We start from the raw sequence: 56,508 nt of genomic DNA, 5'->3' as shown, positions 1-56,508 counted from the left end.
CATTCGGGTCACGCATAGGCTGCACCGCGTGACGCACCTCGGTGACCGACCCGGCCACGACGCGTCCGCCCCGCGCTCCGCGCGGGGCAGCCGCCCCGCGCCGGATCATGTCCGGAGACTGCTGCTGGTGCACGCCCACCCCGACGACGAGACCCTGACGACCGGCGGCACCATGTCCCACTACGCCGCCGCTCCGGACACGTCGGTGACCCTCGTGACGTGCACGCTCGGCGAGGAGGGCGAGATCATCCCGCCCGGACTCGCGCTGCTCGCGGCCGGCGCCGCTGACCAGCTCGGCGGCTACCGGATCGGGGAGCTCGTGGCGGCCTGCGCCGCGCTGGGCGTCACCGATCATCGGTTCCTCGGCGGAACGGGCCGCTGGCGCGACTCCGGGATGGTGCTCGCGGGGCACGGCGTGCGCGCGGCGACCCCGACCCGGTTGCACTCCCGGGCACTTGCGGCGCCCGAGGCGTTCGCGGACCAGGTCGACGCGCTCACCGCGATCCTGGAGGAGGTGGCGCCGCAGGTCGTCGTCACCTACGCCGCCGACGGCGGGTACGGGCACCCCGACCATGTCCGGGCACACGAGATCACTGTCGCGGCCGTCCGCCGGGTACCGGAGGTCGTGCGGCTCTACGCGACGGTGACCGGCCGGGCCCGGCTGGAGGCGGGGCTCGCCTCGCTGCAGGGCGCCGACGGGCTGCCGTTCCGCATGCCGGAGCCCGACGAGCTGCCGACCGTGCCCGACGCGGACGTCGACGTCTGCGTCGACGTGTCCGGGCAGCGCGAGGCGCGGCTGGGTGCGCTGCGGGCGCACGCGACGCAGGTCGCGCTGTGGTCGGCGCCGGGGCGGATCACGGCGTTCGCGATGAGCAACGGGGTCGCGCAGCCGCTGCTGGACGTGGAGGAGTTCGTGCTCTTGGCCGGGGAACCCGCCGGTTCCGACGCCGTCGACCTTTTTGCAGGGGTGGCCTGATGGCCGGTTCGGCCCTGCCCGGTCCGGCGCTGTCCGAGCCCGGGCCACCCGGTTCCGGGTTGCCCCGTCCTGGTCTGCACAGCCCCGGCCTGTTCGCGCTGCTCGTCGTCGACGGGCTGCTGCTCGGCGCGATCGGGCTCGTGCTCACCCCGATGTACGCCGGCGCCGTCCCGACCCCGGTCGGCGCGCTGATGTCGATCGTGATCGTGCCCTGGCTGGTGTTGCGCGCCGGCGAGCTCGACTCCCGCCCCGCTGTCGCCGGGGCGCCCCTGCTCGCGTGGTTGCTGGCGGTCGGGGTACTCGGTGTGGGAGGGCCGGGTGGCGATGTGCTGCTGCCGGCGACATGGCAGTCGGCGCTGCTGGTGTTCGGAGGACTGTTCGCGGGGTTGCTGGCCCTGCGGAAGGTCCTGATGGGCGAGGCGGTGTCGGCGGGAGATCGAGGAGCGGCCGATGTGCGCGGCGACGACTGACCTGACGCAGAACGCGTCCCCGGCGAACCGGGACGGCGGTCCGATCTCGGACTCCGACGTCGCCGCGGTGCTGCGTCCGTTCGTGCGGGCGACCCGCCCGCTGCTGGGCGCGCTGAGCGACTCCGACGCGTTCGGCCTGCAGGCCCGGGCGATGCGCGCGGCGGACAGCGCCGCGCCGCGGGTCGACCGGAAGCTGCGCGAGCGGCTCGTGGACCGGCTGGCCTCGACGCACGCGCCGGGCACCGCGGCATGGGCGCAGATGGACATGCACGCGCGGTCCCAGTGGTGGGTGCGCCGGGTCGGCAGGCTGACCAGCCTCGTCGCCGCGGTCCCCGGCTTCGGCGGGGTGATCACGAGCAAGCTGCCCGTCACCTCGGTCCTCGGGGCGGCGGCACAAGGGCTGGTGCTCTGCGCGATCGCCGACGAGCACGACATGCACGACGAGGCAGACGTCGTGGCGCTGCTCGGCGCGGTGATGTTCCGGCGCGACCTCTGCCCGCCCGCGCGTGCCGACCTCAGCCCGGCCTCGGACGCCGCCGCGGACGCGCGTGCCGCCGAGCTGACCGCGGACCTGGAGAACGAGAAGAAGCCCGCCGTGGCGCGCCTGGGCGGCGCGGTGTGGCGGTTGGGCAGGGCCCTGCTGTCGGTCGAGGCGGAACTGGGCAAGCGCCCGCGCGGCGGCCGGATCGCCCGGTGGGTCTCGCTGGTCCCGGTGGTCGGGGTGGCGGGGAAGTACTTCGGTGAGTGGTCGGGGCTGAAGAAGGCCGCGACGTCCGGCGAGGCGTGGATCCACTCGCGTCGCGGTTAGGCGCCGGTATGTCTGGAAGGCCACCTTCATGGCGCAGGACGTCCTAAAGGTGGCCTTCCAGACATCGGATCACCTGTTGCCGGGCACCAGGTAGCGGTAGCGGTGGTGTTCCGCCGCGCCCAGCGCGTCGTAGAACGCCCGCGCCACGGTGTTGTGCAACGCCACCTGCAGCACGGCCCACCGTGCGCCCTGCTCGCGGCCCCACGCCGCGGCGGCCGCCGTCAGAGCGGTGCCGGTTCCCGCTCGGCGGTCCTCTGGGCGCACGGCGAGCCGGGACAGGTGCAGGTGGTCGCCGACGACGGCGGCCCGGATCGCGCCCGCGCCGCGGACCAGCCCGAAGACCGTCCGCACCGTCCGGTCCGGCGCGGCGTGGCTGCCCGGGTCGAGCACCCACCGCTCGTCCGGTGTGGGCTCCCGGCCCAGCGCCAGCGCCCACCAGGCGTCGTCCGGCCGCTCCGCCAGCGCCACCGCGGGGTGGTGCGCTGCGAGCCGGTCGAGGTCCGCCACCAGCACCGCCACCTCGGCGCCCGCCTCGTGGCCGGCGTCGAGCACCCAGCCCGCGGCCGCCACCGCCCGGTCCCACGGCGACCCGACCGGCACGTGCACGCGGGGCGGAACGCCGTGCCCGTCGGCGAACGTGCGGACGGCCTCCAGCGCCGCCGGCACCGGGGTCCCCGGGTCGCCCACGGCCAGGGCCGAATTCGCCCGCCCCGTGAAGCCGCCCGCGGCCCGCAGCCGCCAGGCTCCGAGCGGTTCGTCGACCCGCGCGGGCCAGGCGTCCGCACAGAGGTTCTCCAGGTGCGCGACCGCCGCCCACGACGGCCGCCGCGGCACCGCCGGTGGGATCGCCCGCGCCGCCACCACGTCGGGCCGCGCCACGCGGACCGGTCCCCGCCGGGTCTGCACGACGAGGGAGGCGCCGTCCACCGTCAGTTCGCCGACCGCGTCGGTGAGCAGACCGGACCCGAGCCGGTGCCGCAGCGCGACGCGGCGTCCCACGAGATCCTCCAGCCGTTCCACGCCCGCCATCTTGCCCGGCGTCACACGCCCCCGACTGCCCGTTCGCGCGCTGCGCGGGTGATACTGGTCGGGCAAAAGAAAGCCCGAGTGGAGGACCGTCCGTGACCTACGTGATCGCCGAGCCCTGCGTCGACCTCCTCGACAAGGCCTGCATCGAGGAGTGTCCGGTCGACTGCATCTACGAGGGCGCGCGGATGCTCTACATCCACCCCGACGAGTGCGTCGACTGCGGAGCCTGCGAGCCGGTCTGCCCGGTCGAGGCGATCTACTACGAAGACGACGTCAAGGACGAGTGGGCGGCCTACACCAAGGCGAACGTCGACTTCTTCGACGAGCTGGGTTCGCCCGGCGGTGCGTCCAAGGTCGGCAAGGTCGCCGCCGACCCGCAGTGGATCAAGGACCTCCCACCCATGAACCACGAAGAGTGAGGGCTCTGCACCTCCCCGATTTCCCCTGGGACTCCCTCGCGGCCGACAAGGCGCTCGCCGCGGGGCATCCCGGTGGGATCGTCGACCTCTCGGTGGGCACCCCGGTGGACCCGGTCCCGGCCGTGGTGCGCGACGCGCTCGCCGGCCCGGCCGCGGACGTGCCGGGCTACCCGACCACGCACGGCACGCCCGAGCTGCGCGAGGCGGTCGCCGGGTCGCTGGCGCGGCGCTTCCACGTGACGGTCGACCCGCACGACATCCTGCCGACGATCGGCTCCAAGGAGTTCGTCGCCTGGCTGCCGACGCTCCTCGGGATCACCGCGGGCGACCTCGTCGTCATCCCGGAGGTCGCGTACCCGACCTACGAGGTCGGTGCGTTGCTCGCGGGGGCGGAGTTCGTGCGGACGGACGGGCTGGTGGCCCTGGGGCCCCGCCGCCCGGCCCTGGTCTGGCTGAACTCGCCGTCCAATCCGACGGGCCGGGTGCTGCCGGTCGAGCACCTGCGCAAGGTCGTGGCCTGGGCGCGGGAGCGCGGCGCGATCGTGGCGTCCGACGAGTGCTACCTGGCGCTGTCCGCGCCGCCGCACCGCGGCACGTCGATCCTGCATCCCGACGTGTCCGACGGCGACCACACCGGCCTGCTCGCGGTGCACTCGATGAGCAAGTCGTCGAGCCTCGCCGGGTACCGCGCGGGGTTCGTCACCGGCGATCCCGCCGTGGTGGCCGCGCTGCTCGAGATCCGCAAGCACGCCGGGATGATGGTGCCCCGCCCCGTGCAGGCGGCGATGGCGGCCGCGGCGTCCGACGATTCGCATGTGATCGCGCAGGCCGAGGTCTACGCCCTGCGTCGCGCGCAGCTGCGGGTGGCGCTGGAGGCGTGGGGGCTCAAGATCGAGCACTCCGAGGCCGGGCTCTACCTGTGGGGAACCGCGGGCGAGTCGGGCCGCACGACCGTCCGACGGTTCGCGGAGCTGGGCATACTCGTGGCGCCGGGCGAGTTCTACGGGCCGGCGGGGGAGCGCCACGTCCGGGTGGCCGTGACGGCGACGGACGAGCGGATCGCGGCGGCACTGGAGCGGCTCGCGGGCTGACCGCTGGCGCTACCCGCGCGCCGGCCGGACCTGACGTGCAAAGGTCGACCGCGTGAGCCCGCACGTGCCGGCATCGACGCCGGCTGCCGTTCCCGCCGTGCGGCCCGCCCTCGTGCTGCTCGGCGTGCTCGCCCTCGCGGTGAACCTGCGCGCGGCACTGGCGGCCTACCCGCCGCTGCTGGAGACGGTCCGCGACGAGCTGGGCATCAGCTCGGGCGCCGCCGGGCTCGTGCAGGCCGGTGCGGTGCTGATGATGGCGGCCGGGTCGTTCGTCGGCCCCGCCCTCGGCGTGCGCTTCGGCCGCAAGCCCGCGCTGGGCGGCGCGGTGGGGCTCGTGGCGCTCGGCAGCGCCGTCCGCGGGTGGGCCGTGCTACCGGCGCTGATCGGCGGCAGCCTCCTGCTCGGTCTCGGGATCGGGGTGGCGGGCGTGCTGCTCACCGGGGTGGTCAAGAACCACCTCGGCTCCCGCGCGGGCGCAGCCACGGGCGGCTACGTGGTGGCGATGATGATGGGCGCGACGGTGTCCAGCGCCGTCACCGTGCCCGTCGCCGTCGCGCTCGGCGGTTGGTCGTTCTCCCTCGCGATCTGGACAGTGCCCGCGGTGCTCGCGGTAGCGGTCTGGACGCCGATCGCGCGTCGCATCGGCCGGCCGGATCGCGCCGAGGCGCGCAGCGGCCTGCCCTGGCGGACCGGCTTCGCGCGACTCGTAGCCGCCTACCAGGCCGGAACGTCGCTGATGTTCTACGGCTGGCTGACGTGGCTCGCGCCGTACTACGAGGGCCAGGGTTGGCGTCCGGAGCGGGCCGGTCTGCTGCTCGCGGTCTGGAGCGTCGCCCAGATCCCGGCGGCGCTGCTCGCCCCGGCGATGGCCGAGCGGCGCCGGAGGTGGCGGTTCTGGGCGGGCTTCACGCTCGCGTGCGGGGTGGCCGGCACGCTCGGCGCGCTGCTCCTGCCCCAGCCCCCGGTCGTCGGCCCGTGGCTGTGGGCCGCGCTGATGGGGATCGGCGTCGGCGCAGGCTTCCCGCTCGGCCTCACGGTCATCGCCTGGCGCACCCCGGACGGCAGCACGAGCGCGGCGACGAGCGGGCTGGCCCTCGGTGTCGGGTACACGGTCGCCGGGCTCGGCCCGCTGCTCATGGGATTGCTGATCGACGCCACCGGCTATCCGGCCGCGATCGTGGTGCTCCTCCTCGCCGGGGCGGTGCAGGGGGTCGCGATCTGGCGGATCGGCGACCGCCCTGCCACCGACGACGAGGCTAGTTCGCGTGCAGAGCGGCGTTCAGCGTGATGCCCTGGCCGGTGCGCGGCAGCGCCTCGACCGTGCCCGTCACCGAGTTGCGACGCAGCAGCAGCCCGTTCTGCCCGGAGAGCGTGCGGGCCGCGACCGCCGTGCCGTCGGGCAGGGTGACCTTGGTGCCCGCGGTGACGTAGAGGCCCGCCTCGACCACGCAGTCGTCGCCCAGGGAGATGCCGATCCCCGCGTTCGCGCCGATCAGGCACCGCCGCCCGATGCCGATCACCTCCTTGCCGCCGCCGGAGAGCGTGCCCATCACCGACGCGCCGCCGCCGAGGTCCGAGCCGTCGCCGAGCACAACACCGGCCGAGATCCGCCCCTCGACCATCGACGCGCCGAGGGTGCCCGCGTTGTAGTTGCAGAACCCCTCGTGCATCACCGTGGTGCCCTCGGCCAGGTGCGCGCCGAGCCGGACCCGGTCGGCGTCCGCGATCCGGACGCCGGTGGGCAGCACGTAGTCGACCATCCGCGGGAACTTGTCGACGCCGAACACCGTCACCGGCCCGCGCAGCCGCAGCCGGGCGCGCACGGTCTCGAACCCGGCGACCGCGCACGGCCCGTAGTTGGTCCACACGACGTTCGCGAGCAGCCCGAACACCCCGTCGAGGTTGATCTCGTGCGGGCGCACCAGCCGGTGGCTGAGCAGGTGCAGGCGCAGGTAGACGTCGAACGCGTCGACGGGCGGCTCAGCCAGCGACGCGATCCGCGTCTGCACGACCGTCGTGCGCACCCCGCGGTCCGCGTCGTCGCCCGCGAGCTTCTCGAGCTCGGGGACGTCGGGGGCATCGGCGACATCGCCGTCGAGGACGGGCGCGGGGTACCAGGTGTCGAGGACGGTCCCGTCCGGGGCCACGGTGGCCAGGCCCGTGCCGGCGGCCGGCCCACTGCGCAGGGTGCTCACGGGCGTCCACGGTATCCGGCGACACCACGGGCCACGTCGCGCGGTGTACGGGGCGAGGCACCGGTTCCGGCACGCGTCCCGCCCGGGATGGCGCGCGAGGTGGCGGGATCACCCCTGGCGAAGGCCCGAAGCAGACGGTCGACGACGACGTCGGGGTCGTCCAACTCGTCCCACGTCCAGCGGGCCACCTGGAGCCCTTCGTCCTGCAGCCGGTCTTCGCGCCGCTTCTCGGCGACGACGGCGTCACCGGGGCTCTGACCCGGACGCAGCAGCCGGCCGTACTTGACGAGGCCGTCGAACTCGCCGACGGTGCCCAGCTCCGGCCAGGCGAAGTCCGTGGTGCCGACGTGGCGTCGCTGGGGGTCGTGGACGGGACATTGGAGAACGGGAGGTGGGATCCCGCGCCGGGCCAGCAGGACCCTGCTGCGCGACTCGCCGACGCTGCGGCCGCCACCGTCGGCGAAGGCCACCACCCGCCGCGCACGGGCGTTGCCGGGCCGCCGCCCGGCACGTTCCACCGCCTCCTGCAGTTCGGCCGGGTCGAGGCCGGCCTCGAGCGCCGCGTCCGCGACGACGACGCCGGCGGTGAACGGCACCGTCCGCGCCGCGTCGACCACCGTCCGCGCCGGTGCGGTCACCGGCACGCCGTCGATCTCGACGACGTCGCCGTCGGCCAGGGGAGTGGTGTGCAGGTGCAGGCGGCGTCCACACCGCCCGCCGGACGTCCTGTCGCGGGTGACGTGCACCGCCGTGAGCGGGACGTCCCACACGCGCAGGCCGAGGAGGACCGCGGCCGAGACGTGGCTCACGACGGCGCCCGCAGGAAGCTGCGCGACGGCGGCCCGTACGGCCAGCGCGTGCCGCGCCGCCGGGTCGTCGAGGCGCTCGTCGGTGGACGGGACGTAGGCGCCCCGCCGCACGGCGACGACCTCGCCGCGGCGACGGGCGCGGCGCAGCTCCTCGTCGGTGTATCCGGCGGCGAGCAGGTCGGGACGCAGCGCCGGTCCCGGGAGGTCGAGTGTCACGTCGGCAGCATGCGTGCCCCGCCGCCCGATCAGGCGGCGTGCCGTTCACCTGTGGATGGCCGACTGTCGATGTGGACAACTCCGTGCGGCCACTGCGCGCGCCGTTCGCGGCGCCGCGCCGCCCGGAACCGTTGCCCGGCTGCGGATGCCGCGCGACGTCGACCGGGGCGCGCGAGGTCGGGGCCGGCCGGGCCAGGAGCCGCGGACGGCACCGGCGGTAGCGTCCCCTCGTGCCCATCCCCGCCCTCGACCTCGCCGCCGACCCCGTCGCGCTCACCGCCGCGCTCGTCGACGTCCCCAGCGTCTCGGGCGACGAGCGGGCCCTCGCCGACGCCGTGGAGGCCGCCCTGCACGAGCTGCCCCACTTCGAGGTCCTCCGCAGCGGTGAGACGGTTCTCGCCCGCACCCACCTGGGCCGGGAGCGCCGTGTGCTGCTCGCCGGGCACCTCGACACCGTCCCGATCGCCGACAACGTGCCCAGCCGTCGCGACGGCGCCCTTCTCTACGGCTGCGGCACCAGCGACATGAAGGCGGGCGATGCGGTGTTCCTGCACGTCGCGGCCACCGTCGCCGAACCCCGGCACGACCTCACGCTCGTGTTCTACGACTGTGAGGAGATCGAGGCCGCGCGCAACGGCCTCGGCCGCGTCGAGCGTGAGCTGTCCGACTGGGTCACCGCGGACCTCGCCCTGCTCGGCGAGCCCACCGACGGCCTGGTCGAGGCCGGGTGCCAGGGCACGCTGCGGGTCGAGGTCCGCTTCGCCGGCCGCCGTGCGCACTCGGCCCGGTCGTGGCTCGGCGACAACGCCGTGCACCGCGCCGCCGAGGTGCTGAACCGGCTCGCCGCCTACGAGCCCCGCCGCGTCGAGATCGACGGCTGCGAGTACCGCGAGGGGCTGCAGGCCGTCCGGATCACCGGCGGCGTGGCGGGCAACATCGTGCCCGACGAGTCCGTCGTCACCGTCAACTTCCGGTTCGCTCCGGACCGCACGGTCGACGCCGCCGCACAGCACGTGCGCGAGGTGTTCGACGGGCTGGACGTCACGGTGACCGACTCCGCGCCCGGCGCGCTGCCCGGACTCGCCGCCCCTGCTGCGCAGGAGTTCCTGGAGGCCACCGGGACGACGGCGCGGGCGAAGTTCGGCTGGACCGACGTCGCCCGCTTCGCGGCCCTCGGCATCCCGGCGCTCAACTACGGCCCCGGCGATCCGAACCTCGCCCACACCCGAGAGGAGCACGTCGACACGGAGCTGATCACCCGAAGCGCGGACGTCCTGCGTCGTTTCCTCGCCTGACACCTGCGCGTCGCCGAAGGTCCCCGTCGGGATCACTACTGTGACGACATGAACGACGTGAACGACGCCGCCGCACAAGGATCGGGCGGGGAGCGACCCGACGGCGAGCGGCCGCGCGAGAAGCAGCGCGGGCCGGTGGTGCTGCGCCGGCAGCAGCGCAACGAATCCAGCACCACGGACCAGCGCCTGCTCGACTCCCGCGGGCACACCGACTGGGTGCACACCGACCCGTGGCGGGTGCTGCGCATCCAGGCCGAGTTCGTCGAGGGCTTCGGCATGCTGTCCGAGCTGCCGCGTGCCGTGACGGTGTTCGGCTCGGCCCGCACCCCTCGCGACCACCCCGAGTACGCCCTCGGCCGCGACCTGGGCGCCGCGCTGGCCCGCGACAACTTCGCGGTGATCACCGGCGGCGGCCCCGGCGCGATGGAGGCGGTGAACCGCGGCTGCCAGGAGGCCGGCGGGCTCTCGGTCGGGCTGGGCATCGAGCTGCCGTTCGAACAGGGCCTCAACGAGTGGGTGGACCTGGGCATCAACTTCCGGTACTTCTTCGCCCGCAAGACCATGTTCGTCAAGTACTCGCAGGCCTTCGTCTGCCTGCCCGGCGGGTTCGGCACCCTCGACGAGCTGTTCGAGGCGCTCACCCTCGTGCAGACCAAGAAGGTCACCAAGTTCCCGGTGGTGCTGATGGGCACCGAGTACTGGGGCGGGTTGTACGACTGGATCGAGCGCAGCGTGCTCAGTCACGGCAAGATCGGTGAGAAGGACATGAAGCTGCTCTATCTCACCGACGAGGTCGACGACGCGGTGAAGGTGGTGCACGAGGCCTACCGAGCCTGGGAGGACACGCACTGAGGGTCTGCGTCTACTGCGCCTCCTCCGACGGCATCCCGGCGCACCATCTCGAGCTGGCCAGCGCGGTCGGCTCGGGCATCGCCGCGCGCGGTTGGGAGCTCGTGACGGGTGGCGGCCGCGTGTCGATGATGGGCGCGGTCGCCGCCGCCGCGCGGGCCGGCGGGGCGCGCACGGTTGGTGTGATCCCCCGTGCGCTGATCCGCCGTGAGGTCGCCGACGAGAGCGTCGACGAGTTGCTCGTCACCGACACGATGCGTGAGCGCAAGGCTCTGATGGAGGTACACGCCGAGGCATTTCTCACCCTTCCGGGTGGCATCGGCACATGCGAAGAGTTCTTCGAGGTCTGGACCGCGGGCTCTCTTGGGATGCACGACAAGCCGGTCGTCCTGCTCGATCCGCACGGCCACTACGACGGGCTCCTGCGCTGGTTACAGGGGTTGAGCGAGGGCGGATTCCTCCACCCGGGCGCACTCGCCCGGGTCACCGTCGTCCGTGAGGTGGACGCCGCGCTGGACGCGTGTGCACCCGCTCGGCGGTAACGCTGACGCCGTGAGCGCCTCACGCTGATCTCACACAGCCCGCTCCCAGAATGCGCTGGCCCGGCACGCGTAGCCCGCAGACCTGCGGGAACTCCCGGGAGTACGCGTTCGTCATCGGCAGTGCCGCCGACCCCGATCGACGCCGACCGAGGAGAGCCATGCACCCCGTCACCGAGAAGTGGTTCGCCGACCGGACCTTCCAGGAACCCGCCTGGACACCCTCCTGCCTGATCGCCGCGAAAGCCGGGCGGCGGGTCTCCGTCGTGCTGCCGGCGCTGGACGAGGAGGAGACCGTCGGCGCGATCGTCCGCGCGATCGTGCCGCTGACGCGCGGCGACGCCCCGCTCGTCGACGAGCTGGTGGTCGTCGATTCGGGGTCCACCGATCGGACGATCGAAGTGGCGACCGCGGCGGGCGCCCGGGTGGTACAGCGCACCGACGTCGTCCCCCATCTGGAACCCCTGCCCGGCAAGGGCGAGGTGCTGTGGCGTTCGCTCGCCGCGACCACCGGCGACGTGATCGTGTTCATCGACTCCGACCTCGTCGACTTCGATCCCGCGTTCGTGCCCTCGCTCCTCGGCCCGATCCTCACCCGCCCGGGCGTCGGCCTCGTCAAGGGCTTCTACCGGCGGCCGCTGCGGCTGGAGACGACCGAGGAGGAGTCGCTCGAGCACGGTGGCGGCCGCGTCACCGAGCTGCTCGCGCGCCCGCTGCTCGCGGCGCTGCGGCCGGAGCTGGCAGGCGTGGTGCAGCCGCTTGGCGGGGAGTACGCCGCGACGCGCGAGCTGCTGGAGTCGGTGCCGTTCGCGTGCGGGTACGGCGTGGAGATCGGGCTGCTGCTCGACACCCACGCCCGGCTCGGGCTCGACGGGCTGGCGCAGGTCAACCTGGGGGTACGCAAGCACCGCAACCGCAACCTGCTGCAGCTCGGGGTGATGTCCCGCCAGATCCTCGCCGCGGCCCTGCACCGCTGCGGCGCGATCGACTCCGCGGCCCCGCTGACCCAGTTCCTGCAGATCGGCGGCGAGTGGTTGCCGACGTCCACCGACGTCGACGCCACGGAGCGTCCGCCGATGCGCGAGCTGCTGGGCGACCCCCTGCACTGACCCCCGCAGACATCCGGGTCGCCGCCGTGGTGGGATCAACCGATGGGAACCGCGCTCATCTACCTGCTGGTCGTCGTGGCGGTGGCCGCGGTGGTCTTCGGGCTCGCGTCGGCCGTGTTCGGGCGGGGCGAGGAGCTGGCGCCCCTGCCGTCCGGTGCCACCCCCACCCGCCTGCCGGTCGGCGACGTCGCCGGCGACGACGTCCGCGCACTGCGGTTCCAGCAGGCCGTGCGCGGCTACCGGATGTCCGAGGTCGACTGGGTGCTCGACCGCCTCGCCGCCGAGTTGGACCGCGTCGGTGCGGAGCGCGACGAGCTGCAGACCCGTATCGCCACCCTCGAGGCGCGTACCCCGGTCGACGGCTCGTCGTGAGCGAGCGTAGCGAGCGAACCGAAGACACAGCACCTGCGCGGAGCGCCGACCGAGCGCAGCGAGGGAGTGTGATTCGCGATCGCGTGCGCTGCGCCTGGGCCGGTTCGGCGCCCGAGTACGTGGCCTATCACGACGACGAGTGGGGCCGGCCGCTGCACGGCGTCGTGCCGCTGTTCGAGCGGCTGAGCCTGGAGGCGTTCCAGTCGGGGCTGTCGTGGCTGGTGATCCTGCGGAAGCGGGCCGCGTTCCGGGCGGCGTTCGCGGGCTTCGACCCCGCCGCCGTCGCGGCGTTCGGCCCGGACGACGTGGCCCGCCTGCTCGGCGACGCCGGCATCGTCCGCAACCGCGCCAAGATCGAGGCGACCCGCCACAACGCCGGTCGGGTGATCGAGCTGGACCGGCCGTTGGACGAGCTGCTGTGGTCGTTCGCGCCGGCGGCGCACGTGCGTCCGGCGACGCTCGCCGACGTGCCCGCGACCTCGCCGGAGTCGGTGGCCATGGCGAAGGAGCTCAAGCGACGCGGGTTCCGGTTCGTCGGGCCGACCACCTGCTACGCGCTAATGCAGGCCGCCGGGCTCGTCGACGACCATGTCGCCGACTGCTGGCGGGCCACACCCGCTGTGTGATGCCCTGGTCGCACTGCGTGAAACCCACCGGTCGGGCGACAGCGTTGATCGCTCCGGTTTTCCTCCTGTCCGGGGCATGGGGGAGAATGTGTGGAGGATCCGGCCGCGCGCTCTCCGCGGTGCGCCGGCACACCGCACGGACACGCTCGGTACGACGAGGATGGGAGCAGCAGATGGCGGCGATGAAGCCCCGGACCGGTGACGGTCCCCTGGAGGTGACCAAGGAGGGTCGGGGCATCGTGATGCGCGTTCCGCTCGAGGGAGGCGGGCGCCTCGTGGTCGAGATGTCGGCCGAGGAGGCCAGTGACCTCGGCGACGCGCTCAAGGCTGCCTCGGGCTGACCAACCGCAGACGAATTCCCGACGACCGCGCGCGCGGATTAGTGTCGGCTGCGTGACCGGACGACAGCCGGACAACGTGCTGGGAATCGTGCTGGCAGGCGGCGAGGGCAAGAGGCTGTGGCCGCTGACGGCGGACCGCGCCAAACCGGCGGTGCCCTTCGGAGGCAACTACCGGTTGATCGACTTCGTGTTGTCGAACATGGTCAACGGCGGGCTGCACCGCATCTGCGTGCTCACGCAGTACAAGTCGCACTCGCTGGACCGCCACATCTCGCAGACCTGGCGGCTCTCCAGCGTCCTCGGCCAGTACATCACCACGGTGCCGGCCCAGCAGCGGCTCGGTCGCCGCTGGTACACCGGCAGCGCCGACGCGATCCACCAGAGCCAGAACCTGATCTCCGACGAGTGCCCGGACCACATCGCCGTGTTCGGCGCGGACCACGTCTACCGGATGGACGCGGCCCAGATGATCGAGGCGCACGTCGCGAGCGGCGCGGGCGTGACGGTCGCCGGGATCCGGGTTCCTCGGGCCGAGGCGCGGGCGTTCGGCTGCATCGGCGCCGACCCGTCGGGGCGCATCACCGAGTTCGTAGAGAAGCCCGCCGACCCGCCCGCCGTGGCCGACGACCCGGACGTCACCTTCGCCTCGATGGGCAACTACGTCTTCAGCACGGACGTACTGCTCGAGGTGCTGGCCGCCGACTCCGAAGACGGCGACAGCGACCACGACATGGGCGGCGACATCATTCCGCGCCTGGTCGCCAAGGGTGAGGCGGCCGTCTACGACTTCAAGGACAACGTCGTGCCCGGCGCCACGCCGCGCGACGCCGGGTACTGGCGCGACGTCGGCACGATCGACAGCTACTACGACGCCCACCGCGACCTGATCTCGGTGCACCCGATCTTCAACCTCTACAACCAGCGCTGGCCGATCCGCACGGCGGCCTGGCCGCTGGCGCCGGCGAAGTTCGTCGAGGGCGGGATCGCCCAGGACTCGGTGGTCGGGGCCGGGTCGATCATCTCGGGGGCGATCGTGCGGCGATCGGTCATCAGCCCGGACGTGCGGATCGACATGGGCGCCGAGGTGTCGGACTCGGTGGTCATGCCGGGGGCGCGGGTCGGCCGGGGCGCGATCGTGCGCGGCGCGATCCTCGACAAGAACGTCCGCGTGCCGGACGGCGCGCTGATCGGCGTCGACTCCGAGGCCGACCGGCGCCGCTACACCGTGAGCCCGGGCGGGATCGTGGTGCTGGGCAAGGGCGTCAAAGCCGGCTGATCGCTACTTCCTCAGGGCGCACAGCAGGCCGCCGCTCACCGGCAGCAGCACCGGCACGAGGCGCTCGTCCTCGCGCACCTGGCGGGCGAGATCGCGGACGGCGAGCGTGGCCGGGTCGACGGCCGCGGCGTCGTCGAGGTGGCCGGCGCGCAGCACGTCGTCCAGCACGACCAGGCCTCCGGGCCGGAGCAGGCGCACCGCCTCGTCGAGGTGGCGCGGGTACTCCACGGGCAGCGAGTCGACGAAGACCATGTCGTAGGCGCCGTCGGTGAGCCGCGACAGCACCTCGAGGCCCATCCCGTTGATCAACCGCAACCGGGACGGCCCGTAGCCGGCGGCGACGAACGCCGCGCGCGCCGCCCGCTGGGCCTCCGGGTCGACGTCGATCGAGGTCAGCACGCCGTCGGGAGCCATGCCGCGCAGCAGCCACAGCCCGCTGACGCCGGCGCCGGTGCCGACCTCCACCACGGCCCGGGCGTGGATCGTCGCGGCGAGGAAGCACAGCGTCGCCCCGCCTGCGGCGCCGACCGGTGTCACACCCAGCCGCGCTGCTCGTGCGCGCGCGCCGAGCAGGGAGTCGTCCTCGGCGAGGTAGCCGTCGACGACGTCGCGGACCAGGTCCGTTGCGCCGGGATCCGGGCGGCCGTTCATGGACGCGAAGGCTACTGGTCCAGACGCCGACAAGTGCGCCCTACGTGCCTGCCGTGCCCCGGCCGTGATCGTCGTGCGACCGGCGCCACAGCACCACGGGCTCTTTCACAGGTTTCTCTCAGGGCACTCTCACCCCCGGTTCACGGCATTGGGGCATCGTGATTGGCACACACCGGCTGTAGAGGAGCCTCGACACCGATGACCGACCGTTCGGCCACCGCAACTCCGGTACTGCCGTCCCCACGCGGAACGGTGCTTCCGGGCGAGGGCGCGGACTGGACCCCGCCGAGCTGGGACGATGTCGTCCGGGATCACGCGGACCGCGTCTACCGCCTGGCCTACCGCCTCACCGGCAATCCGCACGACGCCGAGGACCTCACGCAGGAGACGTTCATCCGCGTCTTCCGGTCGCTCGCCGACTACAAGCCCGGCACCTTCGAGGGCTGGCTGCACCGCATCACCACGAACCTCTTCCTCGACATGGTGCGCCGCCGCGCGCGGCTGCGCATGGAGGGCCTGCCCGAGGACTCGGACCGTCTACCGGGGGGTGGGCCCGAGCCCGAGCAGGTCTTCTCCGACACCCATCTCGACCCCGTCCTGCAGGCGGCGCTCGACGAGCTGGCGCCCGAGTTCCGCGCCGCGGTCGTGCTCTGTGACGTCGAGGGACTGTCGTACGAGGAGATCGGTGCCACCCTGGGGGTGAAACTGGGTACCGTGCGAAGCAGGATCCACCGGGGACGAGCCGCGTTGCGTGCCGCGCTCGAGCGGCGTGGCGCTTCGTCCCGGGCGGGTGCGACGAAGACAGGAGTGGAGGTCGCCGGATGACCGGTTCGCGCCGGTTCTCACTGAGCTCCCCGGACTGGGGGCAGGCACATCTGACCCTCGACGCGATCGTCGCCTACGTCGACGACGAGCTCAGCGCCGGTGCCCACGCGCGAGCCGAGGCGCACCTCCGGTGCTGTGGTGAGTGCCGCACCGAGGTCGTCGCCCAGCGACAGGCCCGGGCCGCACTGCGCGACGCCGGTGGTCCGTGCCTGCCCTCGAACCTGCTGCGCAGCCTGCGGTCGATCCCCGTCGAGACCGAGCTGCCTCCCATGCCGCCCGGTCTGGGGGTCACGGCGGACGGGCAGTTCGTCCTCCTGCGCGACGCGGTCCCCGGCCCGGCTGCCGCACCCTGCGACCACCGCCGTCCCGGGTCGGCGCCGCATCATCCCGATGCGCCCCCGGCCGGCCTCGCTTCCGGCCCGTCCGCCCGTCGGTTCTCCCGCAGGGCGCGGTACGGCGCGGTGTCGGGCATCGCGCTGAGTGCGCTGACGGTCGGGGCGCTGGCCACGCCGAGCGACACCCCGGAGCCCGCCCCGCAGAGCCGCGTCCTCGGCGGCGCCGTGCTCGACCTGCCCGCCCGCCTCTCCCCGCCGTCGAGCAGCGTCCCCACCGGCCCGACTCTCGCAGCCCCGGGCGCCTCCACGTCCCCGGACCCGGCCGTGCCCGCGGTCCTCGACGCCCAGCTGCGGGATCGCCTGAACCGCATCCCGGCCGCGTTCCGTCCCGACCAGTAGGCCGCTCGGGCGGGAGGTCGGCTCGGCTACGCGGACTTCACCACTGCTGCGGCAGGCTGAGCATCGATGAGCGAGTCGGACGGCGATTCCTGGGCACGGCCCGCTGCGGCCGATGCCGCACGCGCCGCTGCGCCGGAGCCGGCTGAAGAGCCGACCGCGGAGTCGAACGGGCACACGCCGCGCCTGGGGCCCCGCCCGTTGGACCGGCCCGCCGTCGACGCCGAGACGGCGGCGACCTTCGGCCGGCCCGACGGGGTGTCGGGCGCCTTCTCCGGCCCGGCCCGGCCCGCGCTGCCGGACACCTCGACCTTGACCGCACCACCTCCCGCCGCTCTCGCGCTCGCCTTCGGCCGCCCGTCGGGGAACGGCGTCGCGCTGCAGCGGCCGCCGAACGCAGGTTCCGACGGCGCGGCGGCCGATCCCGCGCTCTGGTCCGGTGCCGACGACCCGTGGCGCAACCCGACCAGCGGGGTCACCCTGGGCCCGCCGCCGGTCACCGAGGCCGCCCCCGCGGTCCGCGTCCCCGGCGAGGGCGCCCGGCTGAGCCTGCGCGAGGTCCTGTTCGGGCGCCGCGTGCAGCGCCGGGCATTGGCGGTCCTCGGGTTGGTCGCGCTCCTCGTCGGAGCCGCAGGCGGTCTGGTGGGGCGGCTGACGGCGGACGGCGCCTCGCGGCTCACCGATCCCGGCGCCACGCTGTCCCCCGTCGCCGAGGGCAAGGAGCGGCCACCCGGCTCGGTGGCCGACATCGCCGCACGCACGGTCCCCGCGGTCGTGTCGCTGGAGGTCCGGGTCGGCGAGGAGGCCGGCACCGGGTCGGGGATCGTCATCCAGGGCGACGGCTACGTCCTCACCAACAACCACGTCGTGGCACCGGCGGCGGCCGGCGCGGGCAGCCGGTTGGACGCCGTGTTCGCCGACGGCACCCGTGCTCCGGCGCGGATCGTGGGCCGCGACCCGAAGACGGACCTGGCCGTCGTCAAGGTCGACGTCGCGAACCCCGTCGTCGCGGCGATCGGCTCGTCGGCCGGGCTTGCCGTCGGCGACGGCGTGATCGCCATCGGGTCGCCCCTCGGCCTGGTCGGCACCGTCACCCAGGGCATTGTGAGCGCGCTGGACCGGCCCGTCCGTCTCGACGCCGGCGACTCCGGCGGGGACGCGGTGATCGACGCCATCCAGACCGACGCCGCGATCAACCCCGGCAACTCCGGCGGCCCGCTGGTCGACTCCACGGGCGCCGTGATCGGGATCAACACCGCGATCCGCAGCATCGGCGCCACGTCGGGCAACGAGGGCGGCTCGATCGGCCTGGGCTTCGCGATCCCCATCGACACGGCCCGTGGCATCGCGGAGGAGCTGATCCGCACCGGGGTGGTGCAGCACGCCGACCTCGGGGTCAACGCCCGCTCGGTGACCGACGGGGCGACCGACGGTGCGCAGGTGCAGAACGTCACCGCGAACGGGCCGGCGGCCGTCGCCGGGATCATCGAGGGCGACGTCATCGTCAAGGTCGGCGACCGGCCGATCGCCGGGGCGGACGAGCTGGTGGTGGCGGTGCGCGAGCGGCAGCCGGGCGAGACCGTGCCCGTCGAGCTGGTGCGCGAGGGCCGCCCGCTGACGCTGTCGGTGGTCCTCGCCGCGGATTAGGGCGACCCCCAAGGTTCGGCGGGAGCGTCCCCCTCAGCAGGTCACTGCGGGTCGGACCGTCGGCGCCGTACGCTGGACCCGTGTTCGAGAGCGTCGGGTGGGGCGAGATCCTCGTGCTGGTCGTGGCCGGGTTGTTCATCCTCGGTCCCGAGCGGCTGCCGTCCGCCGCGGCGTGGCTCGGGAAGACGTCGCGCCAAGTCCGCGAGTACGCCACCGGCGCCCGCGACCAGCTGCGCCGCGAGCTCGGCCCGGAGTTCGACGAGCTGCGCAAGCCGCTGGAGGACCTGCGGGGGCTGCGCGACTTCAACCCGCGCACGGCCGTCCGGCGCACCCTGTTCGACGACGACCCCGACCCGGCCGCGCCGATGAAGCCCAACGGCTACGCCGGCCCGAACGGGTCCGGGGCCACCACCCCGCCCGCGGCTCCCCGCCTCGCCCCCGGCGAGCGTCCTCCGATCGACCCCGACGCGACCTGAGGCGCTGACCGCGCCGGTCAGTCCGGCGGGCCGATGACGTCGCGCAACCGCTCGGAGCGGGCCGTGTCCGACCCGTCGAGCTGCAGCACCGTCATCCACCCGTCGACGTACTCGCGCGAGTAGCTGTGCCCGTGCCCGGCGGGGACGTCGAGCGCGAAGGGCAGGTCGAACGTCACCTGCCAGAACGTCACGAACGGGATCCACCGCACGGCACTGACCACGTCGCGGCCGCGCGGCTCCTCGAGCCAGTCGGGCCGGGCGAGGATCAGGTCGGTGTTCCACCACACCACGGGGTCCGACGGGTGCTGCATGTAGAGCACGCGCGAGCCGCTCCAGGGCTCTCCGGCGGGCGGCACGGGCACGTCGGGATCCGTGCTGAACCGGACGGTGCGGCCGTCGCGGAAGATCGGGGAGACCTCGGTGCTGCCGGGGTCGCGGTCGTCGACGAAGCTGCGGTAGAGGACGTTGAAGTTCGGCGGGCCGGCCAGCAGCGCGCCGGAGGTCCGGTTGCGCAGGTCGAACTCCCCGCTGAACGCGGCCTCCGCCCCGAACGAGCCGAGGCTCTCGCCGCTGATGAACAGGCGCGGGCGGGCGTCGGCAGGCAGGTCGGACCAGCGGGCGTAGACGGCGTCGAACAGCTCGCGGCCGGCGTCGCGGGCGCGGTCCTGGTCGACCAGGTACGACAGCCACGAGGGCAGGTACGAGTACTGCATCGTCACCGTCGCGGCGTCGCCGCCGGTCAGGTACTCCAGCGCGTCCGGGGATGCGGGGTCGATCCACCCGGAACCGGTGGTGGTCGCCACCACCAGCACGGACCGCGAGAAGCCGCCGGCCCGTTCGAGGTCGTCGACGGCGAGCCGGGCCCGGACCTCGACGTCCGGGGCCGAGTCGAGACCGGCGTAGGTGCGGACCGGGGTCTGCGCCGTGCCGCCCGAGACCGCCGCGATCTGGGTGGCGGACGGCCCGCCCGCGACGTACGAGCGGCCGTAACGGCCGAGCGAGTCCCAGCTGATGAGCGAACCGGGTGCGCCGGAGCGCAGGGCCGAGTCCGGTGCCCTCACGCCGGGCTCGGTGTTCTCGTTCTGCAGCGAGAACACGTGGTCGGCGAGGCGCACGGCCCCGTCGACGACCACGCCGTTGACCACCAGGACGGTGCCGATGACGATGACCGCGCCGGTCAACACGTCCGCAGCGCGCGGGCCGATCCAGCGCCGCAGCCGGCGGTCGAGATGGCGGTAGAGCCACCGCAGGCCGCGCGCGGCGGCGACGAGCGCCACGAAGGGCAGCACGGCGGCCACCGGCAGCACCAGGAGTGCGGAGAGCGTGGGGTCCTGCGCCATGCCCATCAGGTCGCGGATCCGGTCCTGCCAGTAGCGGCCGAGGACGATCGCGACTGGCAGCGCGACGGCCGTCGCCACGGCGAGCAGGGCCCACGACGTCGACCGTGGTGTCCGGGCGTGGCGGTCGGCCACCGCCCGCCACGCGGCCGCCGCGAACACGCCGAGCCCGTAGCCGATGGCGGCGTTGATCCCGCAGACCAGGCCCTGCACGAGCCCGCTCCGCGGCAGCAGCGAGGGGGTGAACGACAGGCAGGTGAACAGCAGGGCGAAGCACAGCCCGGGCAGCGTGTAGGGCAGGTGGCGCCGCATCCCCGGCGGGCAGGGCGGCGGGCCCGTGACGGCGCGCCCCGGTCCGACCCGGATCGTCTCGACCCGGACCGTCTCGACCCCGGCCGCCACCTGCTCGCGCGGGGCGGCCGGGACCGTGAGGCTGCTCATGCCCCGCAAACTAGGGCGCTGCGGTCCAGCAGCGCGACCGGCCCCGGGGTCGGGGCCCGATCGGGCAGCAGCTCCGCCCGGGTCAGCGGCTGACGGGCGAGAGGCCCAGCGACATCCCCGCGAGCCCACGCGACCGTACGGCGAGCTTCTCGGCCACGCCCCGCAGGGCGGTCGCAGCGGGCGAGTCGGGATCGGACAGCACCACCGGCACCCCGCTGTCGCCGGACTCGCGCACCCGCGGCTCCAGCGGAATCTGACCGAGCAGCGGCACCTTCGCGCCGAGGATCCGGGTCAGCGAGTCGGAGACGGTCTGGCCGCCGCCGGTGCCGAACACGTCCATGCGCGAGCCGTCGGGCAGCTCCATCCACGACATGTTCTCGATGACGCCGACCACCCGCTGCCGGGTCTGGACCGCGATCGAGCCCGCCCGCTCGGCCACCTCGGCGGCGGCCTGCTGCGGGGTGGTGACGACCAGCAGTTCGGCGTTCGGGATCAGCTGGGCGGTGGAGATGGCGATGTCGCCGGTGCCGGGGGGCAGGTCGAGCAGCAGGACGTCGAGGTCGCCCCAGAACACGTCGGCGAGGAACTGCTGCAGCGCACGGTGCAGCATCGGGCCCCGCCACACGACCGCGTCGTTGCCCGCGGTGAACATCCCGATCGAGATGACCTTCAACCCGTGCGCCTGCGGCGGCATGATCATGTCGTCGACGCGGGTGGGCCGGGCGGTGACGCCCAGCATGCGCGGAACCGAGTGGCCGTAGATGTCGGCGTCCACGACGCCGACGGACAGGCCGCGGGCGGCGAGCGCGGCGGCCAGGTTCACCGTCACCGACGACTTGCCGACCCCGCCCTTGCCCGACGCCACGCAGTACACCCGCGTCAGGGAGCCGGGCTGGGCGAACGGGATCACGGCCTCCGCGGCGCCGCCGCGCAGGCCCTTGCGCATCTCGGCGCGCTGCTCGTCGCTCATGACGTCCAGCTCGACCCGCACCGAGGTGACGCCGGGGACCCGGGAGACGGCCTCGGTGACCCGCTTGGTGATCGTCTCGCGCATCGGACAGCCGGCGACGGTGAGGAACACTCCGATGTCCGCGACGCCGTCGACCACCACGACGCTCTTGACCATCCCGAGCTCGGTGATCGGACGGTGGATCTCGGGGTCGTCGACGGTGGCGAGCGCGGCGTGCACGGCCTGCTCAACCGTGCCGGCGGTGTTCGTTCCGGTGGTCACTTACCCATGCTACGTGCGTCGTCGGCGACCATCCGCCGGAGCGCGTACCGCAGCCAGCTCGTCGAGCCGCTCGGTGATCCGGTCCAGCTCACCGCGCAGGTAGTCGCGGGTGGCCACCTCGCCGACGGCGATCCGGAGCGCGGCGAGCTCGCGCGCGAGGTACTCGGTGTCGGCCTTCGTGCGCTCGGCGCGGCTGCGGTCCTCGTCCAGCGACACCCGGTCGCGGTCGTCCTGCCGGTTCTGCGCGAGCAGGATCAGCGGCGCGGCGTAGGCGGCCTGGGTGGAGAAGGCCAGGTTGAGCAGGATGAACGGGTAGGGGTCCCACTGGTACACGCCCACGAGCACCAGGTTGAGGGCGATCCACACGATCACGAGCACGGTCTGGATCGCGAGGTAGCGGCCGGTGCCGAGGAACCGGGCGACCCGCTCGGAGATGCGCGCGAAGCTGTCGGGGTCGACGTCGAGCCACCGGCGGCCCAGCCGGGGGACGTCGAGGCGGCGGTTCGCAGGAGCCTCAGGCATCGGCCACCTCCGTCGGGGCCATCCGGACCGTCGCCTGGTCCGCGGGGTTGTCGTGCTCGTCGGCGAACCGGTCGCGCCAGTTGGCGGGCAGCAGGTGGTCGAGCACGTCGTCGACGGTGACCGCGCCGAGCAGGTGCCCCGCGGTGTCGACGACCGGGCCCGCCACGAGGTTGTAGGCCGCGAAGTAGCGGGCGATGCCGGCGAGCCGCTCGTCGGGCGCCAGCGTCTCCAGTTCCTTGTCCAGCACGCCCGCGACGAGCTCGAACGGGGCCTCCCGCAGCAGCCGCTGCGCGTGCGCGCAGCCGAGGTAGCGGCCGGTCGGCGTCCCGGTCGGCGGGCGGCAGACGAACACCATGCTGGCCAGGGCGGGCGGGATGTCGGGGTTGCGGATGCGGGCGAGGGCCTCGGCGACCGTCGCGTCGGGGCGCAGGATCACCGGCTCGGGCGTCATCAGGCCGCCTGCGGTGTCCGACGAGTAACGCAGCAGCCGCCGCACCGGCTCCGACTCCTCGGGTTCCATCAGCTCGAGCAGCACGGTGGCCTCCGGATCGGGAAGCTCCCCGAGCAGGTCCGCCGCGTCGTCGGGCGCCATGGCCTCCAGCACGTCCGCGGCCCGTTCCCGGCTCAGGTGCCGCAGCAGCGCGCGCTGGTCGGTCTCCGACAGCTCCTCGAACACGTCGGCGAGACGCTCGTCGTCGAGCGCGTCGACGACCTCGTGGCGACGCTTCGCCGGCAGGGCGGTGAGGGTTCCGGCGATGTCGGCGGCCCGCATCGTCTCGAAGACGGCGAGCAGGCCGTCGGTGCCCTGCCGGTCGGTCAGGCTCAGACCGGTGACCGTCCGCCACGACACCACGCGGAGCTCCGGTCGCCGCGCCAGCCGGCTGCGGCGGGCACGCACGGCGAGCCGCTCGACGACCCAGTCGCGGGTGCGGGTGGGCTCGATCGCCGCGTCGACGACGAGTACCTCCTCGCCGGTCTCGGCGATCCGGACCGGTGCGTCGAGGAGCTGGCCGACGACGAGGATCTCGTTGCGCCGCTGGGTGAAGCGGCGCAGGCTCACCGACCCGGTCGCCAGCGTGATCGCGCCGGGATCGACGCCGGTGACGCGCAGCATCGGGACGAAGATCCGGCGGCGCGTGGCGACCTCGACGACCAGCCCGAGCACCCGCGGCGGGTTGGCGTCGACGCGCAGCGTCGCGACGACGTCACGGACCTTGCCGATCCGCTCGCCGTCGGGACCGTACACGGCGATCCCCACCAGGCGTGCGACGAAGACACGGGTGGCGGCCACGCGGACACCCTAGAGGTTGCCACCGCCCGCCGATGATCGTCCGACCACAGCCCCGACACCCGGAGGTGGCGGCCGTCCGGTAGGACGGGCGCATGGGGCTGCACTTCGACATCGTCGACGTCTTCACCGACCGTGCCTACGCCGGCAACCCGCTCGCCGTCGTGCACCGCGCGCGTACCCTCACCGCGCGGCAGATGCAGGCGATCGCGGCCGAGTTCGGGCTGTCGGAGACCGCGTTCACGCTGCCTCCCACCACGTCCGCCGCGACGTACCGGCTGCGGATCTTCACCCCGGCCCGCGAGCTGCCGTTCGCCGGGCACCCGAGCATCGGGGCCGCCTGGGCGCTGGCGTTCGCCGACATGATCCGCCCAGGCCGCGTCGTGCAGGAGTGCGGCGCCGGTCTGCTGCCGGTGCACGTCGACGCCTCGGGCGCGCGGGTGGTGTCCGGCAGGCCGGAGGTCGGCCCGGATCTGCCCGGCGCCTCGCTCGCCGCGACCGTCGGTCTCGGCGTGGACGACCTCGACACCGACCTGCCCGCCGGCGTCGCGGCGGCCGGGGTGCCGTTCGCCTTCCTGCCGGTGCGGCCCGACGCCATGGTGCGGGCGGTGCCTGACCTGTCCGCGGTGGCCACGGCGACGGCCGACCAGACGGGGCTCGTGGTGGTGGCCGTGGACCGCGAGAAGAGCACGGCACACGTCCGGGTCTTCTGCCCCCAGGTCGGCGTGGCCGAGGACCCCGCGACCGGGTCGGCGGCGGTGGCGCTCGGGGTGTTCCTGGGTGGACGTGGCGTGCTCGCCGACGGGCCCTCCGTGCTGAGGATCGCCCAGGGCGCGGAGATGGGGCGGCCGTCGGCGCTCGAGGTGCAGGTGCGGATCGCCGGCGGCGTCGCGGCGGAGGTCGCGGTGCAGGGCGGGGTGCGGATGGTGGCGAAGGGCGAGCTGCTGGCGCTGCCGGACGCCTGACCGGCACCGTCCGGCCCGACGTGCGGAAGGTCACGGGTGGTGCCGCGGCGATGGGCGGCGTGTCAGCATCGGCCAACCCCGCGCCGACGTCGATGAGGAGTCGCCCGTGACCACGCCCGTCACCCGTGCCCGCCGGTCCTGCCTGGCGGTGCCGGGCTCGAGCCAGAAGTTCATCGACAAGGCGCGGACGCTGCCGGCGGACCAGGTCTTCCTCGATCTCGAGGACGCGTGCGCGCCGCTGGCCAAGCCCGGTGCCCGCAAGACCATCGTGGCGGCGCTCAACGAGGGCGGCTGGGGGTCGCGCCTGCGGGTCGTTCGCGTGAACGACTGGACCACGGAGTGGACCTACCGCGACGTCACGGAGGTCGTCGAGGGCGCGGGCGCGAACCTCGACGCGATCATGCTGCCGAAGGTGCAGACACCGCAGCAGGTCGTGGCGCTGGACCTGCTGCTCACCCAGATCGAGAAGACCATGGGCTACGAGGTCGGGAAGATCGGGATCGAGGCGCAGATCGAGAACGCGCAGGGCCTGATCAACGTCGATGCCATCGCGACCGCATCGCCCCGCGTCGAGACGATCATCTTCGGCCCGGCCGACTTCATGGCGAGCATCAACATGAAGAGCCTGGTCGTGGGGGAGCAACCGCCCGGCTACGACGTCGGCGACGCCTACCACCACATCCTGATGAGCATCCTCATGGCGGCGCGAGCGCACGACAAGCAGGCGATCGACGGGCCGTACCTGCAGATCAAGGACGTCGACGGGTTCCGCCGGGTGGCGGGACGCTCGGCGGCGCTGGGCTTCGACGGCAAGTGGGTGCTGCACCCGGGCCAGATCGACGCGGCGAACGAGGTGTACTCCCCGACGCAGGCCGACTTCGACCACGCGGAGAACATCCTCGACGCCTACACGCACTACACGTCGGAGGCGGGCGGGAAGCGCGGCGCGGCGATGATCGGCGACGAGATGATCGACGAGGCGTCGCGCAAGATGGCGCTGGTGATCTCGGGCAAGGGCCGCGCGGCGGGGATGCAGCGCACGGACAAGTGGACCCCGCCGGAGGGCTGATCCCCCCACCTCGGCCGGCCTCGCGACTTCGCAGAGGCGGTGGTCACGTCGCAGGGGCGATGGTCTCTGCGACGTCGACGTGGCCTCTGCGAGGTCGACCCGGCCTCTGCGAGGAACCGGGGTGAGCCTCTTCACAGGTGTCCCCGCCCCCACCGGGAGATACTTCGGGAACGCCCAGCGCCGGGCCCGTGCCCGGCCGACGCCAGCCCTGGAGGCACGATGGCCCGCCTCGCCCAGACCGCCGGTCTCACCGAGATCCAGCAGGAGATCCTCTCCACGGTCAAGACGTTCGTGGACAAGGAGATCATCCCGCACGCGAACGCTCTGGAGCACGCCGACGAGTACCCGCAGGACATCGTCGACGGGATGAAGGAGATGGGCCTGTTCGGCCTCACCATCCCCGAGGAGTACGGCGGGCTCGGCGAGTCGCTGCTGACCTACGCCCTGGTCGTCGAGCAGATCGCCCGCGGCTGGATGAGCGTCTCCGGGGTGATCAACACCCACTTCATCGTGGCGTACATGCTCGCCCAGCACGGCACCGCGGAGCAGAAGGCGAAGTACCTGCCGCGCATGGCGGAGGGGGAGGTGCGCGGGTCGTTCTCGATGTCCGAGCCGGACCTGGGCTCCGACGTCGCGGCGATCAAGACGCGGGCCGTCGAGGACGCTGACGGGTACCGGATCGACGGCGCGAAGATGTGGCTGACGAACGGCGGGACGTCCAACCTCACGGCGGTGCTGGTGCGCACGGACGAGGGCGCGCCCAAGCCGCACCAGAACCTCACCTGCTTCCTCGTGGAGAAGCCCGTCGGGTACGGCGAGGTCGCACCCGGCCTGCTCGTGCCCGGGAAGATCGACAAGATGGGCTACAAGGGCGTCGACACCACCGAGCTGGTGTTCGACGGCTTCCGGATCTCCGGCGAGCAGATCCTCGGGGGTAAGCGCGGCGGCGGCTTCGCCCAGATGATGGACGGCGTCGAGGTCGGGCGGGTCAACGTCGCAGCGCGGGCGTGCGGGATCTCGATCCGGGCGTTCGAGCTGGCCGCGGAGTACGCCCAGCAGCGCAAGACGTTCGGCAAGCCGATCGCCGAGCACCAGGCCGTCGCGTTCAAGCTGGCGGAGATGGCCACCAAGGTCGAGGCCGCGCACCTGATGATGGTCAACGCGGCGCGGCTCAAGGACGCGGGCACGCGCAACGACGTCGAGGCCGGCATGGCGAAGCTGATCGCCAGTGAGTACTGCGCGGAGGTCACGCAGGACTCCTTCCGGATCCACGGCGGCTACGGCTACTCGAAGGAGTACGAGATCGAGCGGCTCATGCGCGAGGCGCCGTTCCTGCTGATCGGCGAGGGCACGTCCGAGATCCAGAAGACGATCATCTCGCGGGGCCTGCTGCGGGAGTATCGGCAGCGCTGACGGGCTCTGCGCGGCGGGTCACGGTTCGGTACTGGTGTGATGTCGGCCCGGCTGGGCACGGTGTCCGATTGCCCGGCGTTGGCAAGATGGGTGATCGGGGGTACTCCCCGGCACCGCAACAGGGAGGCCCCCGTGACCACACCGTTCGGCGGTCCCGCACGCACCGCGCCCGGGCTGCCCAACACTCCGACCCCGCCGACCGGCTGGCCGGTCGGTTCCTATGCCACCTACGCCGAGGCGCAGCGCGCCGTCGACTACCTCGCCGACCGCGACTTCCCGGTCGCGGACGTCACCCTCGTCGGCGTCGACCTCATGCTCGTCGAGCGGGTGATCGGCCGGTTGACCTGGGGGCGCGTGCTGCTGTCCGGCGCAGCGTCCGGGGCCTGGTTCGGTCTGTTCGTCGGCCTGCTGCTGGGCCTGTTCAGCCCCGGGAACAGCGCGTTCGGCCCGATCCTGGTCGGTCTGATCAGCGGTGTGCTGTTCGGCGTGGTGTTCGCGGCGGTGGGCTACGGAGCCACGCGCGGGCGCCGCGACTTCACCTCTTCGAGCCAGATGGTTGCCGGCCGCTACGACGTGCTCTGCCAGCCGCGCAACGCCGAGAAGGCCCGCGAGCTGCTGGCCAAGCTGGCGATGGGGCCGACGACACCGGAGACGCCGCAGCAGCAGTCGTGAGACACCGGCACGAGCGTCGGCGCCGCCTACGCGCCGACGCTGCCGGGATGAGGGAGGATCCGGGGTCGTGACCGCCTCTGGGACCGGCCGGATCGACACCCGTTCCGTGCCCCGCGCATTCGACGACCACGCCGCGAGCTACGACCGTCTGGTCGGCGCCAATCCCGGCTACCACGACCACCTGCGGCTCTCCGCCCAGCGGATGGGGCTGCCGGAGAACGGGCGGGGGCTGCGGCTGCTCGACCTCGGGTGCGGCACCGGCGCCTCCACGGCGGCCCTGCTGGAGGTCGCGCCGGAGGCCGAGATCATCGCCGTCGACGCGTCGGTGGAGATGCTGAACGCCGCGCGCGCCAAGAAGTGGCCGGACACCGTGACCTTCGTGCACGGCAACGCCATGAACCTCGCCGCGGCGGGCGTGACGGGCCTGTTCGACGGGATCCTCGCCGCCTACCTGCTGCGCAACCTGCCCGCGCCGGACATCGCGCTGCGGCAGTTCCACAACTTCCTCAAGCCCGGGGCGCCGCTCGCGGTGCACGACTACTCGGTGCGCGACTCTGCCCGCAGCAGGCGGGTGTGGACGCTCGTCTGCTGGACGATCATCATCCCGATGGGCCGCCTGCGGACGGGCTCGAGCGGGCTCTACCGCTACCTGTGGCGCAGCGTGCTGCAGTTCGACGGGGTCAAGCGGCTGGCGCAGCGGCTGCGCGACGCCGGGTTCGTCGACGTGCGCTGCCAGACGGTGAGCGGCTGGCAGCAGGACATCGTGCACACGATCCTGGGCCGGCGTGCCCCCGAGAAGGAGATCGCGCCGATACCACCGTCGCTGGCCGAGATGGAGACCCCGCCGACGGGCATTCCGCTCTAGGACCGGCCGCGGGCGGCGCGCATCGCGTAGAGGCGCTCGGCGTAGGCGATGTCGTCGCGCCACAGCCGCTTCGCCGCCGTCGCCACCAGCGGCCGCAACGCCGCCGCGACCCGGTTGACGTGCCGGAAGCCCGTGCGGTCCGAGTGCGCGATCACGGCCTCGATCACCGCGGTGCGCGGCAGTCCGTCCGGGCCGGGGCGCAGCGGCGTCGCGTGCGTCTCGACGACGCTGCCGGCCCCCTCGCCGTCGACGATCTCCATCGTCACCGTCCGCGGGTCCGGGCAGCTGAACTCGGCGTACACCGGCACGCCGTAGCGGCTGCCCACGGTGAAGGTCACCTCGACGAGAAACCGGTCCTCGGCGGGCGGGCAGTCGACGGGCGGTGCGCTCAGCACGCGCAGCGCCGTGAACGAGTACGGGTGGAACCACGCGCCGTGCCAGGGGTCGAGGCGGTTCGCGACGACGTCCTCGGGTTCGCACTTGCCGATCACCGTGGCCACGGTGGCCAGCGCGATGTCGGCGGGCGGCCGCGGGCCCAGCACGGGTGCGTCCGTCGGCGGTTGCCCCTCTTCGCCGAGCCGCACCCAGACGAGCGCGCCGTCGTCGTGGGTGTCGAACGTCCGCCAGCCCCGACGGCCCTCCGGCCCCAGCGGCATGCCGTGCCAGCGGCACACCAGGGAGTCGCCGACCACCGGGGCGTCGCACAGCGCCGCCCCCAGGTGCGGGCAGGCGCCGGGACCGGCGTGCACGGTGCCGTCCGTGGAACGCCACGCCACCACCTCGCGCCCGGCGACCGGGCGGCCGAACGCGCGGCCGGGCCGCACCTCACGGCTGCCGGCGAGCACGAACCAGCCCCCGGACGGCCGAGCCTGCGCGCGGTGGAGGGCCGCGCGGATCAGCCCGGGCTTGGCGTCGGCCCAGGTGGGTTCCTGCTCGGCCCACGCGGGGCGGTGAAGACGGTGCAACGGGTTGGAGGATTGCGGCCCGTTCGGCTTGGGCTCGTTCACCCGCGCAGGCTATGCCCGCCCGTCGATCGTCGCGATTCGACCGTCCTCAGGCGACTACAGCCACTGGTTGCGTCGGAACACCCGGAACAGCAGCAGACAGGCGACCGTCGTCAGGGCGAGCAACGTGGCGAAGCCGTAGTGCTCGCCGAGCCCGGGCATGTAGTCGAAGTTCATGCCGTAGATCCCGGCCACCGCCGTGGGCACCGACACGATCGCCACCCACGCGGTGATCTTCCTCATGTCGCCGTTCTGCTGCATCGTGATCTTCGCGAGGGCCGCGTCGACGAGGGTCGTGAGCAGTTCGTTGAACGACCCGATGCGCTCGGCCACGGTAACGAGGTGGTCGTCGACGTCGCGGAAGTACGACCGCACCTCGTGCGGCACCAGCGAGCTGTACCCCTCCGTCAGCTTGCGCAGCGGGCCGCCCAGGGGCACCACCGCCCGCCGCAGCTCGAGCACCTCGCGCTTCATCCCGTAGATCCGCTCGGCGTCCGGCGCGGAGCGGGGGGTGAAGACCTCGCGCTCGAGCTCGTCGATGTCGTCCTCGATCGCCTCGGTGACGGCCAGGTAGCCGTCGACGACGTGGTCCGCGATCGCGTGCAACACGGCGGCCGGGCCCAGGGCGAGCTGCTCGGGGTCGGCCTCCAGGCGGCGGCGCACGTCGTGCAGGCCCGAGTGGTCGCCGTGCCGGACGCTGATCACGAAGTCGCGGCCGAGGAAGACCATCACCTCGCCGGTCTCGACGACCTCCTGGCTCGACTCGACCCCGCAGTATCGGACGGTCTTGAGCACCATGAACAGCGTGTCGTCGTAGCGCTCGAGCTTGGGCCGCTGGTGGGCGTGCACGGCGTCCTCGACGGCGAGCTCGTGCAGCCCGAACACGTCCGCGATGCCCGTGATCTGCTCCTCGGCCGGCTCGTGCAGCCCGATCCACACGAACCCCTCGCCGCGGCGGCGGACCTCGGTCAGCGCGCGGTCGTGGGTGAAGCGGCCGGGGAGGCGCACGCCGTCCACGTAGACAGCGCAGTCGACGACGTACGCCGACAGCGGGATGTGGAACTTGGGCAGCATCGACGGCCCGGAGCGCGCGCGGGTGTGCGCGGCCCGCAGAGCGGGACGGAAAGAAGACAGCGGCGGCACGGGACCTCCCGGATCGGGCGCGCCGAGAGCGGCGCGGCGGACGACGACGCGCCGAAGCGCGCTGGAAAGCCGCCGCGTCCTGCGACCGTGGGGATCAGCCGACCTGCGGCACCCCGGGGACAGGGACGCGGCAGGTACTGCAACCGGGTGCTGGATGCACCGCGTCACCTCCTCCGTGTGGGCCAGACCACGACTTGATCAGTGGGTCCCGGATCTAGATTACTCCGTGCCCGGGTTCCTGTCGGTCCGGGCGAGCCGATACCAACGGGGGCGTCGACGTGCAGTTCGGGCGGTACTACGAGGAGTTCGAGGTCGGCGCGGTCTACAAGCACTGGCCGGGCAAGACCGTCACCGAGTACGACGACCACCTGTTCTGCCTGCTCACGATGAACCACCACCCCCTGCACCTGGACGCCCACTACGCGCAGGAGACCACCGACTTCAAGCGCAACGTGGTGGTGGGCAACTACGTGTACTCGCTGCTGCTGGGGATGTCCGTGGCCGACGTCTCAGGCAAGGCGATCGCGAACCTGGAGGTCGAGTCGCTGCGGCACATCCGCCCGACCTTCCACGGCGACACGCTCTACGGCGAGACCGAGGTGCTGTCCAAGACGCCCTCGCGCAGCAAGGACGACCGGGGCGTCGTGCATGTCGAGACGCGCGGCTACAACCAGGACGGCACGGTCGTCTGCGTCTTCCGGCGCAAGGTGATGGTGCCGACCCGGGCGTACGGCGACGCCCGGGGCGGCGAGCAGCCGGGCCGGCCGGTGCCGAAGGAGTGAGCCGGGCGTGGCGCGCGCGCACCCGGGGGGGTGAACACCAGAGGGTGCCTGTCCCGCGGTGACGGACCGGCTCAGGAGCGGGGGAGGGCGTCCCACTCCGCGAGCGCATCCAGGAGTCCGTCGACGAGCGGGAGCGCCGCCATCGCCGCCCGGTCGACGAACCGGGCGTCCAGTGCGTCGTCGCCGGCCCGCAGCGGCCCGGAGACGACCGTGCAGCGGTAGTCAACGATCCCGTACGGGCCCCGCACGACCCGTCCGACGAGCGCGCCCGGCGTGACCTGCAGCCCGGTCTCCTCGAACATCTCCCGGACCAGGGCGGCGGCGTCGTCTTCGCCCGGCTCCACGCGGCCGCCCGGCACCGACCACAACCCGCGCCCGGGCTCGTTCGCCCGCTGCACGAGCAGTAGTCGTCCGGCCTCGTCGTAGGCCAGGCCACCCACACAGGCGACCATTCCGTCACTGTGCGTCATGGACTACTGGCCCCCCGTGTGAGTGATACGCTCATTTTGGCTGCCGCGCTCCGGTACAACGAGCCCCGTCTTGTCGTACCGAACGCGCGAAACGGTGGTCTTGATGAATGGCAAGAAGATCCTGGGGACGCTCTCGATCGTGCTCCTCGTGTTCTTCGTGATCTCGCAACCTGGAAGGGCGGCGATGTCGGTGCGGAGCATCGGGACCTCGTTGGCGGGAGCCGGCCAATCCATGATCGACTTCGTGACGCAGCTCGTGGCGTAACCGATGCTGGCGCCGCGCGAGATCGACGAGTACCTGCTGCCCACCGAGCGGCGGGTCATCCGGGTGCGCATGCACTGGGCGGTCATGGCCAACAACCTGTTCCTGACCGGTCTCTTCCTGCTGCTCCTGATCGTCGCGCAGCACTACCTCCCCACGAGTGCACTGGTCGACAACCTGACCTTCTACCTCGCGCTCGCCGCCGTGCTGCGGTTCACCCTGCAGACCATCCTGTGGTGGATCGAGCGGATCGTGATCACGGACAAGCGGGTGATGCTCGCGGAGGGCATCATCACCCACAACGTGGGCATGATGCCGCTCAGCAAGGTCACAGACCTGACGTTCCGGCGCACATTCGGCGGCCGGATCCTCGGCTACGGCACCCTGATCGTCGAGTCCGCGGGTCAGATCCAGGCGCTCAACAAGATTAAGTACATGCCGCGCCCGGAGGAGATCTACGAGGCGCTGTCCGAGTTGATCTTCGGGGAGAAGGGCAAGACGCGCGCGACCGGCATGCTGGCTCGCCCGCGGTGGAACCGCTGATCGGTACCTCGGGTTAGCCTCCGGGGATGGGCCGTCCTCGCATCGACCTGCACACGCACTCGACCGCCTCGGACGGCACGGACTCGCCGACCGACCTCGTGGCCGCGGCTGCGGCTGCGGGCATCGACGTGCTCGGCCTGACCGACCACGACACCACCAGCGGCTGGGAGGCGGCCGTCGCGGCGTTGCCTGCGGGCATGTCGCTCGTGCGGGGGGCGGAGTTCTCCTGCGTGGTGCCGGGGCCGGACGGCAGCGCGGAAGTGGGCAAGGACATCCCGGTGCACCTGATCGGCTACCTGTTCGACCCCGGGCACGCCGCGATCGTCGCCGAGCAGTCGCGACTGCGGACCGAGCGCACGGCGCGGCTGCGCCTGATGACCGAGCGGATGGCCGCCGCCGGGTACCCGGTGGACGTCGACACGGTCTTCGCCCTGCTGCCCGAGGGGGCGAGTGCCGGGCGGCCGCACCTGGCGCGCGCGCTGGTGGGGGCGGGGGTCGTCGCGTCGGTGGACGAAGCCTTCGCCAAGCTGCTCTACACCGGCAGCCCGTACTACGTCGAGAAGGTCGACACGCCCGCCGCGACGGCCGTGGCGATGGTGCGGGCCGCGGGCGGTGTCGCGGTGTTCGCCCATCCGCTGGCCCGCCGGCGCGGTCGGGTGGTGGACGAACGCGCGATCGCGGAGCTCGCGACGGCGGGGCTCGCCGGGCTGGAGGTCGACCATCCCGACCACGCCCCGGCCGACCGTGCGCTGCTGCGGGGGCTGGCGGCGGAGCTGGACCTGGTGGTGACGGGTTCGAGTGACTACCACGGCACGAACAAGACGACGCCGCTCGCCGCGGAGACCACCGACCCCGCCCAGTTCGAGGCGCTGGTCGACCGCACCGCCGGCGTGGAGGTCCTCGCGGGCTGACCCCGGCCGCCCGCCCGTCCCGTCCCTCCGCGTTCCCGTCTGCCCGGCTGCGCGCGAGTCGGTACGAAATGGCGAGCGAATGTCGCATCTGGGGCACTCGGCACTGCCCCGGATCGCACATTCGCTCGCCAGAACGTACCGACTCGCGGGTACGGCGGGGCCCCCGATAACAGGTGGTGGGGCGGCACTACCGTGGACGGGTGGACGGCGGCACACAGCTCGGGCTGGACGCGCTCGACCCCGCGTTCGCGCCTCGGCCGCTGCTACGCGTCACCCCCGCCCGGCTCGCGACCTGGAGCGACTGCCCCCGCCGCTACCGGCTGACCTACGTCGACCGGCCCGCCCCGCCGCGGTCCGGAGCTCGCGCCGGCAGCACGCTGGGTGCCGTGGTGCACCTCGCGCTGCGCGCCTTCTACGACCTGCCGCCCGCCCGGCGGACCCCCGACGCCGCTGCGGGGCTGGTCGACCGGAACTGGAACAGCGAGGGCTTCCGCGACGGCGAGCAGGCTGCGGAATTCCGTCTGCGGGCGCGGGAGTGGGTCGCCGAGTACGTCGCCGGAGCCGGGGCCGACGCCACGCCGATCGCGCTGGAGCGCTGGGTGTCGGTGTCCACGTCGCGGATCGTCATCCGGGGGCGTACGGACCGGATCGACGAGCGGGGCCGTGAGGCCGTCGTCGTCGACTACAAGACCGGACGTCGACCGGGTGCCGACGACGCCCGCCGCTCGCAGGCGCTGGCTCTCTACGCGCTGGGCGCCCGGAGCACGTTGCGCCGCCCGTGCACCCGCGTCGAGCTGCACCACGTGCCCACCGGCGACGTCGTGGCCGCCGTGCACGACGAGGAGTCGCTGCGGGAGCACCTCGACCGCGCCGAGGACGGCGCCCAGGGGGCGGCCGACGCCGCCAACGCCCTGGCCGGGGGCGGCGACCCGGACCTGGCGTTCCCCGCGAGGCCCGCGGCCCGCTGCGGCTTCTGCGACGTCCGCCGGCACTGCCCCGAGGGGCGTGCGACAGCACCGGAGCGGGAGCCGTGGGCATCCCTGGAACCGTGAGCCCGGCCCGCCCGAGGGCGCGTCGGAGCCTGCTACGCGGCCTGTCGGGCGTGCTCGTCGGCGGGCTCGTCGCACTGGCGCTCGTCCTGCTCGGGGGCTGGTTCTACGCCGACCGCACCGGCCTTCCCGGGCCGGGGCCCGGCATGCTCGCGGGCCACCTCGCCGCGGCCGTGGCCGCCGTGACGGCCCAGGTGTGGGTGGACCGGCGGACGGACCGCACCGGCACCCTGGCCGCCCTGGCGCTCAGCGCCGCGGTCGTCGGCGGCCTGGCGCTGGTCTGGCTGTTCTGAGGCCCACGGCGGCCTCAGGACGTCGGACGCAGGGCCACCACGGTGGAGCCGCGCTGCTCCAGCAGTATCTCGCCCTGCACGGCCGCGACCACCGGTGCGCGGGGGTCGTCGCGGGCGACGGGCAGGGTCCGGGTGACCCGCCCGGTGTCCGGGGTGACGACCGCGACGCCTGCGGGGACCGGCACCACCAGCCCGCCGCCGTAGCCGACGGCCGGCCCGAGGGTGTCGGGGAGAATCCATGAGGGCGTGAGGTCGAGGCCGTCGAGCGCGACCGTGCGCGAACCCGTCCACCAGTACACGCGGTCGTCGTCCGCGGTCACAGCCGGCACACCACCCACCGGCGGCGCGGCCAGGTCCGCCGCGGGGACGTCGAGGCCGACCAGGCTCACCTGGATGCCGGACCGGTCGAGCACCTCGAGCCGCGGAGGGTTGGGCAGCGCGACGGCGACGCGGTCCTCGGACGCCGCGATCAACGTCGCGTTCGACGCCGCCAGCGGGACGGAGAACTCCTCCTGCGGCTTGTCCGCCTCCGCGCCGTCCGGGATCAGCACGGTCAGCCGGTCCGTCGCCTCGCCAGGACAGCGTTGCAGCACGGCCAGCCTCCCCGAGGTGGGGGCGAAACCGGTCGACTCGCAGTCCTGGCGGGGCTGGCGACCCACCTGGCGCGGAGTGGGCACGCGGCCGTACTCGACGGTCCGCACGAGGTCGGGCCGGAACACCTCGAGGTAGGTCGGGCCGGTCGCGGTGACCAGCGAGCCACCCTGGATCAGGCGGGTTCCGGGGTGGACGTCGGGGTTGCGTTGGCGGTCGCGGGTGCCGGTGTCCGGGCGGAGCGAGGTGAGCTCGCTGCACCAGTTGCCGTGGCGGTAGAGCGCCAGTGCACGTCCGCCGTCGTTGTCCGGGAAGCCGGCGGCCACGGTGCACAGCGGGACGTCGCGCGTGTAGCTCCAGCGGACGTCACCGGTGAGCGCGTCGCGGCCGGAGACGACGTCGCCGTCGCCCGTGACCACCACCGGACCGGCCACGACCGGACCGGGTGTCGCACCGCTCGCGGCGCGCCAGGCCTCCGTGAAGCCCCCGGGCACCCCGGCGGCCCCGGGCGGAGCGGGCACGACGGCGGCCGCGGGGGCCGAGACCGCGCCCTGGTGCGCAGAGGTCGCCCAGAGCACGGTCGACACCACCGCCACGGCCACCGCCAGGCCCGCTGACACCACGACGTCCACCCGGCGCCGCCGCTCGGGCGGCGGCAGCAGGCGACGTCGCGGCACGGAGGAGATCAGCTGCAGGTCAGCTGGCTGCGGCGTCCGGGGTCGCGGCGTCGTCCCGCGAGGCCTCGCCGGTCGCCTCGCCACCACGACGGCGCCGGGCACCGCCACGACGGCGACGCCGGCGCGGCTTGCCGTCGGCATCCGTGCCGTCGACGGGGCCGGAGCCCTCGGCGGGCTCGGTCTTCGCCACCGGAGCGGTCTCGGGGGCGGCGGCCGGAGTATCGACACCGACACCGGTCAGTGCGGCTTCCGCCGCCACGCCGCCCGATTCGAGCAGTTCGCCGCCGCGGCTGCGGGTCCGGGGGCGGCGCTGGCGGGCTGGGCGCGGCTCCTCGACCGGTGCTGCGCCGTTGCGCTCGCGGGGCTTGCGGCGGCGACCGCCCTGGTCACCCTCGGTGTCGACGTACTCCGCGTCGAGGCCGGCGCGGGTGCGCTGCGAGTGGGGCAGGCGTCCCCGGGAGTCGGCGGGGATCTCGAGGTCGCTGTAGAGGTGCGCGGAGGTGGAGTACGTCTCCGGGGCCTCCGGCATGTCGAGCCCGAGGTCGTCGCTGATCGTCTTCCACTTGTGGAGCTCGTCCCAGTCGACGAGCGTCACCGCGACGCCCGTCTTGCCCGCCCGGCCGGTGCGGCCGATCCGGTGGACGTAGGTCTTGGCGTCTTCGGGGCACTGGTAGTTCACGACGTGGGTGACATCGGTCACGTCGATCCCGCGCGCGGCGACGTCCGTGGCCACCAGCACGTCGACCTTGCCGGAGCGGAACGCGCGCAGCGCCTGCTCGCGGGCGCCCTGGCCGAGGTCGCCGTGCACCGCGGCGGCGGCGAACCCGCGGTCCGCGAGGTCGTCGGCCACCCGCTGCACGGTGCGCTTAGTGCGGGCGAAGATCATGGTCAGGCCACGGTCCTTGGCCTGCAGCACGCGGGTGAGCAGCTCGACCTTGTCCATCGCGTGGGCGCGGTAGACCAGCTGCGTGGTGTTCTCGTGGGTGGAGCCCTGGTCGGCCTCCTCCGCGCGGATGTGCGTGGGCCGGTTCAGGAACGCGCGGGAGAGCGCGATGATCGGGCCGGGCATGGTGGCCGAGAACAGCATCGTGTGCCGCTGCTCGGGCAGCATCCGCATGATCCGCTCGACGTCGGGCAGGAAGCCCAGGTCCAGCATCTCGTCGGCCTCGTCCAGGACGAGGGCCTTGACGCGGCCGAGCACCAGGTGGCGCTGCTCGGCGAGGTCGAGCAGGCGGCCGGGGGTGCCGACGACCACGTCGACGCCCTTACGAAGCGCGGCGAGCTGCGGCTCGTAGGCGCGGCCGCCGTAGATGGCGGTGACCCGCACGCCCAGCTTCGACCCGGCGTCGGCCAGGTCCTTGGCGACCTGCACGCACAGCTCGCGGGTGGGCACCACGACCAGGGCCTGGGGGACGTCCTTGGTTCGGTCCGCGGCCTCGCCGACGGCGTTCGCGGCCGGCTGCTCCGACGGCGGGACGACCCGCTGCAGCAACGGCACGCCGAAGCCGAGGGTCTTGCCCATGCCGGTGCGGGCCTGGCCGATGACGTCTTCGCCGGCCAGGGCCAGGGGGAGCGTGAGCTCCTGGATGGCGAAGGTGCGCTCGATGCCGGCCTCGGCCAGCGCCGCCACGATCTCGGGGCGGACGCCGAGCTCGGCGAAGGTGGGGGACTCCGGCTTGACGGGGGCGCCTGCCTGAAGGGGGTGCGCCTCCTCGAGCAGGTCGGCGCTCTCGCTCTCGGCGGCGGCGCTCTCGGGGGTCGCGCTCTCGACGACAGAACTTTCGGTGACAGTGCTCTCGGGGGAGCTGTCGGTCTCGACGGACAGGATGATCGCCTCTCTCCGCGCACAGGAGCCGGTCCGGCTCGTCGACCGCCGACGACATTCGGCCAGGCGGGAGAGCCGACGAGGCGCTGTACGCACCAGGTCAGTTGAGGCACCCGGATCGTCGTCCAGGAAGCCTCGCGGGTATGCGCGCACCCCGTTCGGGCGCTGCGCTGCGACTCATTCTAGCCGGTCGACGGCATCGGAGTGCAGCCGCGTCACCGACGTCTCACTCCATCGGCGGACGCCGCCGGCCCGATCGGCCGTCGGGGATGCCGCTGCGCACTCCCTCCGGCGGTGACCTCACGCATTAGGCTCGGTGGCATGTCGACCGCGTCGCCGCAGCCCTCGCCGCCCACAGTCGCGGGTCCGGCCACGCGCCCGGACCGCGCCACCATCGACCTGCTCGGCGTGCTCGCCTACGGCGAGCTGTCGGCCTTCGACCGCCTCGCCGAGGACGCACGGCAGGCGCCGACGCTGGCGGGACGAGCCGCGCTGTCCACGATGGCGGCGGCCGAGATCGGTCATTTCCGGCTTCTCGACGACCACCTGCGCGGCATGGGCGTGACGATCGAGGAGGCGATGCTCCCCTTCGTCGCGCCGCTCGACTCCTACCACGCCTCGACCAGGCCGCGCAGCTGGCTGGAGTCGCTGGTCAAGGCCTACGTCGGCGACGGACTGGCCGCCGACTTCTACCGTGAGGTCTCGACCTGGGTCTCCGGGAACACCGGCGCGCTGGTGCAGCAGGTGCTGGCCGACACCGGGCACAGCGCCTTCGCCGAGCGCGAGGTGCGGGCGGCGTGCGCGTCGAACCGGCAGGTCCGCGACCGGTTGGCGCTGTGGGGCCGCCGGCTGCTCGGCGAGGCGGTGACCCAGGCCCAGCGGATCGTCGCCGAACGCGACGAACTGGCGGAGTTCATCGTGACGGGGTCGGGCGACCTGACCGGCATCGCCGCACTGCTCAGGCGCCTGCAGTCCAACCACGGGAAGCGGATGGCCAAGTTGGGGCTGAGCTGAACAGGGGCTGAACGGGGGGACGAGGCCGGGACCCCGGTCTCCCGTCCCGCTCGACTAGCCTGGGTCCCGGCCCCGTTCCGGGGCCGATCGACAACACGACCAGGAGGTCGACCGGTGGAGGTCAAGATCGGCATCGTGGAGAGCCCGCGGGAGCTCGTGGTGTCCAGCGACCAGACGCCGGACGAGGTCCAGAAGCTCGTCGACGCGTCGCTGAACGGCGGTGACCCGCTGCTCAAGCTGGTCGACGAGAAGGGCCGCCGGTTCCTCGTGCGCGCCGACCAGATCGCCTACGTGGAGATCGCACCCGCCGAGCGGCGGGTCGGGTTCGGCCTGGGTTCCTAGCAGCCCGGGACCGCGTCTGTCCGATCGCCGTCCGGCCCGCCTGCCGACCGGACGGCGGTCACGACCCCGGTGGGCGCTCGTGCACCATCGGGAAACCCGCCAGACCGCGCCACGCCAGGCTCGCCATCAGCGCCACGGCCTCGTCGCGCGGGACCTTCTGCTCCGAGTCGAGCCAGTACTGCGCGGCCACCTGGCTCAACCCCACCAGGCCGACAGCGAGCAGCCGGGCCCGGGGTGCGTCGAGCCCGGCGTCGGCGGTGACGGCCGCGGCCACGGTCTCGATGCAGCGGGTCAGCGCGCCGTCGACCACGGCGGCGGCCTCGGGCTCGCCGCGCAGGTCCGACTCGAACACCAGCCGGTAGGCCTGCCCGTCGCCGGCGACGAAGTCGAAGTAGGCCGACACCGCGGCGGCGACGCGTTCGCGGTTGTCCGAGGTGCGCCCGATCGCGTCGCGCACCCGCTCGACCAGGTCGTCCGCGCAGGTGGTCAGCAGCGCCCGGTACAGCTCGAGCTTGCCGGGGAAGTGCTGGTAGAGCACAGGCTTGCTGACGCCGGCGCGTTCGGCGATGTCGTCCATGGCGGCGGCGTGGTAGCCCCGGTCCGCGAAGATGTCGCGCGCGGCGACCAGGAGCTGGGCACGGCGGGCGCTCCGGGAGAGGCGGACGCCCCGCGCGGGTGCCTCGGTCATCGCCGCCGCCTCCTGTCGCCTCACGGCTCGGGTCTGTGGCCGCACACCCTACCGGCAGGTAATGCCATGACCGACGTCCGCGGTGGTGCGGATCAGGCCGGGTCCGGCCGGGGCAGGGCCGGGACCCGGCGCAGCGCGGCGGCGTGCAGCAGCGCGACCACGGGGTAGCACGCCGCGGCGAGGGCCGCCGCGAGCGGGTGCAGCAGGCCCGTGGCGGCGAGGGGCACCGCGACCAGGTGGTACGCGGCGGAGCCGGTGATCGTCCGTTCGACCGTGCGCGCCGTCCGGCGGGCGGTCCGCAGGGCGTCGACGGCCGTCAGCGGGTCGTCGTCGCGCAGGGCGACCCCGGTCCCCGCGAGCCGCACCGCGCCGTTCCGGCCGAGGGCGACGTCGGCCGCGGCGAGGGCCGCCTCGTCGCCCGGTCCAGCGACGACGGCGACGGTGCGCCCGGCCTCGCGCAGCCGGGCGACGGCGTCGCCACGGTCGGCGGGGCGGACCTCCGCGACCACCTCCTCGACGGCCAGTGCCGTCGCCAGCCCACGCGCCGCGCCCTCGTCGTCGCCGGTCAGGACGACCGGGCGAAGGCCGAGCGCGCGCAGTCCGTCGACGGCGTCGGGCACGCCGGGCCGGACCGGATCGACGACCTCGAGCAGGGCACGCGCGACCCCGTCCCATGACACCGCGACGGCCGTGGCTCCACGCGCGTGGATCTCCGTCAGCGCATCGCCGAGGTCGGCGGGCAGGTCGATCCCGTGCGCGCCGAGCAACGAGACGCGGCCGACCAGCGCCGCGTGCGCCATGACGCGCGGTTCGTCGCAGGTGTCGGCGCAGGCGTCGGAGCAGGCATCGGCGCAGGTGAGGAGCTCCGTGACGATGCCGCGCACCCCGAGCCCGGGGTAGCCGTCGAACTCCGCGACGCCGGGGAGCGTGCCGAAGCGGGTGCGCGCCGCGTCGGCCACCACGGCGCCGACCGGATGGGTACCGGCCGCCCCTCCGGCCTCCCGGCCCGCCGCGGCGACGGCACCGGCGATGCGCAGCGCCTCGTCGGCGTCGACCCCGTCGGCGACGTGCACCGCCTGCAGCGCACGGGCGCCGGTCGTCAGGGTGCCGGTCCGGCACAGCACGACGGTGTCGACCCGGGCCAGCGCCTCCGCGCTCCGGGGGCCGTCGAGGAAGGCGCCGAGCGCGGCGGCCCGCGACGTGCCCACGACCAGCGCAGTCCCCGCGGCGCGTCCCACGGCGTGCGGGCACCCGACGAGCAGCACCGCGGCAGCGGCGCCGAGTGCGGTGAGCGCGCCTGCCCCCGTGCCCAGCCAGAAGCCGAGCGTCGCCACGGCCAGCACGACGACGACGGCGGCGAATCCGCCGACGGCACGGTCGGCGGCCCGCTGCAGCACCGCGGCGCCGCGCCGGGCCCGTTCGACGGGGCCGTCGCCGTGCGCCTGCCCGTCCGCGGCCGTCAGGCGCCCCTCGACGGCCCCGCCGGCGCACCGCAGCGTCGCGGCCGCGGCGGCGACGACGGTCGGGCCCAGATCGGCCGGGTGCCCCAGCGCGGCGATGAGGGCCGTGGCGGCGACCGCGAGCAGCCCGACGCCGGTGAGCGTGTCGACGGTGACGGCGCCACGGCGCATCGCCGCCCATGCCGAGTGGAACGCCGGCCCGCCACCCCACCCGACCGCGACGGCGGCGAGGGCCAGGGCGGTTCCCGCCCACGCAGGGTGACCCGGGTCGGTCACCGCCACCGCGAGGACGGCGAGCGTGAGGACCGCGCAGCCGGCGTCCGGACCGATCGGCCGGAGGTGGACGGGCGCCGCCTCGACGGCGGCGACGACGGGCACGGCGTCGTCGCGGACCTGGCCGACCGGGCTGATCGTGCTGGTCATCGCCTGCTCTCCGCGCATCGTCCGTCAGCCGGCGGGCAGCGTGAACGTCGCCGTGTGCACCGCGCCTGCGTGCCGGAAGTCGAGGAACAACCGGTAGGTCCCGCCTTCCGGCACGTCAGCGGTGAACGTTATGCCGGGGCCGGCCCGCTCGGTCGGTGTCCGCGGGGTCGCGTCAGGGTGAACGTGGGCGCGGGCGAGGTCGCCCACGCGGAGCGCGACGAGCCGGCCGAACCCGTCGTCGAGAGGCTGGAGGTCGGTGACCGGGGCGCCGTTGCGGCTGACCGTGACGAACACCTGCACGGGGGCGCCCACGGCGAGGTCCCCGTCGAGCCGGAGCTGGTAGCCGTCGACCTCGGCGACCCGCGAGGGGGGATCGGGCGCGGGAGTGACCGGCACAGGGGTTGCCACGACGGTGCTGGTGGCCACGACGGGGGCCGGTGCGGTGGGGGGCTCCGGGAAGGGCGAGCGGATGTGCGCACCCGCCGTCCACGCCGCCGCGAAGGCCGCGACGACGAGCGCTCCGTAGCCCGCCGAGCGGGCGGCCGTGCGCATGCGGGCCTCCTCGCGCCGCGGGCGCCGGGCCCGCACGACGTCAACGACCCGGTCCGGCCCGAGGTGACGTGAGGTTCGCCCACGGGCCGGTCCGGGAGTGGCCGAACACGAGAAGAATCAGCGATGCTCGGAAGATGTCCGTCGCTCCACCGTTCCGCCTTCCGCGCCGCCCCGACCGCACCGCCGACGAGCGCCGCGACACCGGTACCGCGGCGGTCCCCCTGGCCGACGCCGACTCGTTCCCGGCCTTCGACGCGCACCGCCGCCCCTGGCCCGGCCGGGAGGTCACCTCCGGTGGCGTGAGCCTGCACGTCCGGGAGACGCCCGGTCCCGACGGGACGCCGGCCGTCTACGTCCACGGGCTCGGCGGCTCGGCGCTGAACTGGACCGACCTGGCGGCGCTGCTCGGCACGCGGGCCGCCGGCACCGCCGTCGACCTGCCCGGGTTCGGCCGGAGCCGCCCCCCGGCCGGTTTCGACTTCACCCCGGCCGCGCACACCGACGCCCTGCTGTGCTTCCTCGCCGGCCGCAACGAGCCGGTGCACCTGGTCGGCAACTCCCTCGGCGGCGCGGTCGCGCTCGGTGTCGCCGCGCGACGTCCCGAGCTCGTCCGCACGCTGACGCTCATCTCTCCCGCCATGCCCGACCGCCGCCCAGATCCCCGGCGCATGGCGGACATCCGGCTGGCGCTGGCGCTGGTGCCCGGCCCGATCGGGGAACGTGCCCGGGCCGGGCTCGCGGCCATCGCGCCGCGGGCGCGTGCGGAGCAGACGATCCGGGTCTGCTTCGGTGACCCGTCCCTGGTGCCCGAGCACCGCCTCGTCGAGGCCGCGAAGGAGATCGTCGTGCGCAGCGCGCTCGAGTGGGCCCAGGAGGCGGGGGAGCGGACGGCCAAGGCCATGGTCGCCAGCTGGTGGTGGGGCACCTCGCCGTGGGCGGTCGCCGCGCGCGTGCAGGCGCCGACGCTCGTCGTCTGGGGCGACCGCGACCGCCTCGTCTCCCCGCGCCTGGCCGCCCGCACCACGGCGACGATCCCGCGGGCGCGGCTGCTGATGCTGCCCGGGGTCGGGCACGTCGCCCAGATCGAGGCCCCGGAGAAGGTGGCCCGGGCCGTCGCGGGCCTGTGGGAACGGGGGGACGAAACCGGGACCTCCGGCGCTCCGGAGTGGTGATGCCAACTTTCCCGGTTTCGTCCTCCCGGCGGGCGGACCGCTGGGAAGATGCCTGACCGGTCCGGTGTTGCACCCGGCAGAACTGCTACCGATCGAGGAGTACCGATGGCGCTACCGCCGCTCGTTGAGCCGGCCGCCGAGCTGTCCAAGGACGAGGTGGAGCGCTACAGCCGCCACCTGATCATCCCCGACGTCGGGATGGCGGGGCAGAAGCGCCTCAAGAACGCGAAGGTGCTCGTCGTCGGCGCCGGTGGTCTCGGCAGCCCCGCGCTGCTCTACCTCGCCGCCGCCGGTGTGGGCACGCTCGGGATCGTCGAGTTCGACGTGGTCGACTCGTCCAACCTCCAGCGCCAGATCATCCACGGCCAGTCGGACGTGGGCCGCTCCAAGGCCGAGTCCGCCCGCGACTCCATCAAGGAGACGAACCCGTTCGTCGAGGTCCGCCTGCACGAGCTGCGGCTCGACTCGAGCAACGTGCTCGACGTCTTCCGCGACTACGACCTGATCCTGGACGGCACGGACAACTTCGCCACCCGGTACCTGGTCAACGACGCCGCCGTGCTGCTCGGCAAGCCCTACGTCTGGGGCTCGATCTTCCGGTTCGAGGGCCAGGCGTCGGTGTTCTGGGAAGACGCCCCGAACGGGCAGGGCCTCAACTACCGCGACCTCTACCCCGAGCCCCCGCCGCCCGGGATGGTGCCGTCGTGCGCCGAGGGTGGCGTGCTGGGCGTGCTGTGCGCGTCGATCGGCTCGATCATGGTCAACGAGGCGATCAAGCTGATCACCGGCATCGGCGAGACCCTGCTCGGCAGGCTGATGGTCTACGACGCCCTGGAGATGACCTACCGGACCGTGCGGATCCGCAAGGACCCGAGCACTTCAAAGATCACCGAGCTGATCGACTACGACGCGTTCTGCGGCGTGGTGTCGGAGGAGGCGCAGGACGCCGCGTCCGGGCACACGATCACCGCGATCGAGCTCAAGGAGATGATCGACGCGGGCAAGGACTTCGCGCTGATCGACGTCCGCGAGCAGAACGAGTACGAGATCGTCAGCATCCCCGGCGCGACGCTGATCCCGAAGGGACGCATCGTCTCGGGCGAGGCGCTCTCGGAGATCCCGCAGGACAAGCCGGTGGTGTTGCACTGCAAGTCGGGTGCGCGCTCGGCCGAGGCGCTGGCCGTGCTGCACCAGGCCGGGTTCCGGGACGCCGTGCACGTCGGCGGCGGCGTGCTGGCCTGGGTCAAGCTGGTCGACCCCTCGCAGCCGATCTACTGAGTCACCCCTGTCGCCCGTGGAACGGGGTCGGAGCCTGAGCTCCGGCCCCGTTTCGCCGTCGTGGTGATGCGGATCGAACCGTTCCGGCGCTCCGTCCGTGGTCCGAGGTGGGGTCTGGGCGATGGGGGTCGCGCATGGACGACGGACGGTGGTGCGCCCTGCCGGGGTGCGACACGAGGATCTTCACCGACGACGGGCGCCCGGAGCGCCGCTACTGCACCGCCGCCCACCGCGCGCAGGCGCGTCGGGTCCGGCGGGAGGCGATCCGGGTGGAGCGGCTCAGCGATCCGGCCGCGCTCGCCCCGGAGCTTCCCTGGCTGCGCGAACCCGTCGAGGCGGTGGTGGAGTCCTCGGACACCACCGCCCGGCCGGGAGCGTTCGCGCGCACGGCGGGTCGTCGGGCGCACGCGCGGCGCCACGAGCCGGTCCGGCCGCGCCGTCGCCACGCCGCGGTGCTGATCGCCGTGGCCGGCCTCCTCGCCGGTGGGTACGCCCTGGCCGAGGCCGGGGAGGAGACGCCGCCCGCCCGCGCCACCTCGGACGGACGACCGACTGAGGCGGTGCCGGCCGCGCCGGACGCCGCAGCTCCCGGCGCCCCGCCGGGCGTGGGGCAGCCCGATACCGACCGGGCCGTGCTGGCGGAACTGCGCGACCGGGTGGCCCAGGTCGCCCGCGAGGCGCGGAAGGCGGAGGCGGCGCGCGGCTGAGCAGGGTCCGGCGTCGTCACCGCCGCGTGGCGACTCCGCTCCCCGCCGCGGCACAGGTACCGTCACCCGTTGTGACCGCTGCACCTGTCCTGGCTCTCGGGTCGGAGAACGCGCTGCCGCCGCACGTGCGCACGGCGTTCGGAGTGTCCGAGGTGGAGCCACGACCGGTGCTGTGGGCCGGCCGGCGGGCGTGGCACTGCGGCGACGTGCTCATCCGGCCGGTGGCGGACAACGCGCTGGCGGCCTGGTCGGCGGGAGTGCTCGACGGGTTGCACGTCGACGGCCTGCGGCTGGCGCGTCCCGTGCGGTCGTCGGACGGCCGGTGGGTCGTCGCTGGCTGGGCGGCGTGCCGATTCGTGCCGGGAACCCTTGTGCCGCACTACGACGCCACAGTGGAGGCGTCGCTGCGGCTGCACGCCGCGACCGGCGGGCTGGCCCGTCCGCGTCTGCTCGACGACCGCGACGACCTGCCGACCCGCGCCGCGGCCGCCGCGTGGGGCGAGCGGACGCCGAAGCTGGACCCCCGCGCGGGCGGGGTGACCTTCGACGAGCTGGCCGGGCGCCGCCGCCCCGTCGAGCTCACGCCGCAGGTGGTGCACGCCGAGCTGTTCGGCGCCGTGCTCTTCGACGACGCCGGTGTGCCGGCGTTGATCGAGCTCGTGCCCGCGTGGCGCCCCAAGGAGTGGTCGGCCGCGGTCGTCGTGGTCGACGCGGTCGCCTGGGGCGGCGCGGACGAGGGGCTGATGGACCGGTGGGCGCACCTCGACGCCTGGCCGCAGGTGCTGCTGCGGGCTGTGCTCTACCGGCTCGCGCTGCACGCCCAGCACCCCGAGGCGTCGGCCCGGACGCTGGCGGGTCTCGAGCGGGCCGCCGACCTCGTCGGCACCCGGCTGCCCTGACGCTGCACCCGGACCGCTCACCGATGTGAGCACCCGTTGACAAGGGCGTCACACGGGGCGACAGCCGGGTAATTCTGCGTTCCTACCGTCGTGCGGAATGGGAAACGTTCCCCGACGCGGAGGTGGGTACGCGTGACCGCCACAGCAGGTCCCCCGGAGACCGGCACGGCCCGGCGCAGCCTCGTGGCCGGCCGATGGATCGACCACTGGGAGCCCGAGGACGAGAGCTTCTGGCAGCGCACCGGCCGGAAGATCGCGAACCGCAACCTGCTGTTCTCGGTCCTCTCCGAGCACATCGGGTTCTCGGTCTGGACCCTCTGGTCGGTCCTCGTGCTGTTCATGGGGCCCGAGTACGGCATCGACGCGGCGGGCAAGTTCTTCCTGGTCTCGGTGCCGACGCTGGTCGGAGCCGTGCTGCGGCTGCCTTACACCTTCGCGGTGGCCAAGTTCGGTGGGCGCAACTGGACGATCGTCAGCGCCGCCCTGCTGCTGATCCCCACCATCCTCGCCGCGATCGTCATGCACCCGGGCACGTCGTACACGACCTTCATGATCGTGGCCGCGATCGCGGGCGTCGGCGGCGGCAACTTCGCGTCGTCGATGACGAACATCAACGCGTTCTTCCCCGAGCGCCACAAGGGCTGGGCGCTGGGCCTCAATGCGGGCGGCGGCAACATCGGCGTGCCCGTGATCCAGCTGATCGCGCTGTTGATCATCGCGACGGCGGGGGCCGGCCACCCGCGGATCATCCTCGCCGTCTACATCCCGCTGATCGTCGTGGCCGCGGTGCTGTCGGCGATGTACATGGACAACATCTCGTCGGTGCGCAACGACACCGGGGCCTTCCAGGAGTCGATCCGCGAGAGCCACACCTGGATCATGGCGTTCCTCTACATCGGGACGTTCGGCTCGTTCATCGGCTACAGCTTCGCCTTCGGCCTGGTCCTGCAGAACCAGTTCGGCCGCACCCCGCTGCAGGCCGCGTCGATCACGTTCATCGGCCCGCTGCTGGGGTCCCTGATCCGGCCCGTCGGCGGGAAGCTCGCCGACAAGTACGGCGGGGCGAAGGTGACGTTCTTCACCTTCATCGCGATGGTGGTCGCCTCGGCGGTCATCCTCGCTGGCTCGGCGGCGAAGTCGCTGGGCGTCTACGCGGCCGGGTTCATCGTGCTGTTCGTCCTGACCGGGGTCGGCAACGGCTCCACCTACAAAATGATCCCGTCGATCTTCCGGGGCAAGGCGCTGCAGGCCGTCGCCCGGGGTGGCGACGAGCGCACGCAGCTGTTGCGGGCCCGCAAGGTCTCCGGTGCCGCGATCGGGATCATCGGCGCCGTCGGGGCGTTCGGCGGCGTGCTGATCAACATGGCGTTCCGCCAGTCGTTCCTCACGGCGAAGACGGGCGACCCGGCGTTCTGGGCGTTCATCGCGTTCTACGTGGCGTGCATCGCGGTCACCTACGTCGTCTACCTGCGACCCGTGCCGGTCGATGTCTCCCACCCCCGGGCGGCCTACGCCCGCGTCTAGGCGGCGGACACGCCGCGGAAACACCGTGGACCCGGTCCGGTTACCGGCGGCGGCGACCATGGTGTGGTCGCCGCCGTGCCGCGCCCCGGGCACCTCCGGTTGGCCGTGGCACGCGGTGGGAACCCACCACATGCAGCCTGCCGCGGCTGCGGAACGGACAAGCGTGACGAACCCCGTGACGACCACTGCCTCCTCCGAGTCGGCACCACCGGCCGTTCCCGCACTGGCGGGTTTCACGGTCGGGGTGACGGCGGCACGTCGGGCGGAGGAGCTCGGCACCATGCTCGGGCGGCGCGGCGCGGTGGTCCTGCACGGGCCGTCGATCCGCATCGTCCCGCTCGCGGACGACGCCGACCTGCTCGCGGCCACGAAGACGCTCGTCGCCCAGCCCCCGGACATCACGGTGGCGACCACCGGGATCGGCTTCCGCGGCTGGGTCGAGGCCGCGGAGGGTTGGGGTCTCGGGAGCGACCTTCTCGAGGCACTGGGCTCGGGCACGCTGATCGCCCGGGGCCCGAAGGCGCGCGGCGCGATCCGGGCCACGGGCCTCATGGACGCGTGGTCGCCGGAGTCGGAGTCGTCCGCGGAGGTGCTCGAGCACCTGCTGGACGAGGGGGTCGAGGGCAAGCGCATCGCGGTGCAGTTGCACGGCGAGCCGCTGCCGGACGTCGTCGAGGCGCTGATGATGGCGGGGGCCGAGGTCGTCGAGGTGCCGGTGTACCGATGGGAACCGCCCGCCGACATCGGGCCGATGGACCGGCTGACCGACGCCGTGCTGGCAGGCGGGGTGGACGTGCTCGCGTTCACCAGCGCGCCTGCCGCGGCGAGCCTCCTGCGCCGGGCCGACGAGCGGGGCGTCCGCGACGACCTGTTGCGGCTGCTGCGCGGGACCGTGCTCGCGCTGTGCGTGGGTCCGGTCACGGCGGCGCCCCTGGAGGCCCTGGACGTCCCGACGGTGCAGCCGCACCGCTCCCGGCTGGGGGCGATGGTGCGGCGGCTGGAGGGCGAGATGCCCGCGCGGGCGCGCAGCCTGCCGGTCGCCGGGCACTGGCTGGAGCTGCGCGGGCACGCCGTGGTCGTCGACGGCAATCTGCGGGAGGTGCCCCCGAACGGGATGACGCTCCTGCAGACGCTCGCCCGCCGCCCCGGGCGGGTCGTCCCCCGGTCCGAGCTGCTCGCGGCACTGCCCGGGAAGGGCAACGACGAGCACGCCGTCGAGACGGCGATCGCGCGGCTGCGGGCGGCGTTGGGCAACCCGAAGCTGGTCCAGACGGTGGTCAAACGCGGCTACCGGCTGGCGCTGGACCCGGCGGCCGGCCCCGTGCCGGTGGGAGGTCACTGCCTGCACGGCGACGCGCTGTGAGGCTGTGATCGGATGGGCGGTGTGATCGATCCGCTGGTGCTCGTGGCGCACGGCAGCCGCGACGACGCCGCGCACGCGTGCGTCGAGGACATCGTCGCCGCTGTGCGCACCGCGCTGACCGGCGTCGACGTGCGGCTGGGCTACGTGGACGTCCGGGGTCCGAAGGTGGACGAGGCCGTCGCCGGCCTGGACGGGGCGGTCGTCGTCCCCGCGTTCCTCGCGTCCGGCTACCACGTCCGCACGGACCTGCCTGCCCAGCTCGCCGCCTCCGGCGTGGCGCTCGAGCGGTTCTCCGTGACCCCGGCGATCGGGCCGGACCCGCTGCTGGCCCACGCCGCCCGGCAGCGGCTGGCGGAGTCGGGCTGGCGGTACGGCGACGCGGTGGTGCTCGCCGCCGCCGGTTCGTCGGATCCCGCGGCGCTGGCGGAGGTCCGGGTCGCGGGACGGATGCTCGCGGTGGAGGTCGGGCGCAAGGTCCGGGTGGGATTCGTCGCCACGGCGGCGCCGCGGGTCGACGCGGTGGTCGCGGGCCTGCGCGCGGCCGGGGAGCAGCGAATCGCGGTGGCGACGTGGCTGCTCGCGCCGGGTGTCTTCCACACCCGGCTGGGCGAGGCGGGGGCGGACGTGGTGTCCGCGCCGCTCGGTGCGCATCCTGACGTCGTCGCCACGGTCGTCGCCCGCTACCGCGCCGCGGCCCGCCCCGACACCCCCTGATCCGTCCGGCACCCCGCGAGTCGGCACGTTCGCCGGCGCGAGTCGGCACGTTCGCCGGCGCGAGTCGGCGGTCAGCGGCGGCGGGGGCGGAGTTCGGCCGGGACCCGGCCGTCCGCGGCGAGGACACCCTCGACCCGCAGCCGCGCGGCCTGCTCCGCGGCGATGTGCGGGGCGAAGGTGCCGTTCGCCCGCACGACCCGGTGCCAGGGCAGGTCGTGGCCGTCTTCGGCCAGCAGCCGGCCGACCAGGCGGGCCGAGCTGAGACCCGCCTCGTCGGCGATCTCGCCGTAGCTGCGGACCTGGCCGGGTGGGATCGCCCGGACCAGGGCGCGCACCCGTTCGACCGTCGCGTCGTCCATCCCGCGATCGTGCCCCGCACCGCTGCCGGGAACTGTCGGGGGTACGTGGTCGAATCGTGTCGTGTTCGGACCGGAGGTTGTCGACGACGCGAGCGCGCCCCTGCTCGTGCGGCCTCCGCGCGTCGCGATCCCCGAGCCGGAGTGGGAGGCGGCGGCCCGGTGGGCCCTCGACCACGAGGCCGGCCCACTGCGCGTCGTCGGAGGGCCCGGCACGGGCAAGACGACTCTGCTGCTCGCGTCGGCCGTCCGACGGATCCGTTCCGGGGGTGAGCCGGACAAGCTGCTGCTGCTCGTCGGCAGCCGCCGGGCGGCTGCCGAGCTGAGGGCGCGGCTGACCACCCTCCTGCACCGCGACGGGGCCGCCGACACCCCGGCTGTGCACACCGCCCGTGAGCCGCTGGTGCGCACCGTGCACTCGTACGCCTTCGGGGTGCTGCGGCTGCACGCCGCCCGCAACGGCGACCCCCCACCCCGGCTCCTCGCCAGTGCCGAGCAGGACGCCGTGGTGCGCGACCTGCTGGCCGGCGAGCTGTTCGGCTGGCCGGGCGGCACGGTGCCGGGGTCGGGCTGGCCGGACCGGCTGCGGCCGGCGATCGGCTTGCCGGGCTTCGCAGCCGAGCTCCGCGAGCTGCTCCTGCGCGCGGCCGAACGCGGCCTGGGGCCGAACGAGCTGCAGGCGCTGGGGAAGCGGCACGACGTGCCGGAGTGGGTCGCGGCCGGCCGGTTCTTCCGCACCTACGAGCAGGTGGTCCTCCTCCGCGGAGCCGCGGGCCGGGGCACGCCGCAGGCTACGGCCCCGGCGCTGGACGCCGCCGAGCTCGTCGGTGCCGCGCTGGACGCGCTGGCCAGCGACCCCGAGCTGCTCGCCGCCGAGCGCGCCCGGGTCCGGCACCTCCTGGTCGACGACGCCCAGGACCTCGACCCGCAGCAGATGGAGCTGGTGCGGGTGCTGGGCCGCACCGCCCGCACGGTGCTGCTGGCCGGCGATCCGGACCAGGCGGTGCTCGGCTTCCGCGGTGCGGACCCTGCGGGTCTCGACGCCGTCGACGCCCCCACCGCGGTGCTCACGGTCGACCACCGTGCGCGTCCCGCGATCCGGTCGGCCATCGCCAGGCTCGCCGCCCGCCTGCCCGGCGCCGGGCCGGGGCGCACGCGGGTCGGCCCGGACGACGCCGTCGACGAGGCAGAGGGCCAGGTGCAGGTCTGCGTGTTCGGCTCGGCAGCGCAGGAGGCCGCCTGGATCGCCGACGGGTTGCGGCGCGCGCACCTGCAGCACGGGGTGCCCTGGTCGCAGATGGCCGTGCTCTCGCGCTCCGCCCGGCGCACACTGCCCGTGCTGCGCCGCGCCCTGCTGGCCGCCGGCGTGCCGATCGCGGTGCCGCCGGACGAGCTGCCGCTGGCCCGCCAGTCCGCGGTCGTGCCGCTGCTCATGGTGCTGCGGTACGCGGCCCGCCCGGACGATCTCGACGCCGATGCCGCCACGGCGCTGCTGACCTCGCCGCTGGGCTCGGCGGACCCGATGCGCCTGCGCCGCCTGCGCCGGGGGTTGTTGCGCCTGCACGCGGCGGGCCGGGAGGACCGGGAGAACGCAGCCGGCGACGCGGCACCACACGGTGACGGCCCGGCTGCCGACGACGTGCCGTCGACGACGGCCGCGGACGACGAACGCATCGGGAGCGACCCCCTGCTGGTCGAGGCCCTGCGCGCCGCCGCGCTCGGGCGGCCGGACCCGCTGTCCGCCCTTCCCGCGTTCGAGACCGCCCCGCTGCGCCGGGTCGGAGCGCTGCTCGCCGTCGCGGGCGAGGCCATCCGTGAGGGTGCCGGCGCCGAGCAGGTGCTCTGGCGGATCTGGCAGGGCACGAACCTCGAACAGCGCTGGGTCGACGCCACCACTCTCGGCGGCCCGGTGGGGGCCGCGGCGGACCGCGACCTCGACGCCGTTCTCGCGCTGTTCGACAGCGCTGCGCGGCACGCCGACCGGCTGCCCGGGGCAGACGTGCTCGCCTTCGTGGAGTACCTCGCCGACCAGCAGCTGCCGGGCGACACGCTCGCGGCCAGGGCTCCGGACACCGAAGCGGTGGCGCTGCTGACCGCGCACGCCGCCCGCGGCCGGGAGTGGCGGGTCGTCGCCGTGCCCGGGGTCCAGGAGGGCGCCTGGCCGGACCTGCGGCTGCGCGGCAGTCTGCTGGGCAACGAGCGGCTGGTCGACGTCGTCGCCGGGGTCGCCGAGCCCGCCGCGGCGGTGTCCCGCATCGCCCCCCTGCTCGCGGAGGAGCGGCGGCTGTTCTACGTCGCGTGCTCCCGCGCGCGGGAGACGCTGCTGGTCAGTGCGGTGCAGGCCGACAGCGCGACGCTGACGGGCGGGGAGCAACCGTCGCGGTTCCTCGACGAGCTCGATCCCACCCCCGACGACGGGCGCGACCGCACGGACCGCTCCGTGCACAAGCCCGGCCGCGCCTTGCTGCTCGCGGAGCTGGTCGGTGAGCTGCGGAGGGCCGTGTGCAGCCTGGAGGAGCCCGGCGAGGAGCCGCACGCCCGGGCGGCGCGGTCGGCCCGCCGGTCCCGGGCGGCCGTCCAGCTGGCGCGCCTGGCGCGGGCCGGGGTTCCGGGTGCGGCGCCCGACGACTGGTACGGCCTCGCGCCGCTGTCGACGGACGCTCCGCTCCGCGCCCCCGGCGAGGTCGTGCCCGTCTCCCCGTCGGACGTCGAGAAGATCCTCCGTTGCCCGCTGCGCTGGATGATGGAGCGGCACGGCGGCGGTGAGGTCGGCGCGCTCTCGGCGGTGACCGGCACCCTCGTCCACGCGCTGGTCCAGGCCGGCGCGGCGGGGGCGGACGGCGCGGAGCTCGAGGGTGCGCTGCAGGCCGCGTGGCAACGGCTCGACCTCGGCGCGCCCTGGTTCGGCCGCCGCGAGCTGGCCCGGGTGCGGGCGATGCTCGCGGCGTTCGACGGCTGGGTCCGCCGGAGCCGGGCCGACGGGCTGCGGCTCGTCGCGGTCGAGCATCCCGTGCAGCTGGACCTGGCAGACCCCGACGATGTCGACATCGCGGGCCGCCCGGTGTTGCGGCTGCGCGGCCGCGTGGACCGGCTGGAGGTCGACGGTTCCGGGCGCCCGGTCGTGGTCGACGTGAAGACGGGCCGCACGGCCGCCACCCGCCGGGCCGCGGTCGAGCATCCGCAGCTCGCCGTCTACCAGCTGGCCGCCGCGCTGGGTGCGTTCACCGAGCTGGTCGGCGCGGTGGCGGACCCGGGTGGAGCCCGGCTGGTCTATCTCGCCGACCGGTCGGCGTCCGGCGAGGCCAAGGTGCCCGAGCAACCTCCGTTGGACGCCGCCGAGCTGGAGCGGTGGAAGCACCTGGTCCGGGCCTGCGCCGAGGAGACGGCAGGTTCACGGTTCCACGCGCGGGTGGGGCCGGACTGCGACCGATGTCCGGTTCGGGCGAGCTGTCCGGTGAACGAGTCGGGGCGTTCGGTCACGGATGGGTGAACTGGTGACCCTGCGTCATAGGTGCTGCTCCGATCCGGCTCGGACCACCGGTCAAACGCGTCCGAAGGGGTGAGTTCTTGATCGGATCCGGATCGCGGTACGGTCACGGCACGCACCGGGCGCTCCCCGCTCTCTTCGGTGCGAACGGGAGGCCGGAGTGCTCGACGGACGAGTCCGCGCCGGCGCGGCCGCCGTGTGTGGCGCGCTGGTCCTCGCGCTCGCCGCCTGCGGGAGCCAGGGTGCCGGCGGTGGATCGCCGAAATCCACCGGCGACCTGTTCTCGGCGCTGCCCGGCACGGTGTCCGCCATCCCCGCCCCGCCCTCGGCATCGGTCGACGACAAGTTGCGTTCCGCCGTCCCCACCGATCCCGGGCCGGAGTGGAAGCGCGTGACCACCGAAGACTTCGACTCGTTCCGCACGAAGGCCTACGGGACCTACGACAGCGTCGGCGCGTTCGGCAACGGTCTGCGCCGCTCCTCGGCTATCAGCGTGTCCAACGGCGCGCTGAACATCACCGCGCGCGGGAACGTCTCCGGCGGCGTGGCCCACAAGTTGGACCGGACCTACGGCCGCTGGGAGTTCCGCGCCCGGACGGACCTGGGCCGGGGATTCGGATCGGCGATCCTGCTCTGGCCCGAGTCGGAGCGCTTCCCGGAAGACGGGGAGATCGACATCATGGAGGTGCCGTCGGAGACCCGCGACCGGGCGCACTTCATCGTCCACTTTCCCGGTCCGAACGGCAGCGACAAGGTCTACGGCTCCTACGCCGAAGACGACTTCAGCCAGTGGCACACCTTCGCCGTCGACTGGCTGCCGGACCGCATCGTCTACTACGTCGACGGCGTGGAACGGTTCCGCGTCACGGACAAGAACATCATCCCGGACAAGCCCATGCACCTGGCGATGCAGTTCGACCAGGGTCCCAAGAAGGACTGGATCCCGGCGCCCGACGCGACCACTCCGGAGGCCTTCTCCCTGCAGGTCGACTGGTTGCGCGTCTACGCACCGGCGTCCCCGTTCTGAGTTCGGGAACTGTCGGACCCCTGCGGTAGGACGGTGCAGTGCTGACCCCCCAGGCCCTCGCCGCGGCACTCAACCAGCCGCGGCCCACGGACGAGCAGGCCGCGGTGATCGCCGCGCCGGCGTCCTCGGCGCTCGTGGTGGCGGGGGCCGGCGCGGGCAAGACCGAGACGATGGCCGCTCGGGTGGTCTGGCTGGTCGCCACAGGGCAGGTGCTTCCCGAGCAGGTCCTGGGGCTGACGTTCACCCGCAAGGCCGCGCAGCAGCTCGGGGTGCGGGTGCGCACCCGGCTGCGTCGCCTCGCCGGGGCACGGCTGCTCGACGACCTCGACCCCACGGGCGAGCGACGCGCGGCGGTGCTGGCCGGCGAGCCGACGATCGCGACCTACCACGCCTACGCCGGGCGCCTGGTCGGCGAGCACGCGCTGCGGCTGCCGGCCGAGCCCGGCGCCCGGTTGCTCGGCAGCACCGGAGCCTGGCAGCTCGCGCACCGGGTGGTCTCGAGCTGGGCGGACGACCTGGACGTCGACCGGGTGCCCGCCACCGTCACCGGATACGTCCTCGCCCTGGCGGGCGAGCTCGGTGAGCACCTCGTCGAGCCCGGTGCGGTCCGGGCGCACGCCGGGGCGCTCGCCGCGCTGCTCGACCAGGCACCGCCCGGGCCACGGCAGCGTGCGGAGCCGTCGCAGCGCTACCGGCGGTGGCTCGAGGCCCAGCGGATGCGGCACGCGCTCGTCCCGCTGGTGGAGGCCTTTGCCGCACGCAAGCGCGCCGAGCGTGCGCTCGACTTCGGCGACCAGCTCGCCATCGCCGCCCGGGTGGCGGCGGAGCACCCCGAGGTCGGAGTGCAGGAGCGGGCGACCTACCGGGCCGTGCTGCTCGACGAGTACCAGGACACCGGCTACGCGCAGCGGGTTCTGCTGCGCGCCCTGTTCGGCGCCGCACCGGGTGCACCGGCCGGGCGCGACGCGCCGGCGGTGACCGCCGTCGGCGACCCGTGCCAGTCCATCTACGGCTGGCGCGGTGCGAGCGCCGGCAATCTCGCCCGGTTCCGCACCGACTTCCCGCGCCCGGACGGGGCGCCCGCCGACGAGTACGGCCTGCTCACCAGCTTCCGCAACCCGCGGGAGGTGCTGGTGCTGGCGAACGCCGCGTCCGCGCCGCTGCGCGCGGCCCCCGGCGCCGTCGGCGTCGGCGAGCTGGCCGCGGGGCCGGGCACGGCGGAGGGCGACGTCCGGGTCGCCCTGATGTCGGACGTCGCCGCGGAGCTCGACTGGATGGCCGACGCCGTCGCAGCGCGGTGGCGCGCCGCGGCGGACTTCGGCAAGGAGTCACCCACGTCGGCGGTCCTCGTGCGCCGCCGGGCCGACATGGACGCGATCGCGGCGGCGCTGCGGGCCCG

Annotated in this window: 58 protein-coding genes (1 of these 58 running past the window's edge); 41 read left to right on the top strand and 17 right to left on the bottom strand. The window is 73.9% G+C overall.

Annotation, left to right across the window (positions count from 1 at the left end; all coding sequences use genetic code 11):
• Positions 1-118 precede the first annotated feature (118 nt).
• Genes mshB through RM445_RS19965 form a run of 3 tightly spaced genes read left to right on the top strand, consistent with a single transcriptional unit; the run spans position 119 to position 2,254 of the window.
• Positions 119-976 (top strand): N-acetyl-1-D-myo-inositol-2-amino-2-deoxy-alpha-D-glucopyranoside deacetylase, encoded by an 858-nt coding sequence (mshB, locus tag RM445_RS19975; RefSeq protein ID WP_311558290.1) that lies wholly within the window; start codon positions 119-121, stop codon positions 974-976.
• Complete coding sequence (locus RM445_RS19970) at positions 976-1,446, top strand: hypothetical protein (RefSeq protein WP_311558253.1); 471 nt, start codon at positions 976-978, stop codon at positions 1,444-1,446. The genes mshB and RM445_RS19970 overlap by 1 nt, the downstream gene beginning before the upstream one ends.
• A complete protein-coding gene (locus RM445_RS19965) occupies positions 1,427-2,254 on the top strand; it encodes a hypothetical protein (RefSeq protein WP_311558251.1) in 828 nt (275 codons plus the stop codon). The genes RM445_RS19970 and RM445_RS19965 overlap by 20 nt, the downstream gene beginning before the upstream one ends.
• A gap of 69 nt (positions 2,255-2,323) precedes the next feature.
• On the opposite strand, the gene RM445_RS19960 is transcribed toward RM445_RS19965, so the two are convergent.
• Positions 2,324-3,274, bottom strand: coding sequence for a GNAT family N-acetyltransferase (locus tag RM445_RS19960; RefSeq protein ID WP_311558250.1), 951 nt, complete (start codon positions 3,272-3,274; stop codon positions 2,324-2,326).
• A 101-nt stretch (positions 3,275-3,375) separates the two neighbouring features.
• Between RM445_RS19960 and fdxA the strand changes: the two genes are divergently transcribed.
• Genes fdxA through RM445_RS19945 form a run of 3 tightly spaced genes read left to right on the top strand, consistent with a single transcriptional unit; the run spans position 3,376 to position 6,081 of the window.
• On the top strand, positions 3,376-3,702 hold the full coding sequence (gene fdxA, locus RM445_RS19955) for a ferredoxin (RefSeq protein ID WP_311558248.1): 327 nt from the start codon (positions 3,376-3,378) through the stop codon (positions 3,700-3,702).
• Positions 3,699-4,793: a succinyldiaminopimelate transaminase gene (gene dapC / locus RM445_RS19950; protein ID WP_311558246.1), complete on the top strand. Its 1,095-nt coding sequence runs from the start codon at positions 3,699-3,701 to the stop codon at positions 4,791-4,793. The genes fdxA and dapC overlap by 4 nt, the downstream gene beginning before the upstream one ends.
• Before the next feature lie 52 nt (positions 4,794-4,845).
• The gene (locus tag RM445_RS19945; protein WP_311558244.1) at positions 4,846-6,081 is read left to right on the top strand and encodes an MFS transporter; all 1,236 of its coding nucleotides are present in this window, start codon (positions 4,846-4,848) and stop codon (positions 6,079-6,081) included.
• On the opposite strand, the gene dapD is transcribed toward RM445_RS19945, so the two are convergent.
• Both dapD and RM445_RS19935 read right to left on the bottom strand, forming a co-directional pair.
• Positions 6,050-6,988, bottom strand: a complete 939-nt coding sequence (gene dapD / locus RM445_RS19940; RefSeq protein WP_311558242.1) for a 2,3,4,5-tetrahydropyridine-2,6-dicarboxylate N-succinyltransferase — start codon at positions 6,986-6,988, stop codon at positions 6,050-6,052. The two genes, RM445_RS19945 and dapD, sit on opposite strands and share 32 nt — an antisense overlap.
• A complete protein-coding gene (locus RM445_RS19935) occupies positions 6,985-8,013 on the bottom strand; it encodes a hypothetical protein (protein WP_311558241.1) in 1,029 nt (342 codons plus the stop codon). The genes dapD and RM445_RS19935 overlap by 4 nt, the downstream gene beginning before the upstream one ends.
• Before the next feature lie 236 nt (positions 8,014-8,249).
• Between RM445_RS19935 and dapE the strand changes: the two genes are divergently transcribed.
• The 8 genes from dapE to glgC all read left to right on the top strand — a co-directional run bounded on the left by dapE (position 8,250) and on the right by glgC (position 14,420).
• Complete coding sequence (gene dapE / locus RM445_RS19930; RefSeq protein ID WP_311558288.1) at positions 8,250-9,308, top strand: succinyl-diaminopimelate desuccinylase; 1,059 nt, start codon at positions 8,250-8,252, stop codon at positions 9,306-9,308.
• 48 nt (positions 9,309-9,356) lie between these two features.
• Positions 9,357-10,160, top strand: coding sequence for an LOG family protein (locus RM445_RS19925; RefSeq protein ID WP_311558239.1), 804 nt, complete (start codon positions 9,357-9,359; stop codon positions 10,158-10,160).
• On the top strand, positions 10,142-10,699 hold the full coding sequence (locus RM445_RS19920; RefSeq protein ID WP_311558287.1) for an LOG family protein: 558 nt from the start codon (positions 10,142-10,144) through the stop codon (positions 10,697-10,699). Before RM445_RS19925 ends, RM445_RS19920 begins: the two co-directional genes overlap by 19 nt.
• A 158-nt stretch (positions 10,700-10,857) precedes the next feature.
• Complete coding sequence (locus RM445_RS19915) at positions 10,858-11,805, top strand: glucosyl-3-phosphoglycerate synthase (RefSeq protein WP_311558238.1); 948 nt, start codon at positions 10,858-10,860, stop codon at positions 11,803-11,805.
• A 42-nt stretch (positions 11,806-11,847) separates the two neighbouring features.
• Positions 11,848-12,177, top strand: a complete 330-nt coding sequence (locus RM445_RS19910; protein ID WP_311558236.1) for a DivIVA domain-containing protein — start codon at positions 11,848-11,850, stop codon at positions 12,175-12,177.
• Positions 12,178-12,248: 71 nt separating this feature from the next.
• Complete coding sequence (locus tag RM445_RS19905; protein ID WP_397469374.1) at positions 12,249-12,803, top strand: DNA-3-methyladenine glycosylase I; 555 nt, start codon at positions 12,249-12,251, stop codon at positions 12,801-12,803.
• A 173-nt stretch (positions 12,804-12,976) separates the two neighbouring features.
• Positions 12,977-13,144, top strand: coding sequence for a DUF3117 domain-containing protein (locus RM445_RS19900; protein ID WP_084211001.1), 168 nt, complete (start codon positions 12,977-12,979; stop codon positions 13,142-13,144).
• Between the two features lie 52 nt (positions 13,145-13,196).
• The gene (glgC, locus tag RM445_RS19895) at positions 13,197-14,420 is read left to right on the top strand and encodes a glucose-1-phosphate adenylyltransferase (RefSeq protein ID WP_311558233.1); all 1,224 of its coding nucleotides are present in this window, start codon (positions 13,197-13,199) and stop codon (positions 14,418-14,420) included.
• A 3-nt stretch (positions 14,421-14,423) separates the two neighbouring features.
• On the opposite strand, the gene RM445_RS19890 is transcribed toward glgC, so the two are convergent.
• Positions 14,424-15,071 (bottom strand): O-methyltransferase, encoded by a 648-nt coding sequence (locus tag RM445_RS19890; protein ID WP_311558231.1) that lies wholly within the window; start codon positions 15,069-15,071, stop codon positions 14,424-14,426.
• Positions 15,072-15,269: 198 nt separating this feature from the next.
• Between RM445_RS19890 and sigE the strand changes: the two genes are divergently transcribed.
• The 4 genes from sigE (at position 15,270) to tatB (ending at position 18,750) form a co-directional block, all read left to right on the top strand.
• Complete coding sequence (gene sigE, locus RM445_RS19885) at positions 15,270-15,896, top strand: RNA polymerase sigma factor SigE (protein ID WP_311558230.1); 627 nt, start codon at positions 15,270-15,272, stop codon at positions 15,894-15,896.
• Entirely contained in the window at positions 15,893-16,630 is a 738-nt protein-coding gene (locus RM445_RS19880) for an anti-sigma factor family protein (protein WP_311558229.1), read from the top strand. The genes sigE and RM445_RS19880 overlap by 4 nt, the downstream gene beginning before the upstream one ends.
• Before the next feature lie 66 nt (positions 16,631-16,696).
• A complete protein-coding gene (locus tag RM445_RS19875) occupies positions 16,697-18,274 on the top strand; it encodes a S1C family serine protease (RefSeq protein ID WP_311558227.1) in 1,578 nt (525 codons plus the stop codon).
• 80 nt (positions 18,275-18,354) lie between these two features.
• Positions 18,355-18,750, top strand: coding sequence for a Sec-independent protein translocase protein TatB (gene tatB / locus RM445_RS19870; RefSeq protein ID WP_311558226.1), 396 nt, complete (start codon positions 18,355-18,357; stop codon positions 18,748-18,750).
• Positions 18,751-18,767: 17 nt separating this feature from the next.
• Here tatB and RM445_RS19865 read toward each other — a convergent pair whose 3' ends face one another.
• The 4 genes from RM445_RS19865 to RM445_RS19850 form a co-directional block, all read right to left on the bottom strand.
• A complete protein-coding gene (locus RM445_RS19865) occupies positions 18,768-20,528 on the bottom strand; it encodes an alpha/beta hydrolase (protein WP_311558224.1) in 1,761 nt (586 codons plus the stop codon).
• Between the two features lie 82 nt (positions 20,529-20,610).
• The gene (locus tag RM445_RS19860) at positions 20,611-21,759 is read right to left on the bottom strand and encodes an Mrp/NBP35 family ATP-binding protein (protein WP_311558222.1); all 1,149 of its coding nucleotides are present in this window, start codon (positions 21,757-21,759) and stop codon (positions 20,611-20,613) included.
• A 9-nt stretch (positions 21,760-21,768) separates the two neighbouring features.
• Positions 21,769-22,281, bottom strand: coding sequence for a DUF1003 domain-containing protein (locus RM445_RS19855; RefSeq protein ID WP_311558221.1), 513 nt, complete (start codon positions 22,279-22,281; stop codon positions 21,769-21,771).
• Positions 22,274-23,572, bottom strand: coding sequence for a magnesium transporter MgtE N-terminal domain-containing protein (locus RM445_RS19850; RefSeq protein WP_311558220.1), 1,299 nt, complete (start codon positions 23,570-23,572; stop codon positions 22,274-22,276). The genes RM445_RS19855 and RM445_RS19850 overlap by 8 nt, the downstream gene beginning before the upstream one ends.
• Positions 23,573-23,664: 92 nt before the next feature.
• Here RM445_RS19850 and RM445_RS19845 point away from each other — a divergent pair, with 92 nt between their 5' ends.
• The 5 genes from RM445_RS19845 (at position 23,665) to RM445_RS19825 (ending at position 28,553) form a co-directional block, all read left to right on the top strand.
• On the top strand, positions 23,665-24,534 hold the full coding sequence (locus RM445_RS19845) for a PhzF family phenazine biosynthesis protein (RefSeq protein WP_311558219.1): 870 nt from the start codon (positions 23,665-23,667) through the stop codon (positions 24,532-24,534).
• A gap of 106 nt (positions 24,535-24,640) precedes the next feature.
• Complete coding sequence (locus RM445_RS19840; protein ID WP_311558218.1) at positions 24,641-25,603, top strand: HpcH/HpaI aldolase/citrate lyase family protein; 963 nt, start codon at positions 24,641-24,643, stop codon at positions 25,601-25,603.
• Between the two features lie 219 nt (positions 25,604-25,822).
• Positions 25,823-27,016 carry an acyl-CoA dehydrogenase family protein gene (locus RM445_RS19835; protein ID WP_311558217.1) on the top strand — a complete coding sequence of 398 codons (1,194 nt, stop codon included), beginning with the start codon at positions 25,823-25,825 and terminating at the stop codon, positions 27,014-27,016.
• 132 nt (positions 27,017-27,148) lie between these two features.
• Positions 27,149-27,688 (top strand): general stress protein, encoded by a 540-nt coding sequence (locus RM445_RS19830; protein WP_311558216.1) that lies wholly within the window; start codon positions 27,149-27,151, stop codon positions 27,686-27,688.
• A 67-nt stretch (positions 27,689-27,755) separates the two neighbouring features.
• Positions 27,756-28,553: a class I SAM-dependent methyltransferase gene (locus RM445_RS19825; RefSeq protein WP_311558214.1), complete on the top strand. Its 798-nt coding sequence runs from the start codon at positions 27,756-27,758 to the stop codon at positions 28,551-28,553.
• Here RM445_RS19825 and RM445_RS19820 read toward each other — a convergent pair.
• Entirely contained in the window at positions 28,550-29,560 is a 1,011-nt protein-coding gene (locus RM445_RS19820; RefSeq protein ID WP_311558213.1) for a DUF5914 domain-containing protein, read from the bottom strand. The two genes, RM445_RS19825 and RM445_RS19820, sit on opposite strands and share 4 nt — an antisense overlap.
• A 54-nt stretch (positions 29,561-29,614) precedes the next feature.
• Positions 29,615-30,700 carry a magnesium and cobalt transport protein CorA gene (locus RM445_RS19815; RefSeq protein ID WP_397469370.1) on the bottom strand — a complete coding sequence of 362 codons (1,086 nt, stop codon included), beginning with the start codon at positions 30,698-30,700 and terminating at the stop codon, positions 29,615-29,617.
• A 278-nt stretch (positions 30,701-30,978) separates the two neighbouring features.
• Here RM445_RS19815 and RM445_RS19810 point away from each other — a divergent pair, with 278 nt between their 5' ends.
• Positions 30,979-31,482, top strand: coding sequence for a MaoC family dehydratase (locus tag RM445_RS19810; protein ID WP_311558211.1), 504 nt, complete (start codon positions 30,979-30,981; stop codon positions 31,480-31,482).
• 71 nt (positions 31,483-31,553) lie between these two features.
• Here RM445_RS19810 and RM445_RS19805 read toward each other — a convergent pair whose 3' ends face one another.
• A complete protein-coding gene (locus RM445_RS19805; RefSeq protein WP_311558209.1) occupies positions 31,554-31,934 on the bottom strand; it encodes an NUDIX hydrolase in 381 nt (126 codons plus the stop codon).
• A 121-nt stretch (positions 31,935-32,055) separates the two neighbouring features.
• On the opposite strand from RM445_RS19805, the gene RM445_RS19800 reads away from it, so the two are divergent.
• The 5 genes from RM445_RS19800 to RM445_RS19780 all read left to right on the top strand — a co-directional run bounded on the left by RM445_RS19800 (position 32,056) and on the right by RM445_RS19780 (position 35,010).
• Positions 32,056-32,217: a hypothetical protein gene (locus tag RM445_RS19800; RefSeq protein WP_311558207.1), complete on the top strand. Its 162-nt coding sequence runs from the start codon at positions 32,056-32,058 to the stop codon at positions 32,215-32,217.
• A 3-nt stretch (positions 32,218-32,220) separates the two neighbouring features.
• Positions 32,221-32,757, top strand: coding sequence for a PH domain-containing protein (locus RM445_RS19795; protein ID WP_311558205.1), 537 nt, complete (start codon positions 32,221-32,223; stop codon positions 32,755-32,757).
• Positions 32,758-32,783: 26 nt separating this feature from the next.
• Positions 32,784-33,668: a PHP domain-containing protein gene (locus RM445_RS19790; protein WP_311558204.1), complete on the top strand. Its 885-nt coding sequence runs from the start codon at positions 32,784-32,786 to the stop codon at positions 33,666-33,668.
• Between the two features lie 200 nt (positions 33,669-33,868).
• Positions 33,869-34,720, top strand: coding sequence for a RecB family exonuclease (locus tag RM445_RS19785; RefSeq protein ID WP_311558203.1), 852 nt, complete (start codon positions 33,869-33,871; stop codon positions 34,718-34,720).
• A complete protein-coding gene (locus tag RM445_RS19780; protein WP_311558202.1) occupies positions 34,717-35,010 on the top strand; it encodes a hypothetical protein in 294 nt (97 codons plus the stop codon). The genes RM445_RS19785 and RM445_RS19780 overlap by 4 nt, the downstream gene beginning before the upstream one ends.
• A 14-nt stretch (positions 35,011-35,024) precedes the next feature.
• Here the strand turns inward: RM445_RS19780 and RM445_RS19775 are convergent, their stop codons facing one another.
• Both RM445_RS19775 and RM445_RS19770 read right to left on the bottom strand, forming a co-directional pair.
• Positions 35,025-36,278, bottom strand: a complete 1,254-nt coding sequence (locus RM445_RS19775) for an Rv3212 family protein (RefSeq protein ID WP_311558201.1) — start codon at positions 36,276-36,278, stop codon at positions 35,025-35,027.
• Positions 36,279-36,297: 19 nt separating this feature from the next.
• Positions 36,298-38,199 (bottom strand): DEAD/DEAH box helicase, encoded by a 1,902-nt coding sequence (locus RM445_RS19770; RefSeq protein ID WP_397469369.1) that lies wholly within the window; start codon positions 38,197-38,199, stop codon positions 36,298-36,300.
• A gap of 225 nt (positions 38,200-38,424) precedes the next feature.
• Here RM445_RS19770 and RM445_RS19765 point away from each other — a divergent pair, with 225 nt between their 5' ends.
• Both RM445_RS19765 and RM445_RS19760 read left to right on the top strand, forming a co-directional pair.
• Positions 38,425-39,117: a ferritin-like fold-containing protein gene (locus tag RM445_RS19765; RefSeq protein ID WP_311558200.1), complete on the top strand. Its 693-nt coding sequence runs from the start codon at positions 38,425-38,427 to the stop codon at positions 39,115-39,117.
• Between the two features lie 114 nt (positions 39,118-39,231).
• The gene (locus tag RM445_RS19760) at positions 39,232-39,459 is read left to right on the top strand and encodes a DUF3107 domain-containing protein (RefSeq protein WP_311558199.1); all 228 of its coding nucleotides are present in this window, start codon (positions 39,232-39,234) and stop codon (positions 39,457-39,459) included.
• Positions 39,460-39,517: 58 nt separating this feature from the next.
• On the opposite strand, the gene RM445_RS19755 is transcribed toward RM445_RS19760, so the two are convergent.
• The 3 genes from RM445_RS19755 to RM445_RS19745 form a co-directional block, all read right to left on the bottom strand.
• Positions 39,518-40,147, bottom strand: a complete 630-nt coding sequence (locus tag RM445_RS19755; protein WP_311558197.1) for a TetR/AcrR family transcriptional regulator — start codon at positions 40,145-40,147, stop codon at positions 39,518-39,520.
• Positions 40,148-40,239: 92 nt separating this feature from the next.
• On the bottom strand, positions 40,240-42,030 hold the full coding sequence (locus tag RM445_RS19750) for a P-type ATPase (protein WP_311558195.1): 1,791 nt from the start codon (positions 42,028-42,030) through the stop codon (positions 40,240-40,242).
• Positions 42,031-42,054: 24 nt separating this feature from the next.
• The gene (locus tag RM445_RS19745) at positions 42,055-42,582 is read right to left on the bottom strand and encodes a hypothetical protein (RefSeq protein WP_311558193.1); all 528 of its coding nucleotides are present in this window, start codon (positions 42,580-42,582) and stop codon (positions 42,055-42,057) included.
• Between the two features lie 134 nt (positions 42,583-42,716).
• On the opposite strand from RM445_RS19745, the gene RM445_RS19740 reads away from it, so the two are divergent.
• From RM445_RS19740 to RM445_RS19710, 7 genes are all read left to right on the top strand, one after another.
• Entirely contained in the window at positions 42,717-43,754 is a 1,038-nt protein-coding gene (locus tag RM445_RS19740) for an alpha/beta fold hydrolase (RefSeq protein ID WP_311558192.1), read from the top strand.
• A gap of 105 nt (positions 43,755-43,859) precedes the next feature.
• The gene (moeZ, locus tag RM445_RS19735; protein WP_311558191.1) at positions 43,860-45,032 is read left to right on the top strand and encodes an adenylyltransferase/sulfurtransferase MoeZ; all 1,173 of its coding nucleotides are present in this window, start codon (positions 43,860-43,862) and stop codon (positions 45,030-45,032) included.
• 134 nt (positions 45,033-45,166) lie between these two features.
• The gene (locus RM445_RS19730; protein ID WP_311558189.1) at positions 45,167-45,739 is read left to right on the top strand and encodes a hypothetical protein; all 573 of its coding nucleotides are present in this window, start codon (positions 45,167-45,169) and stop codon (positions 45,737-45,739) included.
• Between the two features lie 71 nt (positions 45,740-45,810).
• Positions 45,811-46,638 carry a TIGR02569 family protein gene (locus RM445_RS19725; RefSeq protein ID WP_311558188.1) on the top strand — a complete coding sequence of 276 codons (828 nt, stop codon included), beginning with the start codon at positions 45,811-45,813 and terminating at the stop codon, positions 46,636-46,638.
• A gap of 183 nt (positions 46,639-46,821) precedes the next feature.
• Complete coding sequence (locus RM445_RS19720; RefSeq protein ID WP_311558282.1) at positions 46,822-48,162, top strand: nitrate/nitrite transporter; 1,341 nt, start codon at positions 46,822-46,824, stop codon at positions 48,160-48,162.
• A 175-nt stretch (positions 48,163-48,337) separates the two neighbouring features.
• Positions 48,338-49,525 (top strand): uroporphyrinogen-III synthase, encoded by a 1,188-nt coding sequence (locus tag RM445_RS19715; RefSeq protein ID WP_311558186.1) that lies wholly within the window; start codon positions 48,338-48,340, stop codon positions 49,523-49,525.
• A 12-nt stretch (positions 49,526-49,537) separates the two neighbouring features.
• On the top strand, positions 49,538-50,239 hold the full coding sequence (locus RM445_RS19710) for a sirohydrochlorin chelatase (protein ID WP_311558185.1): 702 nt from the start codon (positions 49,538-49,540) through the stop codon (positions 50,237-50,239).
• Positions 50,240-50,310: 71 nt separating this feature from the next.
• Here the strand turns inward: RM445_RS19710 and RM445_RS19705 are convergent, their stop codons facing one another.
• Positions 50,311-50,598 carry an MGMT family protein gene (locus RM445_RS19705; protein ID WP_311558184.1) on the bottom strand — a complete coding sequence of 96 codons (288 nt, stop codon included), beginning with the start codon at positions 50,596-50,598 and terminating at the stop codon, positions 50,311-50,313.
• A gap of 61 nt (positions 50,599-50,659) precedes the next feature.
• Between RM445_RS19705 and RM445_RS19700 the strand changes: the two genes are divergently transcribed.
• The 3 genes from RM445_RS19700 to RM445_RS19690 all read left to right on the top strand — a co-directional run.
• Positions 50,660-54,085 carry an ATP-dependent helicase gene (locus RM445_RS19700; protein WP_311558183.1) on the top strand — a complete coding sequence of 1,142 codons (3,426 nt, stop codon included), beginning with the start codon at positions 50,660-50,662 and terminating at the stop codon, positions 54,083-54,085.
• 157 nt (positions 54,086-54,242) lie between these two features.
• Complete coding sequence (locus RM445_RS19695) at positions 54,243-55,109, top strand: glycoside hydrolase family 16 protein (protein ID WP_311558181.1); 867 nt, start codon at positions 54,243-54,245, stop codon at positions 55,107-55,109.
• Positions 55,110-55,147: 38 nt separating this feature from the next.
• A protein-coding gene (locus tag RM445_RS19690) for an ATP-dependent helicase (protein WP_311558180.1) crosses the window boundary here: on the top strand, positions 55,148-56,508 show its beginning. It continues 1,990 nt past the right edge of the window; the window shows 1,361 of its 3,351 coding nt (coding positions 1-1,361); it begins with the start codon at positions 55,148-55,150; the stop codon falls past the right edge of the window.

The organism is Pseudonocardia charpentierae, assembly GCF_031845345.1.
Classification (GTDB): Bacteria; Actinomycetota; Actinomycetes; order Mycobacteriales; family Pseudonocardiaceae; genus Pseudonocardia; species Pseudonocardia charpentierae.
The sequence above is the reverse complement of the archived record's forward strand: the minus strand, read 5'-3'. Positions and strand labels throughout refer to the sequence as shown.

Coding starts and splice junctions, on each gene's coding strand:
- RM445_RS19970 (WP_311558253.1), top strand. CDS start 976: ATGGCCGGTTCGGCCCTGCCCGGTCCGGCGCTGTCCGAGCCCGGGCCA.
- RM445_RS19965 (WP_311558251.1), top strand. CDS start 1,427: ATGTGCGCGGCGACGACTGACCTGACGCAGAACGCGTCCCCGGCGAAC.
- RM445_RS19925 (WP_311558239.1), top strand. CDS start 9,357: ATGAACGACGTGAACGACGCCGCCGCACAAGGATCGGGCGGGGAGCGA.
- RM445_RS19915 (WP_311558238.1), top strand. CDS start 10,858: ATGCACCCCGTCACCGAGAAGTGGTTCGCCGACCGGACCTTCCAGGAA.
- RM445_RS19910 (WP_311558236.1), top strand. CDS start 11,848: ATGGGAACCGCGCTCATCTACCTGCTGGTCGTCGTGGCGGTGGCCGCG.
- RM445_RS19900 (WP_084211001.1), top strand. CDS start 12,977: ATGGCGGCGATGAAGCCCCGGACCGGTGACGGTCCCCTGGAGGTGACC.
- RM445_RS19890 (WP_311558231.1), bottom strand. CDS start 15,071: ATGAACGGCCGCCCGGATCCCGGCGCAACGGACCTGGTCCGCGACGTC.
- sigE (WP_311558230.1), top strand. CDS start 15,270: ATGACCGACCGTTCGGCCACCGCAACTCCGGTACTGCCGTCCCCACGC.
- RM445_RS19880 (WP_311558229.1), top strand. CDS start 15,893: ATGACCGGTTCGCGCCGGTTCTCACTGAGCTCCCCGGACTGGGGGCAG.
- RM445_RS19875 (WP_311558227.1), top strand. CDS start 16,697: ATGAGCGAGTCGGACGGCGATTCCTGGGCACGGCCCGCTGCGGCCGAT.
- RM445_RS19865 (WP_311558224.1), bottom strand. CDS start 20,528: ATGAGCAGCCTCACGGTCCCGGCCGCCCCGCGCGAGCAGGTGGCGGCC.
- RM445_RS19855 (WP_311558221.1), bottom strand. CDS start 22,281: ATGCCTGAGGCTCCTGCGAACCGCCGCCTCGACGTCCCCCGGCTGGGC.
- RM445_RS19845 (WP_311558219.1), top strand. CDS start 23,665: ATGGGGCTGCACTTCGACATCGTCGACGTCTTCACCGACCGTGCCTAC.
- RM445_RS19835 (WP_311558217.1), top strand. CDS start 25,823: ATGGCCCGCCTCGCCCAGACCGCCGGTCTCACCGAGATCCAGCAGGAG.
- RM445_RS19805 (WP_311558209.1), bottom strand. CDS start 31,934: ATGGTCGCCTGTGTGGGTGGCCTGGCCTACGACGAGGCCGGACGACTA.
- RM445_RS19800 (WP_311558207.1), top strand. CDS start 32,056: ATGAATGGCAAGAAGATCCTGGGGACGCTCTCGATCGTGCTCCTCGTG.
- RM445_RS19795 (WP_311558205.1), top strand. CDS start 32,221: ATGCTGGCGCCGCGCGAGATCGACGAGTACCTGCTGCCCACCGAGCGG.
- RM445_RS19790 (WP_311558204.1), top strand. CDS start 32,784: ATGGGCCGTCCTCGCATCGACCTGCACACGCACTCGACCGCCTCGGAC.
- RM445_RS19765 (WP_311558200.1), top strand. CDS start 38,425: ATGTCGACCGCGTCGCCGCAGCCCTCGCCGCCCACAGTCGCGGGTCCG.
- RM445_RS19755 (WP_311558197.1), bottom strand. CDS start 40,147: ATGACCGAGGCACCCGCGCGGGGCGTCCGCCTCTCCCGGAGCGCCCGC.
- RM445_RS19750 (WP_311558195.1), bottom strand. CDS start 42,030: ATGACCAGCACGATCAGCCCGGTCGGCCAGGTCCGCGACGACGCCGTG.
- RM445_RS19745 (WP_311558193.1), bottom strand. CDS start 42,582: ATGCGCACGGCCGCCCGCTCGGCGGGCTACGGAGCGCTCGTCGTCGCG.
- RM445_RS19740 (WP_311558192.1), top strand. CDS start 42,717: ATGTCCGTCGCTCCACCGTTCCGCCTTCCGCGCCGCCCCGACCGCACC.
- moeZ (WP_311558191.1), top strand. CDS start 43,860: ATGGCGCTACCGCCGCTCGTTGAGCCGGCCGCCGAGCTGTCCAAGGAC.
- RM445_RS19730 (WP_311558189.1), top strand. CDS start 45,167: ATGGACGACGGACGGTGGTGCGCCCTGCCGGGGTGCGACACGAGGATC.
- RM445_RS19710 (WP_311558185.1), top strand. CDS start 49,538: ATGGGCGGTGTGATCGATCCGCTGGTGCTCGTGGCGCACGGCAGCCGC.
- RM445_RS19705 (WP_311558184.1), bottom strand. CDS start 50,598: ATGGACGACGCGACGGTCGAACGGGTGCGCGCCCTGGTCCGGGCGATC.